This window comes from Slackia piriformis YIT 12062 (genome assembly GCF_000296445.1).
Taxonomy (GTDB): domain Bacteria; phylum Actinomycetota; class Coriobacteriia; order Coriobacteriales; family Eggerthellaceae; genus Slackia; species Slackia piriformis.
Genome location: NZ_JH815198.1, coordinates 1395690 through 1453360, shown reverse-complemented (window position 1 = coordinate 1453360; position 57671 = coordinate 1395690). Strand labels below are relative to the sequence as shown.

Annotated in this window: 44 protein-coding genes and 1 riboswitch (1 of these 45 only partly in view); of the genes, 33 read left to right on the top strand and 11 right to left on the bottom strand. The window is 56.5% G+C overall.

Translation table 11 applies throughout. The features are described 5' to 3' along the window. The 18 genes from truA to HMPREF9451_RS09450 form a co-directional block, all read left to right on the top strand. Positions 1-190 carry the final stretch of a tRNA pseudouridine(38-40) synthase TruA gene (gene truA, locus HMPREF9451_RS06440; protein ID WP_009139495.1) on the top strand. It extends 623 nt beyond the left edge of the window, so the window shows 190 of its 813 coding nt (coding positions 624-813); its start codon lies beyond the left edge, outside the window; the stop codon is at positions 188-190. 303 nt (positions 191-493) lie between these two features. Further along, positions 494-1876 (top strand): sodium-dependent transporter, encoded by a 1383-nt coding sequence (locus HMPREF9451_RS06435; protein WP_009139494.1) that lies wholly within the window; start codon positions 494-496, stop codon positions 1874-1876. A gap of 268 nt (positions 1877-2144) precedes the next feature. Beyond that, positions 2145-3209 (top strand): redox-regulated ATPase YchF, encoded by a 1065-nt coding sequence (gene ychF, locus HMPREF9451_RS06430; protein WP_009139493.1) that lies wholly within the window; start codon positions 2145-2147, stop codon positions 3207-3209. Between the two features lie 276 nt (positions 3210-3485). After that, positions 3486-6743, top strand: a complete 3258-nt coding sequence (locus HMPREF9451_RS06420) for a helicase-related protein (protein ID WP_009139491.1) — start codon at positions 3486-3488, stop codon at positions 6741-6743. Beyond that, positions 6744-7358 (top strand): DUF4391 domain-containing protein, encoded by a 615-nt coding sequence (locus tag HMPREF9451_RS06415; protein WP_009139490.1) that lies wholly within the window; start codon positions 6744-6746, stop codon positions 7356-7358. Positions 7359-7360: 2 nt separating this feature from the next. Continuing rightward, positions 7361-9346, top strand: coding sequence for a site-specific DNA-methyltransferase (locus tag HMPREF9451_RS06410; RefSeq protein ID WP_009139489.1), 1986 nt, complete (start codon positions 7361-7363; stop codon positions 9344-9346). Between the two features lie 2 nt (positions 9347-9348). Further along, complete coding sequence (locus HMPREF9451_RS06405; RefSeq protein WP_009139488.1) at positions 9349-10209, top strand: AbiJ-NTD4 domain-containing protein; 861 nt, start codon at positions 9349-9351, stop codon at positions 10207-10209. Positions 10210-10212: 3 nt separating this feature from the next. Next, positions 10213-13359 (top strand): restriction endonuclease, encoded by a 3147-nt coding sequence (locus HMPREF9451_RS06400; RefSeq protein ID WP_009139487.1) that lies wholly within the window; start codon positions 10213-10215, stop codon positions 13357-13359. A gap of 917 nt (positions 13360-14276) precedes the next feature. Then, positions 14277-15398 carry an aldo/keto reductase gene (locus tag HMPREF9451_RS06395; protein WP_009139486.1) on the top strand — a complete coding sequence of 374 codons (1122 nt, stop codon included), beginning with the start codon at positions 14277-14279 and terminating at the stop codon, positions 15396-15398. 86 nt (positions 15399-15484) lie between these two features. Then, positions 15485-17635 carry a DNA helicase RecQ gene (recQ, locus tag HMPREF9451_RS06390; RefSeq protein WP_009139485.1) on the top strand — a complete coding sequence of 717 codons (2151 nt, stop codon included), beginning with the start codon at positions 15485-15487 and terminating at the stop codon, positions 17633-17635. A 211-nt stretch (positions 17636-17846) separates the two neighbouring features. Continuing rightward, entirely contained in the window at positions 17847-18809 is a 963-nt protein-coding gene (locus HMPREF9451_RS06385; protein ID WP_009139484.1) for a DUF5692 family protein, read from the top strand. A gap of 309 nt (positions 18810-19118) precedes the next feature. Then, positions 19119-19769, top strand: coding sequence for a TetR/AcrR family transcriptional regulator (locus tag HMPREF9451_RS06380; RefSeq protein ID WP_009139483.1), 651 nt, complete (start codon positions 19119-19121; stop codon positions 19767-19769). A gap of 161 nt (positions 19770-19930) precedes the next feature. Beyond that, a complete protein-coding gene (gene gatC / locus HMPREF9451_RS06375; protein WP_009139482.1) occupies positions 19931-20239 on the top strand; it encodes an Asp-tRNA(Asn)/Glu-tRNA(Gln) amidotransferase subunit GatC in 309 nt (102 codons plus the stop codon). Continuing rightward, the gene (gene gatA, locus HMPREF9451_RS06370) at positions 20239-21720 is read left to right on the top strand and encodes an Asp-tRNA(Asn)/Glu-tRNA(Gln) amidotransferase subunit GatA (protein ID WP_009139481.1); all 1482 of its coding nucleotides are present in this window, start codon (positions 20239-20241) and stop codon (positions 21718-21720) included. Before gatC ends, gatA begins: the two co-directional genes overlap by 1 nt. Positions 21721-21723: 3 nt before the next feature. Beyond that, a complete protein-coding gene (gene gatB / locus HMPREF9451_RS06365; RefSeq protein WP_009139480.1) occupies positions 21724-23292 on the top strand; it encodes an Asp-tRNA(Asn)/Glu-tRNA(Gln) amidotransferase subunit GatB in 1569 nt (522 codons plus the stop codon). 477 nt (positions 23293-23769) lie between these two features. After that, positions 23770-24276 carry an Ltp family lipoprotein gene (locus HMPREF9451_RS06360; RefSeq protein ID WP_009139479.1) on the top strand — a complete coding sequence of 169 codons (507 nt, stop codon included), beginning with the start codon at positions 23770-23772 and terminating at the stop codon, positions 24274-24276. 90 nt (positions 24277-24366) lie between these two features. Beyond that, positions 24367-24786, top strand: a complete 420-nt coding sequence (locus HMPREF9451_RS06355; RefSeq protein ID WP_040626106.1) for a hypothetical protein — start codon at positions 24367-24369, stop codon at positions 24784-24786. A gap of 78 nt (positions 24787-24864) precedes the next feature. Continuing rightward, positions 24865-26172 carry a serine/threonine protein kinase gene (locus HMPREF9451_RS09450; RefSeq protein WP_051000981.1) on the top strand — a complete coding sequence of 436 codons (1308 nt, stop codon included), beginning with the start codon at positions 24865-24867 and terminating at the stop codon, positions 26170-26172. A 224-nt stretch (positions 26173-26396) separates the two neighbouring features. Here HMPREF9451_RS09450 and HMPREF9451_RS06345 read toward each other — a convergent pair whose 3' ends face one another. Beyond that, positions 26397-26966: a hypothetical protein gene (locus HMPREF9451_RS06345; RefSeq protein ID WP_009139476.1), complete on the bottom strand. Its 570-nt coding sequence runs from the start codon at positions 26964-26966 to the stop codon at positions 26397-26399. Between the two features lie 231 nt (positions 26967-27197). Here HMPREF9451_RS06345 and HMPREF9451_RS06340 point away from each other — a divergent pair, with 231 nt between their 5' ends. The 4 genes from HMPREF9451_RS06340 to HMPREF9451_RS06315 all read left to right on the top strand — a co-directional run bounded on the left by HMPREF9451_RS06340 (position 27198) and on the right by HMPREF9451_RS06315 (position 33867). Continuing rightward, complete coding sequence (locus HMPREF9451_RS06340; RefSeq protein WP_009139475.1) at positions 27198-27623, top strand: FKBP-type peptidyl-prolyl cis-trans isomerase; 426 nt, start codon at positions 27198-27200, stop codon at positions 27621-27623. A 1524-nt stretch (positions 27624-29147) separates the two neighbouring features. Further along, complete coding sequence (gene fsa / locus HMPREF9451_RS06325) at positions 29148-29828, top strand: fructose-6-phosphate aldolase (RefSeq protein ID WP_009139472.1); 681 nt, start codon at positions 29148-29150, stop codon at positions 29826-29828. Continuing rightward, a complete protein-coding gene (rho, locus tag HMPREF9451_RS10135; protein WP_009139471.1) occupies positions 29825-32194 on the top strand; it encodes a transcription termination factor Rho in 2370 nt (789 codons plus the stop codon). The genes fsa and rho overlap by 4 nt, the downstream gene beginning before the upstream one ends. Positions 32195-32511: 317 nt before the next feature. After that, positions 32512-33867 (top strand): MFS transporter, encoded by a 1356-nt coding sequence (locus HMPREF9451_RS06315; RefSeq protein ID WP_009139470.1) that lies wholly within the window; start codon positions 32512-32514, stop codon positions 33865-33867. Positions 33868-33945: 78 nt separating this feature from the next. Here HMPREF9451_RS06315 and HMPREF9451_RS06310 read toward each other — a convergent pair whose 3' ends face one another. The 3 genes from HMPREF9451_RS06310 to HMPREF9451_RS06300 all read right to left on the bottom strand — a co-directional run bounded on the left by HMPREF9451_RS06310 (position 33946) and on the right by HMPREF9451_RS06300 (position 36209). Next, positions 33946-35118, bottom strand: a complete 1173-nt coding sequence (locus HMPREF9451_RS06310) for an NAD(P)-dependent malic enzyme (protein ID WP_009139469.1) — start codon at positions 35116-35118, stop codon at positions 33946-33948. An 82-nt stretch (positions 35119-35200) separates the two neighbouring features. Then, positions 35201-35419, bottom strand: a complete 219-nt coding sequence (locus HMPREF9451_RS06305) for an acyl carrier protein (RefSeq protein ID WP_009139468.1) — start codon at positions 35417-35419, stop codon at positions 35201-35203. Between the two features lie 127 nt (positions 35420-35546). Further along, a complete protein-coding gene (locus tag HMPREF9451_RS06300) occupies positions 35547-36209 on the bottom strand; it encodes an N-acetyltransferase (RefSeq protein ID WP_009139467.1) in 663 nt (220 codons plus the stop codon). 264 nt (positions 36210-36473) lie between these two features. On the opposite strand from HMPREF9451_RS06300, the gene HMPREF9451_RS06295 reads away from it, so the two are divergent. The 7 genes from HMPREF9451_RS06295 to HMPREF9451_RS06265 all read left to right on the top strand — a co-directional run bounded on the left by HMPREF9451_RS06295 (position 36474) and on the right by HMPREF9451_RS06265 (position 44305). Further along, the gene (locus HMPREF9451_RS06295; protein WP_009139466.1) at positions 36474-38036 is read left to right on the top strand and encodes a S1C family serine protease; all 1563 of its coding nucleotides are present in this window, start codon (positions 36474-36476) and stop codon (positions 38034-38036) included. 217 nt (positions 38037-38253) lie between these two features. Further along, positions 38254-38973, top strand: coding sequence for a UMP kinase (gene pyrH / locus HMPREF9451_RS06290; RefSeq protein WP_009139465.1), 720 nt, complete (start codon positions 38254-38256; stop codon positions 38971-38973). 125 nt (positions 38974-39098) lie between these two features. Then, positions 39099-39656 (top strand): ribosome recycling factor, encoded by a 558-nt coding sequence (gene frr / locus HMPREF9451_RS06285; protein ID WP_009139464.1) that lies wholly within the window; start codon positions 39099-39101, stop codon positions 39654-39656. A gap of 224 nt (positions 39657-39880) precedes the next feature. Beyond that, positions 39881-40663, top strand: coding sequence for an isoprenyl transferase (locus tag HMPREF9451_RS06280; protein ID WP_009139463.1), 783 nt, complete (start codon positions 39881-39883; stop codon positions 40661-40663). Between the two features lies 1 nt (position 40664). Continuing rightward, entirely contained in the window at positions 40665-41609 is a 945-nt protein-coding gene (locus HMPREF9451_RS06275; RefSeq protein ID WP_009139462.1) for a phosphatidate cytidylyltransferase, read from the top strand. A gap of 148 nt (positions 41610-41757) precedes the next feature. Continuing rightward, entirely contained in the window at positions 41758-43032 is a 1275-nt protein-coding gene (locus tag HMPREF9451_RS06270; RefSeq protein ID WP_009139461.1) for a 1-deoxy-D-xylulose-5-phosphate reductoisomerase, read from the top strand. Positions 43033-43234: 202 nt separating this feature from the next. Next, complete coding sequence (locus HMPREF9451_RS06265; RefSeq protein WP_009139460.1) at positions 43235-44305, top strand: site-2 protease family protein; 1071 nt, start codon at positions 43235-43237, stop codon at positions 44303-44305. 158 nt (positions 44306-44463) lie between these two features. Here the strand turns inward: HMPREF9451_RS06265 and HMPREF9451_RS06260 are convergent, their stop codons facing one another. Continuing rightward, positions 44464-44994 (bottom strand): GNAT family N-acetyltransferase, encoded by a 531-nt coding sequence (locus HMPREF9451_RS06260; protein ID WP_009139459.1) that lies wholly within the window; start codon positions 44992-44994, stop codon positions 44464-44466. Positions 44995-45278: 284 nt separating this feature from the next. Between HMPREF9451_RS06260 and HMPREF9451_RS06255 the strand changes: the two genes are divergently transcribed. Continuing rightward, positions 45279-46118, top strand: coding sequence for a formate/nitrite transporter family protein (locus HMPREF9451_RS06255; RefSeq protein WP_040626632.1), 840 nt, complete (start codon positions 45279-45281; stop codon positions 46116-46118). A 121-nt stretch (positions 46119-46239) separates the two neighbouring features. On the opposite strand, the gene HMPREF9451_RS06250 is transcribed toward HMPREF9451_RS06255, so the two are convergent. The 6 genes from HMPREF9451_RS06250 to HMPREF9451_RS10130 form a co-directional block, all read right to left on the bottom strand. After that, positions 46240-46686: a pyridoxamine 5'-phosphate oxidase family protein gene (locus HMPREF9451_RS06250; protein WP_009139457.1), complete on the bottom strand. Its 447-nt coding sequence runs from the start codon at positions 46684-46686 to the stop codon at positions 46240-46242. Between the two features lie 77 nt (positions 46687-46763). Further along, a complete protein-coding gene (locus HMPREF9451_RS06245; protein ID WP_009139456.1) occupies positions 46764-47174 on the bottom strand; it encodes a pyridoxamine 5'-phosphate oxidase family protein in 411 nt (136 codons plus the stop codon). A gap of 57 nt (positions 47175-47231) precedes the next feature. Then, complete coding sequence (locus tag HMPREF9451_RS06240) at positions 47232-48032, bottom strand: energy-coupling factor transporter transmembrane component T family protein (RefSeq protein WP_009139455.1); 801 nt, start codon at positions 48030-48032, stop codon at positions 47232-47234. Beyond that, positions 48029-49993 carry an energy-coupling factor transporter ATPase gene (locus tag HMPREF9451_RS06235; RefSeq protein ID WP_009139454.1) on the bottom strand — a complete coding sequence of 655 codons (1965 nt, stop codon included), beginning with the start codon at positions 49991-49993 and terminating at the stop codon, positions 48029-48031. Before HMPREF9451_RS06235 ends, HMPREF9451_RS06240 begins: the two co-directional genes overlap by 4 nt. Positions 49994-50201: 208 nt before the next feature. After that, positions 50202-50807, bottom strand: coding sequence for an ECF transporter S component (locus HMPREF9451_RS06230; RefSeq protein WP_009139453.1), 606 nt, complete (start codon positions 50805-50807; stop codon positions 50202-50204). Positions 50808-50948: 141 nt separating this feature from the next. Continuing rightward, positions 50949-51126: riboswitch (FMN riboswitch) on the bottom strand. 805 nt (positions 51127-51931) lie between these two features. Then, a complete protein-coding gene (locus HMPREF9451_RS10130) occupies positions 51932-52972 on the bottom strand; it encodes a hypothetical protein (protein WP_009139452.1) in 1041 nt (346 codons plus the stop codon). A gap of 387 nt (positions 52973-53359) precedes the next feature. Between HMPREF9451_RS10130 and HMPREF9451_RS06220 the strand changes: the two genes are divergently transcribed. The 3 genes from HMPREF9451_RS06220 to HMPREF9451_RS06210 all read left to right on the top strand — a co-directional run bounded on the left by HMPREF9451_RS06220 (position 53360) and on the right by HMPREF9451_RS06210 (position 57487). Further along, complete coding sequence (locus HMPREF9451_RS06220) at positions 53360-54778, top strand: alanine/glycine:cation symporter family protein (protein ID WP_009139451.1); 1419 nt, start codon at positions 53360-53362, stop codon at positions 54776-54778. A gap of 432 nt (positions 54779-55210) precedes the next feature. Continuing rightward, on the top strand, positions 55211-55816 hold the full coding sequence (locus HMPREF9451_RS06215; protein WP_009139450.1) for a YqhA family protein: 606 nt from the start codon (positions 55211-55213) through the stop codon (positions 55814-55816). A gap of 246 nt (positions 55817-56062) precedes the next feature. Then, positions 56063-57487, top strand: coding sequence for an alanine/glycine:cation symporter family protein (locus HMPREF9451_RS06210; RefSeq protein WP_009139449.1), 1425 nt, complete (start codon positions 56063-56065; stop codon positions 57485-57487). Positions 57488-57671: the final 184 nt, after the last annotated feature.

Below are 57671 nucleotides of genomic sequence, written 5' to 3'. Positions count from 1 at the left end.
TTTGCATTCCATGGTTCGTACGATGGTGGGCACGCTCGTTGAAGTGGGCAGAGGCAAACGTTCCGTCGCCTGGATCGACGAAGTGCTCCAGGCTCGCAATCGTTCAGCAGCGGGCCAGAACGCCCCTGCCGCAGGCCTGACGTTCTGGCGCGTGGGGTATGAGCCGTACGTCGAAGACGAACGGCGCTAACGCGCAGGGAGTGAAGAGGCGCCGAAGCGGAATGGCTGCACAAGGCGTGCTCCCTTGCAGCCGTGGGCTTCTTCGAGTCTATAGATTTCTGTTTCCGCCTGGTTACCACTCACTTTCCTGAGCGGATTTCTCCTTATCGAAACCGAGTCACTACGGTACAATAGAGCGCTATATCCATGAAACGGGTTGTTTCGTTAAAAGGTTCGCACATCCAACAGCAAGAATGTGCGAGCCATTTTGCTATCAGCCCGTTTTTTGTATCGGTTGCGGGCATGCGCCCGCCTGTATTGAAAGGAAAGGGCTATGGCGGATTCCACTACTCCGGCTCGTGCGTCGTGGTCTGGCAAGCTCGCATTCGTCCTGGCTGCAGCCGCTTCGGCGGTGGGCTTGGGCAGCATGTGGCGCTTCCCGTACTTGGCGGCAAAATATGGCGGCGGTACCTTTTTGTTCGTGTACCTCGTCTTCGTGTTCACGATCGGCTTGGCGCTGCTGCTGCTTGAGACGGCCCTTGGCCGCAAGACCGGTCAGAGCTCCATCGGCGCCTTTAAGGCTTTCGGTAAGAAGTACTCCTTCATTGGCGTGTTGATGTCGGCGGTTCCGTTTATCATCGTGCCGTATTACTGCGTCATTGGCGGTTGGGTCACCAAGTACATGGTGGGCTATGCGGTCGAAGGCCCTGCGGCTTTGGCCGATGGCGGAGATTTCTTCAGCGCGTTTATCTCCAGCGGCTCGGAGAGCATGGCGTTCATGCTGGTCTTCATGGCGCTGACTTATTTGGTTGTCGCCTTGGGCGTGAACAAGGGTATTGAGAAGGCGAACCTCGTCATGATGCCGCTGCTTATCGTCATGGCCGCTGCGGTTGCCATCTACGCGCTCACGCTGCCCGGCGCCATGGACGGTCTGGCGTTCTACCTGCTGCCGGATTTGAGCGCTCTTTCTCCCGAGCTGATCATCGCGGCGCTCGGCCAGACGTTCTTCACACTGTCGCTGGCCATGGGCATCATGGTGACGTACGGTTCGTATCTGAAGAAGTCCACCAAGCTCACTTCCAGCGTCACGCAGATAGCGGGTACCACGTTTGGCGTTTCCCTGCTTGCGGGTCTCATGATTATCCCTGCAACCTTTGCCGCCCTGGGTTCGGGCGAGGCCGTTGCTGAGAATTCCGGCCCGTCGCTGATGTTCATCATTCTGCCTCAGGTGTTTGAGAACATGGGCGGCATGGCAACCGTGCTGGGCTTCGTCTTCTTCGTTCTGGTGCTTTTTGCAGCTCTGACCAGCTCGATCTCTTTGGTTGAAACCTGCACGTCCATCATTGCCGACGGAACGAAGTGCACGCGTCGTCGTGCCTTGGTGATCGTGATCGCGTTCATCACAGTCATGGGCATCATTGTGAACATGGGCTACAGCTCGCTTTCGTTCATTCAGCCTATGGGCGAAGGCTCTTCGATTCTCGACTTCCTCGACTTCATTTCCAACTCGGTGATGATGCCTATCGCGGCGCTTCTGACGTGCATCTTCGTAGGCTGGATTATCGGGCCCAAGGTGGTTATCGATGAAGTTCGCGAATCCGCCAAGTTCAAGCTGGCGGGTGTGTGGACCGTCATGGTGAAATACATCGCGCCGGTGGTCCTGGTTGTGATTCTTGTTGCCTACGTTGCACAGACGCTGGGATTGTTCTCCATGTAGCGCTTGCAGGGGTATGCCGTGCTCACGCAGCTCTGCCTCGTACGAACGGCGCATCCAGTGTTGTTCGGCTCGTGTGGAACTGCGCACGGCGGGTTTCTGTTCGCCTGGTCCTTTGGGCGAGCGATTCCGACTGCGACTCTGCTCGCTTGGGCTTTGCTTATGCCCGCATCCTGTTTTGGGGTGCGGGCTTTTTGTTTGCTGTTGCATCGTTTGGTATGATGGGCGTTACGTTTATTCGTCGCTTATGCTGCTTCAAGGAGTACATCAGATGTCGCTTTCCATCGGTATTGTGGGCCTGCCTAACGTCGGCAAGTCTTCGCTGTTTACCGCGCTTACGAAAAAGAGCGGTTTTGCCGCCAATTATCCCTTTGCCACGATTGAGCCTAATGTGGGTCTGGTTCCAGTGCCCGACGATCGTCTGGACGCGCTGGCGAAGATCGACAATCCGGCCAAGATTGTGCCGGCCACGGTGGAATTCGTCGATATCGCAGGTCTGGTTGCAGGCGCTAGCCAAGGCGAGGGCCTGGGCAATAAGTTCCTCGCCAATATTCGCGAGACCGATGCTATCTGCGAAGTTGTACGTTTCTTCAGCGACCCCAACGTTGAGCACGTGTCTAAGAAGGTTGATCCTCAGTCTGACGTGGAAACTATCAAGACCGAGCTTGTGCTGGCTGATATTGCCACGGTTGAGAAGGCTTTGCCTCGTTTGGAGAAAGAATCCAAGCGCGACAAAACCGCCGTGTTCAAGTTCGAAACCGCCAAGAAGGTGCTCGAGGGACTCAACGAAGGCCATCGCGTGTTGACGCTGGGTCTTTCCGACGAAGAGCTCGCGGCGGTCAAGGACCTGTGCCTGCTCACCTGCAAGCCCATGCTCTATATTGCCAATGTGGACGAAGACCAGCTCGATGCTGAACTGCCTGAGATTGACGGCCAGATTCCCGTGCCCATCTGCGCAAAGACTGAGGCTGACCTGGCCGAGCTTGACGCCGAAGACGCCAAGATGTTCATGGAGGAGCTGGGCCTTTCCGAAAGCGGCCTTGCACGCTTGATTCGCGAAGCATACAAGCTGCTGGGTCTTCAGAGCTATTTCACTAGCGGCGAAACCGAGACGCGCGCCTGGACCATTCCCATTGGCGCGAAGGCGCCGCAGGCTGCAGGCGTCATCCATTCCGATTTTGAGCGCGGTTTCATCAAAGCCGAAACCGCAAGCTTCGAAGACTATGTTGCCCTCAATGGCGAAAAGGGCTGCCGCGAAGCGGGCAAGCTGCGCCAGGAAGGCAAGGAATACGTGGTGCAAGACGGTGATGTCATGCACTTCAAGTTCAACGTGTAAAACTGGATCGGCTCTCGATTCATGCATGACCCCCGATGGCCACATGCGATAATTCGCGCGGCTATCGGGGCGATTACCAAGGAGTTATAAATGCTGGACCTCGGAGTATATTCCGGGGGGGGGTTCAACGCGGGGCGCTTCTCCCAGAAGCATGACATATGCGATGTAGCGATTGACGAATGCGCACACGAGCTTTTCGTGCATGCTCGCCGATGCTTGCAAGAAAATGTCGTTGAGAACCTGCGCACGTCTGCGATTCGGGCTGGTGTATAGCTCATGCAGTCCGGATTCTTCGATAATCGCACGCATATCCTTAAAGATGACCTTGTTGCCGTCTTGAAAGAAGGCGGCAGTGTTTCCATCGCTTCGTCGGTGTTTTCCATGTACGCATATCGCGAACTTCGTGAGCAGCTGGAAAGCATCGACGAGTTCAGGTTTATTTTCACTTCGCCTGCGTTTCTTAAAGAACGCCACGCCAAAGAACAGCGCGAATTCTATATTCCACGGCTCAATCGCGAACGTAGCGTTGGCGGCACTGACCTGGAAATTCGTCTGCGCAATGAACTTACGCAGAAGGCCGTGGCAACCGAATGTGCTAACTGGATAAGAAGGAAGGCTCGCTTCAGGTCGTTTCGCAATGTTGCATCGTTGCCGCCTGCGCTTACTGCGGAAGTGACGGATTCTTGCGGCGTGGCCGATACGGTGTCGTACCTTCCCATCAATGGGTTCACGACCGTCGATCTTGGAGTGGAGCGCTCCGCCGATTCGTACAGCGCCATCGTGCGCCAGGAAACCTCGCCGTCTTGCCAGCTGCTGAAGACGTTCGAGCAGGCATGGAACTCCGAGGACCTCGACGATGTCACCGATGCCGTGGTGGACAACATCGCGCAGATGTATCGCAAAAACCCACCCGAGCTCGTGTATTATGCGGCGCTTTACCGCATCTTCCACGAGTTCTTGGACGACATCACAGCGGATGAGCTCCCTAAGGAAGGCGTCGGCTTTCGCGAGAGCAAGATTTGGAATTTGCTCTACGATTTCCAGCGCGATGCCGTGCTTGCCATTGTCAACAAGTTGCAAACCTACAACGGCTGCATTCTGGCCGATTCGGTTGGTCTGGGCAAAACCTTCACGGCGTTGGCCGTGGTGAAATACTACGAAAGCCTAAACCGCAACGTCTTGGTGTTGTGTCCCAAGAAGCTCGGCGACAACTGGCTGATGTATCGCAACAATCAACGTAACAACCCCATAGCCGAAGACCGCCTGCGCTACGACGTGCTTTACCATACCGACCTTTCGCGCGAACGTGGCACATCGGCAACAGGCCTCGACCTTGAAACCATCAACTGGGGCGCATACGACCTGGTTGTCATCGATGAGAGCCATAATTTCCGCAATGGCGACGATTCCGCCAAAGCGCCCAAAGACGGCGAGGAAATCAAAGAGAACCGCTATCAGCGCCTGCTCAACAGAGTGGTGCGCGACGGCGTACCCACCAAGGTGCTCATGCTTTCCGCCACGCCGGTGAACAATCGTTTTCGCGACCTGCGCAATCAGTTGGCGCTGGCGTACCAGGGCGACTCGAGCGCGTGGTCCGAACGCCTTGGGCTTGATACCAATATCGAAAACGTCTTTCGTCATGCGCAGAAAGCGTTCAACGAATGGCAGGAGCTCGATGCCGACAAGCGAACAACCGAGGCGCTTACCGCCAGTCTCGACATGGATTTCTTCCGCGTGCTCGACCAGGTGACAGTGGCGCGTTCGCGCAGCCATATCCAGCGTTACTACGATGCGAGCGCGATAGGGCCGTTCCCGCGCCGCAACAGGCCCGTTTCACGTCGCCCCGACCTCTCCGTGCAGGAGGGGGCGGCGACGTATGACCGCATTGCCGACCGTCTGTATGCGTTGGAGCTTTCCATTTACGTTCCGATCAAATATGTGCAGCCGAGCAAGCGCCATAAATATGTCCAGCAAGGCGGCAACCTTTCGGTCGAGGGGCGCGAACGCGGCGTGCAGCGTCTGATGGCCGCCAATTTGCTCAAGCGCCTCGAAAGTTCCGTCGCGTCGTTTCGCTTGACGCTCGAGCGCGTTCTGGCGGGCATGAATAGTACTCTCGATGCCATTGCCGCGTTTAAGGCGAATGCTGCGAAGGGCCGAAGCGTGCCAGAGTTGCAAAGTTCGGATTACGATTTCGACTTCGACGACGCCGATGCAATCGAGTTCATGGTAGGCAGCAAAAAGGCGCCGTATGACCTGCGCGATATGGACTGGGTGTCGTGGGAGCGCGACATTGCATCCGACGTGGCGATCGTAACCGAGCTGCTGGGCTTGATCGAGGATATCGATGCAGGCCGTGATGCCAAACTGGTCGACCTCAAGCGCGTCATTTCCGACAAGGTTGTCCATCCGCTTAATGAGGGAAATAAGAAAATCATCGTGTTCACGGCGTTTGCCGACACGGCCGATTACCTGTACGAACAGCTGAAACCCTTGGCGGCCGAGCTCGGGCTGGGCATGGCCGAGGTTACGGGAACAAGCGGCTGCAAAACCACGGTTGCGGGCGTGCGCGGCGATTTGTCCGAAGTGTTAACGTGTTTCAGCCCCGTGTCGAAGGAGCGCGATAAAGCGTATGCGCGCCTGGCGGGCAAAGATATCGACCTGCTTATTGCTACGGATTGCATTTCCGAAGGCCAGAACCTGCAAGACGGCGATTTCTTGGTGAATTACGATATCCACTGGAACCCGGTGCGCGTGGTTCAGCGCTTCGGGCGCGTGGACCGCATCGGGTCGAAAAACGATGTTATTCAGCTGGTGAACTACTGGCCCAATGTCGCGTTGGATAGGTACATCAATTTGAAGGAACGCGTCGAAAACCGCATGCATGCCACGGTTATGGCTTCCACGGGCGATGACGACTATATCAACGAGGGCGAAAAGGGCGATCTTGAATACCGTCGTGCGCAGCTCGAGCAGATGCAAAGCGAGGTGGTGGACCTCGAGGACGTTGCGGGCGGCGTTTCCATCACTGATTTGGGCTTGAACGATTTCCGTATGGACCTCGTGGCGTATTACGAGGCGAATCCGAGCATTGAACGCGTGCCTGCAGGCATCAATGCCGTGGTGGCGGGCGACGAGCCGGGCATCGTCTTCGTGCTGCGCAACGTCAATCAAGAACTCGACGCCGCGATGCGCAATCCTGTGCATCCGTTTTATCTGGTGTATGTGAAAGATGATGGCGAGACGCTGCACGGCTATCTCGACCCCAAGGAAACCCTCGATGCCATGCGTCGTTTATGCCGCGGCAAGTTCGAGCCCGATGCCAAACTCTGTCGTGCATACAACCGCGCTACCAAAGACGGACGCGACATGAGCCATGCATCGAAGCTGCTCGAAGCGGCCGTGCTGTCTATGGTGAGCGAAAAGCGTGAAGCCGATGTCGATAGCTTCTTCAGTGCGGGCACTACGAGTTTCTTGGAAAACGACGTGGCGGGGCTCGACGATTTCGAGCTCGTGTGCTTTTTGGTGGTGAGGTAGATGTACGGTCTGCCCAGTACGGTAACGGTCGATCAGACGCTGCCGAAAAACGCTTTCTATCAGCGGTTATCGCTTGCTGCACCAGTGAAGGACGAATTCGTTCACGGTATTGAAGAGCTGCGCGTGGTTGCTTCTATCAAGGAGGCGACATGCGGCATTCCTACCAGTGGAAGCATAGAGGAAATCTCGGTTCTGCGCATTGTGCTCAAGACGGACGAACTGCCTCGCAAAGCTCTCGACGCCATTGCATCGGCGGTGCCGCGCAAGATGCTTATGGCGTGCTGCCACGAGGGTCGCGCGTGTCTTGCCGTGGTGCGCGACGGGCTGCGTGCCAGCGAGCGATGGATCGCCGAAGAACAAATGAATATTGAGTTGAGAGGCGCCTCGCTTGCCGAGGTGTGGGATGGCCTGTGCGCACAGGTGCTGTTCGACGATGTGGAAGTCGAAGACGTCGATGCGCGTATGGCTCAAGAAGAACGAATTGCCGAGCTTGAGGCCGAGGTTATCAAGCTCAAGCGGAAATATGCGAAGGAGGTCCAGCCTGCCAAGCGCAACGCCGCTTTCAGAACGTACAAGCAGGCCTTGGCCGAGCTTCGCGCTCTGAAAGGGGAATAGCTATGGAAAAAGTCGATCTTGCTACGGCGGATATCGCTGCAGAAAACGCCGCCAAGTTGGCGGAGTTGTTTCCCGACATTGTGACCGAAGTACTGGATGAAGACGGCAACGTTCGCCACAGCATCGACGTCGAGGCGCTCAAGGCCCATGTGGGCGATATCGCCGAGGATAAACGCGAGCGCTATCAGTTCACCTGGCCTGGCAAGCAGCGTGCCCGCGCCGAGGCTATTCGCCAAATCGACAAGACCATGCGCCCCGCGCCCGAAGAGAGCGTGAACTGGGATACCACCGAGAACCTCTACATCGAGGGCGATAATCTTGATGCACTCAAGATTCTGCGTGAAACGTATGCCGGCAAAATCAAGATGATTTACATCGACCCGCCGTATAACACGGGTCATGACTTCGTGTACAACGACAGCTTTGCGCGCACTGCCGAAGAGGAGCGTGCCGAGAACGGCGCCTTCGACGAGGAGGGCAACGTTCTTGATACTGCGTATAACGAAAACAAGGAATCCAACGGCAGGTTCCACTCCGACTGGTGCTCGATGATGTATCCCCGGCTCGTGCTTGCGAGGGATTTATTGAGCGAGGATGGGGTTATTTTCATATCGATTGATGACTGCGAATACACTCGTCTGTATACATTGGTTTGCAATGTCTTTGGATCAATAAATCTAATTGCGACAATAGTCAGAAATACCAATAGCTCGAAAAATCAAAGTCAGTTTATTTCTGTCAGTCACGAATACTGCATTGTTGCTGCAAAAGATCTTGCTCTTCTAAAGGCGTCAATGGGGGAAGAAAAGTGGGGCGTTGAGAAGAACAACGTTCGAGAATACATGGCGAAAGTTAAGCAGCTTCAGAAGGAGGGGCTGTCTGCCGATGAGATTACAGAGGAGCTCAAAGTCTTAACGAAGTATCCTCGATTTATCGATTTTACCAACTATTGGTATTTTGACGAAAAAGGGCTTTATCAAAAGGCGGATTTGGGTGGAGTTCCCAACGGAAATAGGGAGCCCGTGGTCAATAGAATCACAGGCAGACCCGACCCAGTCCCTCCGGGTGGTTTTCGTTTTAGCCGGCAGAAGATGGAGGCTCTCGCAGATGAAGGGAGGATTCATTTTCATACTGATGGCAGTCTTCCTCGGCTGAAGAGATATCTGGCGGAAAACATGACCCAGCGGCCCAAATCGATCATGTCGGATGATCAGCGTCCCGACGTAAACATGCTGAAAGGTTTTTCAACGCCATTTGACAACCCTAAACAAATGGCGTTCGTTGAGCGAATTGCCAGTGTTGTGGTCAACGATGCCATCGTTCTCGATTTCTTCTCTGGCTCCGCCACAACCGCTCATGCCGTCATGCAGCTTAATGTCAAGGATGGTGGTAACCGTAAATTCATCATGGTGCAGCTGCCTGAGGCGTCAAAGGAAGGGAGCGAGGCTGCCAAAGCCGGCTACAAGAATATCTGCGAAATCGGCAAAGAGCGAATTCGTCGTGCGGGCGCCAAGATTGCGGCCGAAGTGGAGGGATCCAACGCGCAACTCAAACCTGGCGAAGAGCCCAAGAAGGTTCCCGACATCGGCTTCCGCGTGCTCAAGATTGACTCGTCCAATTTTGAAGACGTGAAACGTACGCCCGATGCCATCCAACAGGACCAGCTTTCTGGCCTGGCGGATAACCTCAAGCCCAATCGTACGGCGGAGGATATCTTGTTCCAGCTATTCCCGCAGTTTCAAATTCCTTACACCGCAAGCGTTGAGAAGCTCGATATCTGCGGCAAAACGGTTTATTCCGTCGATGGCGACGCATTGCTTGCGTGCTTTGACCGCGAAGTTTCCGAAGATGTCATTCGCGCCATGGCCGAGCGCGAACCTTCGCGTGCCGTGCTGCGCGATGCGTCTTTCGTCGGCGACGACGCCCTTGCCAACTTTGAGGAAATCTTCAAAACGCTCAGCCCCGAAACCGAAACCAAGGTGGTGTAGTTATGGGTCCTAGGCCTCTTACTTTCTCCGAACGAATGGGGATTACGCCCGCGAGGGAATCAATTCAAATCAGCGGGATGGACTTGCGGCTTCGGGTTGCGATATTCAACTATGTTCATGAGCTGTTCGTCGCGTTGTGGAATTGTGAAAACGAGTACGGTGGTCAAGTTGGCATAGGGGAGTCACTCGCCCGAACGGTCTGGTGCGAATTCTACTGTAAACCAATCGATGAGTTTCCGTACCACTCTTCGTTGTTCCTGGATTTTCTTAAACGTGAAATTCTCAAAGGGAGCTGGGCTTCGGTTTACGATTTGATGGAATGCATTGTCCAAGAAGATATAGATATCCTGTCTAATGTAGAGAGCGATTTCAACGACATTCTTGAAGATGAGCTTTCGGGGTTCAGATTTGCGGGCGGGGTTCTCGTCCAGATTTCCGGCGAAGAGGAGCTATCGTCTCTGTCTGAATCGTTAAGGGTTGAGGACAAGTATTCTGGAGCTCGAAAGCATATTCAAAGAGCAGTCGAACTATTTTCCGACCGAGATAATCCAGACTACCGCAATGTTGTCAAAGAGGCCATTTCTGCAGTTGAGTCTGTGGTGTCCGTGCTTGTTCCGTATAGCGGCAAGACTTGTTTCGGAGAACTAATTAACCTACTCGAAAAGCAAGGTAGGGTTCATCCCGCCCTCGCTAAAGCATGGAAGGGAATGTACGGATTTACTAGTGACGAGGATGGGATTCGTCATGCTTTGAGTGGTGAATTCAGCGCGGTAGACTTCAAGATGGCAAAATACATGCTCGTGACCTGCTCTGCTTTCGTTAATTACCTCGTCCAATTCGATGCTGAGGCTTTGGAGGGGTAGGTCATGGAATTCAAATTTACCGTTCTCGATTACCAAACGCGTGCGGCTGATGCTGTGGTGAAGGTGTTCGACGGACAGCCTAAAATCGATGCGTTGTCGTATGTGCGCGACATAGACACGGGCAACGTGAATAAACACGGCCAGACCACCATGGGCGCTATCGAGGCGAATGACGGGATTGCGACGGACGATGGCACGGGCTTTCGTAACGCGCCGCTGCGCCTGGGCTCCGAAGAGCTTCTTGCCAACGTGAAGAAGATGCAGCGAAAGAACGGAGTGCTCCTTTCGAAGGAGCTGCATCGTGATCTGGGCGCAGTGGAACTTGACGTGGAAATGGAAACAGGCACGGGCAAAACGTACGTGTATACCAAGACCATGTTCGAGCTCAATGCACGCTACGGATGGTCGAAGTTCATCATCGTGGTGCCGAGCGTCGCCATTCGCGAAGGCGTTGCGAAATCTCTCGAAATCACGAAGAAGCATTTTCACGAACAGTACGGCAAAAGCTTGTGGCCGTTCGTGTACGATTCAAGCCGTTTGACCGAAATAGACTCGTTTGCCAGCCGTGCGGATATTTCCGTCATGGTCATCAACATGCAGGCGTTTAACAAGTCGTTGAAAGAGGGCGGCAAGAGCAAAGAGGCGCTCATTATGTTTTCCGAGCGCGATGAATTCGGTAGCCGCCGCCCTATCGACGTGATTTCGGCCACGAACCCCATTCTCATCATCGATGAACCGCAGAAGATGGGCAAGAAGGGTAGCGCCACGCGCAAGGCCATGCAGCGCTTCAAGCCGTTGTTCTCGCTCAACTATTCCGCCACGCATAAAGATCGGCACAATGCCGTGTACGAACTTGACCCGCTCGATGCTTATAACGAACGCCTGGTCAAGCGCATTGAAGTGAAGGGCATCGAGATGGTGGGCATGCGCGGCACTGACGGCTATGTGTATCTGCAAGATATCAAGGTGAGTCCCAGCAAGCCGCCGCGCGCCATAATTGAGTTCACGCGCCAGCTGAAAAGCGGAAAGCTTGGGCGTGTGGTTCGCACTTTCGACGAGCTTGATAACATCTATCAGGCATCCGGCGAGCTTGAGGCGTATGCAAACGGGTTCAAGATTCTGCGCATCGTGCCCGATCAGAATGGGCAGGCGGGATACGTCGAATTCGACAACCATAACAAGCTGTATCGCGGTCAGGTTGCCAATGATTCTTCAGAAGAGGACCTTCGTCGCATCCAGATTCGCGAAACCATTCTCTCGCATCTTCAGAAGGAAGAAGTGCTGTATCGCCAGGGTATCAAGTGCCTGAGCCTTTTCTTCATCGACGAAGTGGCCAAATACCGTGTCTACGAGGAAGACGGGTCCGAGGGCGTGGGCGAGTACGGACGAATCTTCGAAGAAGAATACGAGCGTGCAGCTGAGGAACGTTTGGCGGAGTTGAAACTTGCCGATGCGTGCGATTCTGGCTATATGGACTATCTGCGCGACTCGCTTAACCGGAAAGTCCACGAGGGCTATTTCTCGATTGATAAGAAAACGAAGCGCTCGGTGGATAGCGAAGTAAAGCGCGGCAGCGAATTCTCCGAGGACGTGAGTGCCTACGACCTTATTTTGAAAGATAAAGAACGCCTGTTGTCTTTCGAGGAGCCGTGCCGTTTCATCTTCTCGCATTCGGCACTGCGCGAAGGTTGGGACAACCCTAACGTATTCCAGATTTGCACGCTTAAAAGTTCAGGCGATTCCGATATCAGCAAACGCCAAGAGGTGGGCCGCGGTTTGCGCCTGTGCGTGAACCAGGATGGTACGCGCCAGGACGAGGCGTTCCTTGGACGTGACGGCGTCCATGCTGTGAACTTGCTGACCGTTATTGCGTCCGAGGGCTACGACAGTTTCGTGAAGTCGCTTCAGAGCGAGACCAAAGACGAGCTTCGTACGCGTCCGAAAAAGGTGGACGTCAGCCTGTTTGCCAATGCGTTGGTGCAAGATGGCGTGAACGAGTACACGCTCACGAAGGCGGACGCCGAGCAAATCGTCTATGCGCTGCAAGCCAACAGGCTCATCGGTCCGGACGGTATGCCTGTTGGCGAAATCACGGAGCAAGTTCTTTATGCCATTCCCGACTCGGATATGCCTGAGCATTTGTACGGCTTCGCGAAAGACATTGCACGCATTGCGAACAGCGTAGAAGACTCCGGGGTCGCGGTTCGCTACGACAACGGCTTCGGCACCAAGGTACCGAGCAACAGACTCAACGACAACTTCCGAAAAAAGGAATTTCAGGAGCTGTGGGCGCGCATCAACCACAAGCGCGCGTATAGCGTGGAGTTCGATTCCGCTGAGCTTCGTCGTAATGCCGTAAAAAGCATCAATGACAACTTGTCGGTGTCTACGCCAAGGTATCGCCTGAAGCGGGGTGGGCAGCGCGACGAAACAACGCGTGAGCAACTTGAGGCCCTCGAAAGCTTCAAAGCTGCGGAAACCAAGACGCTCGAGGTCAAAGGCGATGAGGTTTCGGTGGCTGCGTATGATTTGGTGGGCGAAGTTGCAAGCAAAGCCTGCATCACTCGCAGAAGCGCGGCCGCCATTTTGTCCGACATCGCGCCCGATCGTTTCGCTATGTTTCGCGTGAACCCGGAAGAGTTCATTGCCAAAACGGCTGCACTTATCGTGGATGAAAAAGCGCGCATGGTCGTAGAGCATATTTGCTATAACCGCGTGGTGGGCGAGTATGACGCGGCGGAGATTTTCACCGAAGACATGCCTGAAAGTTTGAGTCGCGTGCTGCCTACGTCGAAGAAGGGCGTACAAGATTGGACGGTGCTCGACAGCGACACGGAACGCAAGTTCGCGCAAGACCTGGAAGACTCCAGCGAAGTATGCGTGTTTGCGCACTTGCCGCGTTCGTTTGCCATTCCTACTCCTGTGGGAGAATACGCGCCCGACTGGGCAATCGCATTCAACGAAGGCGTTGTGAAGCATATTTATTTCGTTGCCGAGACGAAGGGCTCTATGCAAACGTTGAACTTGAAGGGGGCTGAAGACGCCAAGATCAAATGCGCACGTAAACTTTTCGAGCAGCTTGGCGAAGGCGAGGTTCGTTACGACTTCGTGAGCACCTACGACGAGCTGATGGACAAGGTGATGCAGTAGGCGGAAGGGCCGCGCGTCAGACGGAAAAGCTCATGCGTCAGGCGGCAAAGGCGATGCGATAGGAGGAAAGGCCGGGTTTATCCCGGTCTTAACCGGCTCCATACCGCGCTGCGGTCGTTCTGTGGTCAAACAGGGTCGTTATGGGGAATTTTGCTCACCGTTCGCGCGTCAAAAGCGACCGTTTACGGCGCGTATTCGACGAAGCGTTCGTTCTACTGAAAACGGTTCGAATCGTGATTTGCAAAGCACCAGGTCACAGGCTTGATAATTCTGAGTCTTCTTATCGACCTTCCGCCAACTGTCCCCATATTCGTCCTTTTTGACCGCGAGCAGGGTAGAGCGCCTTAAACGTTCTCCCAATCGATGCTCTTTGACCATGGGTGATGGCGTTTTTGCGGCGAAGCCTCCAACAATCCTTGCAACGGAAGGATCGGGGCTAGAACCCAGCCTCGAAACCAGGCGCCGCGCCGTCTCCGCGAACCTCAGCAGATAGCAACTGATTCAAGGAGCGGTTTTGTCGGCATGCTTCGTTTTGTAACAAGGTTTTCAGCCGCGTTGCGCGGCAAGCGGACCAATTCGGGGCTGGGCAAAACTTTCCCATGCTAATGCCGCTCCAACCGGAAATGCCGCTTTATTTGCATAAGGTGAGTGACGAAGGCGGCGGCGAGGTTTATTCTTTGAAGAAGCGTCGGATGGGCGCCTGCGACATAGCGTGTGCAACACGAGGCGCCGGGCAGTCGCCGAATTAGACGCGTATGCGGTCTGGGTGCGCCGTTCGGTTGTCGAATAGAAACGCGGTGTCCTTATACAGGTGCACCATGGTATAGGGCGCACCTAAGTGGGGCATCGTAAATGCAGCCATTGCGACGATGCATTCGTTTTGGAGTGGCGCAAATGCACTTGGGTAAGGGGGAGCCATGTCGGATATTCGAACCGATCACGATTTCGCGCAGCTGGGTTTCGGCTTGATGCGTCTGCCTCAGCTCGAAGAAGGCGGCAACGATATCGAGGAAACCAAGAAGTTGGTAGATGCGTTTATGGACGCGGGCTTTACGTATTTCGACACGGCGCCCACGTATCACGGCGGCACGTCGGAAATTGCGGCGAAGGAAGCCCTGGTCGACCGTTATCCGCGTGAAAGCTTCCAACTTGCCACCAAAATGCCCGCATGGGCGGCTAAAAGCCTCGAAGAAGCCCAGGCGTTTTTCAATCGCTCGCTCGAACGCACGGGTGCGGGTTATTTCGACTACTATCTGCTTCATCAGCTCACGGACGAATTCGCCTCGTTGTTCGAAGATTACGACCTGTGGAACTTCGCCCAGAAGAAAAAGGAAGAGGGCCTGATCAAGCACCTCGGCTTTTCGTTCCACGATAGCGCCGAAGTGCTCGAGCGCTTGCTTGAAGAGCATCCGAACATGGACTTCGTCCAACTGCAGATCAACTACGCAGACTGGGAAAGCAACATCATCGAGTCGCGCAAATGCTACGAAGTGGCGCGTGCCCACGGTTTGCCTGTGGTTGTCATGGAGCCCGTGAAGGGCGGTTCGCTCGTGCAGCTGCCGCCGCAAGTCGAGGAAATCCTGCGCGCACAAGACCCCGAGGCATCCATGGCTTCCTGGGCGCTGCGCTTCTGCGCCTCCTTGCCGGGCGTCATTGCAGTGCTTTCCGGCATGACCACTATGGATCAGATGCAAGACAACCTGCACACCATGAAGGCGGCGAAACCCCTTACCGACGAAGAATCCGCCGCGATCGACCGCGCCCGCATAATGCTTTCTTCCATTCCGACGGTTCCGTGCACGGACTGCCGCTATTGCATGAAGGATTGTCCGCAAGGCATCCACATTCCCATCATCATGGATTCGCTCGATATCATGGCGAAGTTCGGCGATATGCATCGCGCGAAGGAAAACTACGTCTGGAATGCGAACAATGAGGCCTCCAAGTGCATTGAATGCGGCACGTGCGAATCTCTCTGTCCTCAGCATATTGATATCATTAACCAGCTTAAGCGAGCGACGGAACTCTTCGAATCGTAGGAAATGAACGAACAGGCGGCGGGCTCTTTGGGTCGTAGGAATGGGAAAAAGAGCGGGGCGCCTTCGAATCGTAGGAAATGAACTGTATGAACCGAAATTATCCCATGAGCGCTTCTGGGTGCGCCCCTTCCGCAACGCAAGTGGAAGGGGCGCACCCTTCGTCTGCTTCGTCGTTTGTTGCCGGCGCTGCGTCTGCTTCATACCCTTCGGCTTCGTCATGTTCTGCCGGGTCCGCGTCGGCGCGCCCTTCGTTACCAAGACCGGTTGTATCCGGTCTTTCCGCGGCGAACTTTGCTGGAGTGCCTTCGGCGTCTTTGGACGATGCCCGCGCCGCGCTTACGCGTTATTTCGGGTATCGTGATTTTCGCGCCGGACAGCAGTTCATCGTGGAGTCCGTCTTGCAAGGCCGCGACGCCTTGGGAGTCATGCCCACGGGTGCGGGCAAATCCATGTGCTACCAGATTCCGGGCATCGTCATGCCCGGCCTTGCCCTGGTTGTTTCTCCGCTCGTGTCGCTTATGGGCGATCAGGTGCGCGCTCTTATTGAAGCGGGCGTGCGTGGATCCTACCTTAATTCGACGCTCACTCCTGGTCAGCAGCGCACGGTGATGAAGCGGGCCGTAGAGGGAACGTACAAAATCATGTACGTTGCGCCGGAACGCCTTGCCGACCCCGTATTTCGGGAATTCGTCTCGCAGGTGGAAGTGCCCTTGATTGCGGTGGACGAAGCCCATTGCGTATCCCAATGGGGGCAGGATTTCCGCCCGTCGTATCTGGCCATTCGTGAGTTCATAGAGTCTTTCGAAAAGCGACCTATTGTGGTGGCGCTCACTGCCACTGCTACTGAGCGCGTGCGCAACGACATCACCACGCTTCTCGGCCTGCGTGACCCTGCGGAAATAGTCACGGGTTTCGACCGACCCAATATTCGCTTCGGAGTGGAACGCCTTGAGCCCAAGCAGAAACGGGCGCGCATTGCGGGCTATATTGCCGAGCATCTGCGGGAAAGCGGTATTATCTACTGCTCCACACGCAAGGATGTCGACGCTCTTACGGAATGGCTTGGCCAGCAGGGTATTTCCGCAACACGTTACCATGCGGGCATGCCGGTGGCGCATCGCCAGGAAAGCCAGCGCCGCTTCATCGACGACGACGCTTTGGTCATGGTTGCCACGAACGCCTTCGGCATGGGCATAGACAAATCCAATGTGCGCTACGTCATCCACTACAACATGCCCAAAAGCATCGAGGCATATTACCAGGAAGCTGGGCGCGCGGGCCGCGATGGCGAACCGTCGGAATGCTTGCTTCTTTGGAGCGATGGCGATATTGCCACGTGCCGTTATTTCATCGAAGAGGGCGGGGGCAATGACGAACTTTCCGAAGAAGAGGTGCAGCGTGTCAAGTCGGCTCAACGCCGCATGCTCGATGGCATGGTGGGGTATTGTCGCACCACGGGATGCCTCCGGCGCTACATTCTCGATTACTTCGGGGAAGATTCTCGCAACGAAGAGGGCGCGGCGTTCGCTTCGTCTGCCGAGTCGTGCGGAAACTGTTCGAACTGCCTGGGCGATTTCGATGCCATAGATGTCACCGACACGGCAAAGCAGTGCGTGCTGTGTGTGCGAGAGGTGCAGGGTGCTTTCGGCAAGAGCATGATCGCCGATATTGTGCGCGGCTCGCGCAGCCAGCGCGTGATTGAAGGCGAGCTCGATCGTCTGCAGAGCTATAACACGGTTTCCGATTCGGCGGCACAGGTCAAAGAGGTTATTGAGCTGCTTGTCGCGGCGGGCATTCTCGATATCTCGGACGGCACGTATCCCGTCGTGGGCTTGGGCGCGCGTTCGTTCGAGGCCGAACAGGAAAGCTTCACGTTTTCTATGAAGAAGATTCGCCGGCCTCGCAAGAAGGCGTCGCATTCGCCTTTCGATGGCGCTCCTTCATTCGGGGGTTCTGGCGCAGGCGGTGCACATGCGACGCCTGGCGTGTTCGGGGCTTCAGGCGGTGGGGAAGTGGAGCTCTTCGAAAGGCTGCGCGTCTTGCGCAAGAACATCGCCGATGCGAACGGCATTGCTCCTTACATCGTTTTCTCCGATAAAGCGCTGCGCGATATGTGCGCACGCATGCCCGCAACACCGGAAGCGTTTTTATTGGTCAGTGGTGTGGGCGAGAAGAAGCTCGAACGGTATGGCGAAGAATTCCTTGCCGAAATAGCCGCTTTCAAAGCCGAAAGGTAGCGGAAGACCCGCATGCGGGTCTTCCGCTGGAGGGCGAACATCGGGTGCCGCGCTTTTTTCGAGAAGTTTCCGCTATCTTCCGATACGTCCGCAAAGACGCTTACAGTCAATACCATTATGTAAAGACTCCCAGTTCAGAGCTTCATATACTTGCGATGTCAATCAGGGGCGCAGAGGGGAAATGCGCCTCGCAAGCAAGGAGGGTGTCTGTATGGGAATCCTGTATCAAGCGGGCGACATGTCCTATTGGGCCATTTGGCTCTTTGTTCTGTTCGCTCTCATGGCTTTCAACGAATTCGGCCGCACGAGCAAATGGGGAGGAATCACGCTTTTCGCGATCGTCCCCATCGTTTTGACCGTGTTCGTATGGCCGACAACTGCGGCGCCTGGCAACGAATACGGCACGGGCACGTGGTTCAACTGGGTGAAGACGTATTCGGCGCTGGCGGGCTGTCTAGGGTTTATGGCGCTTCGGTTCGTCCATTGGAAAGGGGCTGACGGTAAAACCCATTACCTTTATGAGAAGAAATGGGCGCTGTGCTTCCCGCCGTTGATTCTGGCCATCAACATCGCCGAGGCGGTCATCCGCGATTTCCAGGTGTTCAGCTGGGGCCTGTGGGAGGGCGGCTACGTAGAGAATCTCTGGACTATGTCTGGCCCATGGAATGTGATGAACGGTATTGCCGGCATCCTGAACATCGTCACCATCTGCGGATGGTTCGGCATCATCATCTCGAAGGACAAAACGCGCGACATGATTTGGCCCGATATGATTTGGGCTTGGATCATCGCGTACGACTTCTGGAATTTCGCGTACACCTACAACTGCATCTCCGACCATTCTGCCTACTGCGGTCTGGCGCTGTTGCTCTCGTGTACCATTCCGACGTTTTTCATCAAGCGCGGCGCGTGGTTGCAGCATCGTGCACAGACGCTTGCGCTTTGGATTATGTTCGTCATGACCGTGCCGCAGTTCGCTGACGTGCTGGCTCCCATTCCCACGACGCACAACCCGGCGGCATTTTTCGTCGTGAGCTTCATTGCGCTGGCAAGCAACGTGGCGCTGGCCGCGTATCAGTTCAACAAGATTCGCAAGAACAAGCTCAATCCCGTCAAAGACGAGTTGTACGCCGATACATCTGTGTACAAGAAGGTTGTCGAAGAGAACATCTAGACATTATGTGCGATGAGGCATAATCACAGATAATCATCGAACGTAAATAATTACGCCTCGTTCAGGCTGGTCGGTAACGTTTTCGTGTCGGGATGGTAACGGCTCTCTGCCCACTCTGTGTACCTGATGGCTTACCGCAGCGCAATTGGACAATCTTCCTATAATGAGGAAAACGCCCGTGTGAGAAACCCCGTTTATAATTTGGTCTTGGTTTCCCAGGACCAAACTTCGATCGGTTTCCACCGGGCGTTTTGTGCGTTAAAGCGCGGTATGCGGATATACCGTCATGCCGCAAGGAGGGAGGCCGATATGCGATTCGTTTCACCAGGCGCAACGTCGAGCAGACATGGCGATGCCCGCGCGGAAATTCGCCGCATTGAAGGACGTGCGGGGGATATAATGCAGGCCGCCCGAGGCTTGTTTGAGCATCGCGGCGTTGGGCCGACGACGGTGAAAGACATTGCCTCGGAAGCCGGCATCACCCGAGAGCTTTTCTATTACTACTATTCCGGAAAGCGCGACGTCATAGACGCCGTTTTGGACGATTACGTGGCGGATATCGTGGAAAGCGTTGCGGTTTGGAACGAAACGCGTCATTTTGGCGATACGTCGGCCTCGCTGCGCGAATGCATCGCTACGCTGCGACGAACCTTGTATGACGCTAATGGTCCACGCCCGATGATTGCAGTGCTCGAGGAGCTTGGCGTAAGAGACGCCTTCGACGTTCGAGCGGTGAGGGAGACGGCGAATTTCATCTGCGAAAAGGTTGTTTCTGAATATGAGCGTTATCACGATATCAAGATAGATTTTGTGTATGAAACCATGTGCGTCATGATATTCGGCTTGGTCGGCCTTTTGAAGGTTGACCCTTCTATCAGCGACGAGGCGCTTATGAAGGTTGTCGAGCAGACTTTTCGTCTGGACATGAGACCGCTTCCTTGTTGCGAGAAGGAAGATTAGGCCGTCTCTGATGGGACGGGCGCAACACTGGGAAGGTTCCTCGGTCCCGTACGTGAAACGCATGAAAACATGACTGCCCGTGGCCCTTGGGGTCGCGGGCTTTGCTATCATGGGCAAGTTAACCGAAACCAACGGATACACGAGAGGTTGGAGGATGCTGCATGGCAGAACACCTGACCGAAGAAGATGTGCGCAACATCGCAACGTATGCGCGCATTGGGCTTGACGAGCAGGAGCTCGCCCAGATGACCGTCGATTTGAATAGCATCATCGACACGCTTGAGCCTATTACCCAATACGAACTCGATGGCGTCGAACCCACGTTCCACCCCATCGGAGGCCTTTCCAATGTCATGCGCGAAGACGTTGTCGAAGAGTCCTTCTCGCAGGAAAAGGCGCTGGAGAATGCGCCGAAGCAGCAAGACGGCTCCTTCCTCATCCCTGCAATTCTTGGCGGAGGCGATCAGTAATGGCATATTCCCTTAACATGGGCGTTCGCGAGATTCGCGAAGGCTTGGCAGCGCAGGAGTTTTCCGCGCGTGAAATCGCACAAGCAAACTTCGAGCATATCGCCAAGGCGGATGAGGCGGTACATGCCTACCTCGAGCTCACCGAAGATATGGCGTACGAAGCGGCGGACAAGATTGATGCGGCGGTCGCTGACGGAACGTTTTCTTCCATGGGCCCGCTTGCGGGCGTCCCCGTTGCCTTCAAAGACAACATGAATTTGGAAGGCACGCATACGACGTGTTCTTCCAAGATGCTGGAGAACTACGTTTCCCCTTATACCGCAACATGCGTTGCGCGCTGCATTGAGGCTGGCGGCATTCCACTGGGCAAGCTGAACATGGACGAATTTGCGTTCGGTTCTTCCACCGAAACCTCCGCGTTTGGGTCTACGAAAAACCCGTGGGATCTCGAGCGCGTCCCCGGCGGTTCTTCGGGTGGCAGCGCCGCATCGGTCGCTGCGGGCATGGCGTGCATGACGCTCGGCAGCGATACGGGCGGATCCATTCGCCAGCCTGCTTCGTTCTGCGGCATCGTAGGCGTGAAGCCTACGTACGGCATGGTTTCCCGCTATGGCGTGGTTGCTTTCGGCAGTTCGCTTGACCAGGTAGGTCCGTTCACGCGCAGCGTCGAAGATGCGGCGTACGCCATGCAGGTATTGTGCGGCTACGATCCGCTCGACTGCACGTCGCAGCATATCGAGGCCGATTTCGTGGACGCAGTGAAGCAGGGCGTCGAAGGCATACGTATCGGCGTGGTACCCGGATTCATGAACGCTCCCGGCCTGACCCCCGAAGTGAAGGAAAAGGTCGCAGAGGCCGCTGCGAAGCTCGAGGCTGCAGGCGCGCAGATCGTGGAGGTCGACCTTCCTCATGCGGACGCGGCCATCAGCGCATACTACGTGCTCGGTCCGTGCGAGGCGTTTTCCAATCTGGCTCGCTTCGACTCCGTTCGTTACGGCTACTGCGAACCCGGCTTGAAAGACCTGGGCTCTCAGTACGAGGAAAGCCGCGCGAACGGTTTCGGCATGGAGGCGAAGCGCCGCATCATGTTGGGCAGCTACCTCCTTTCCGCCGGCGTGTACGAGAAATACTATTATCCCGCGCAGCAGGTGCGCAGGCTCATCACGCAGGATTACGAGCGCGCGTACGAGCAGTGCGACGTCATTCTTGCTCCTACCAGCCCGCGCACGGCGTTTAAGTTCGGTGAAATCGGCGATCCGGTGGAAATGCACCTCTCGGATATCTTCACCGTCTCCATCAACATTGCCGGCAACGGCGGCATGAACGTTCCGTGCGGCCTGGGCAAAGATACCGGTCTGCCCGTGGGCGTGCAGCTTATCTGCCCGCAGTTCAAAGACGTCAACATGTTCCGTGCGGCCGCCGCTTTGGAGGCTGCGTACGGCGTCGCTCCCATTGCCCCGGCGTTTCAGGCAGGTGAATAGCACATGAAAACTCTTGAAGAGGTTCTGAAAGACTGGGAGGCTGTTATCGGACTCGAGGTCCATGCCGAGCTCACCACGTTGAATACCAAGATGTTCTGCGGCTGCAAGCTTGAATTCGGCGCCGAACCCAATACTCGTACCTGTCCGGTGTGCCTCGGGCTTCCGGGCGCGTTGCCCGTGCCCAACAAGGCGGCCATCGAGTCTATCGTGCTTGCCGGTCTTGCCACCAACTGCGACATCGAGAAGCATTCCATGTTCTATCGCAAGAACTACATGTATCCCGATATGTCGAAGAACTTCCAGACCACGCAGGGCCCGGTAGCGTTTTGTATGCGTGGTCATCTTGACCTCGATGTGGACGGCCCCGGCGCTAAAGAGCGCATTGACCTGGGAGGTCTTGAAGTCGGCGAAAGCCGCGGCAACGTGACGCGCACCGAAGACGGCTACGTTGCGCATGTGGGCATTACGCGTATTCATATGGAAGAGGATGCGGGCAAGATGGTGCACATCGGCGGCGGCGAAGGCCGAATAGCCGGTGCAACCCACTCGCTGGTGGATTACAACCGCGCAGGCACGCCGTTGATCGAGCTTGTGACCGAGCCCGAGCTGCGCACGCCTGAAGAGGCGCGTCTGTTCATGCAGAAGCTGCGTCAAATCTATTTGGCAATCGGCATTTCCGACTGCTCCATGGAAGAGGGTTCGCTGCGCTGCGACGGCAACGTGAGCTTGCGCCGCCGCGGAGAGACGAAGTTCGGCACCAAGACCGAGCTGAAGAACATGAACAGCTTCAAGAACCTGCATGACGGCCTGGCATACGAAATATGCCGTCAGGCCGAGGTCCTTGAAGAGGGCGGCATCATCTATCAGGAAACCCGCCACTGGGATCCTTCTGCGAAGCGTACTATCGTCATGCGCGTGAAGGAAACTGCGGATGACTACCGTCTGTTCCCCGAGCCCGACTTGGCGCCGTACGATCTTTCCGACGAGTTTATCGAAGGTGTTCGTGCCAAGCTTCCCGAGCTTCCCGATCAGAAAGCCAAGCGTTTCGAGGCCGATTTCGGTCTTTCTGCCTATGATGCGCGTCATCTGGTGGAACATCGTGTGACGTCGGCGTTTTTCGAAGAAGGCATGAAAGCCGCTGCGGATGCGAAGCTTGCGAAACCGCTTGCCAACTTGGTTATCAACGACATTACGGCGCGTATGAACGCAGACGAATCGTTCGATCTGGAGGCTTCGCCGCTCACGCCCGCTCGTGCGGTTGAGCTTGTGAAAATGACGGCTGAAGATGTTATTTCCTCCAAGCAGGGTAAAGAGGTGTTCGCCGCCGTTATCAACGAGGACAAAGATCCTGCGGCTATCGTTGAAGAGCGCGGCATGAAGCAGGTCAGCGACACCGGTGCTATCGAGGCGGTTGTCGACGGCGTTATTGCTGCGAATCCCGATGAGGTCGCCCGCTACAAAGAAGGCAATACCAAGCTCATCGGATTCTTCGTGGGCCAGTGCATGAAAGAGATGCGCGGCCAGGGCAATCCGAAGGTCATCAACCAGATTCTTGCGAAGAAACTGGGCTAGGGTGTTCTTGCCGAGCGCTTGTCCAACGGAATAAAGTCCAACATGAGAAAAGAGCTGCGAATTCGTTTCGCAGCTCTTTTTTGATGTGCGAGTTGGCTTTATTGCCTCATTCGGGAAAGTCGATTCCGTAGTACACCTGCGGCGCAAGATTGCATTGTTGGCGCATTGTTCGTTCCACGATGGCGTATCTGCTTCTTTGTTAGCGCTGTAGATAATCCAGTATTTGCATGCAGTCGCGTTGGCGCTGCGCCATTTCACCCCGCATATCCCGCTAAAAGCAGGCATCCTGCGACGGCGACCGTGCCGAGCCATTTGATGACAGAGATCGTTCGCGCCCCTGTGCCGCCGCCGAAGCGAGCGGCGCTGGTCCTCAGGCCTCCCGGTTCGTTCTTAGCTGCCAGCTAATGTTTTGTTGCGCTGTTTTCTCTAGGATTGACGCGTGTCAAAAGATATGTTGTGCGTATGAAAGGAAACAAGATGGAAGCAAAGAAACCTGTATATAAGCGCGTATGGTTCTGGATTGTAATTGCCGTTGTGGTGGTGGCGATAGCGGGCGGCGCAGCAGGGGGAGGTGGCACGCAAGAGAAAACGGCTGACATTGCGCCTGCGGATAGCGCATCATCCTCGGCCGCTTCTTCTACTTCCGCGACTGAGGAGGCGGCGGTTAAAGAAGAGCCTGAAGTGCCGACGGAATATACGTCTGCTCTCAAGAAAGCCCAGTCCTATAGCGATACAATGCATATGTCAAAAGCCGGATTGTACGACCAGCTTACTTCCGAGTATGGTGAGCAGTTTTCTGCGGAGGCCGCGCAATATGCGGTCGATAATGTCAATGCCGATTGGAACGCTAATGCACTTGCGAAAGCGAAGAGCTATCAGGACACTATGAGCATGTCGCCCGAAGCGATTCGCGATCAGCTTATGTCTGAATATGGCGAGCAGTTTACTCAGGAAGAGGCCGATTACGCCGTGGCCAATCTTTAATACGAGCCACTTCGTTCATCTTGAGTAGTAAGGCATATTTTAATGGGTGGACAATCCGGCGTCGTCACCCGAAGGAGAAGAAAACGTCGCGTGAAAGAGCCGTTGACAGAAGAATTGCTCGAGGAGCTGCTTGCAAGTCCAAGTCCGACGAAGTTCGTCAAGAAACATCATCTTGCCAACCAAACCCTCTCGGAGCTCCTCAATGCATTTCTTGAGGAAAAGGGGTTGGCAAGAGCGGACGTCATTCGCGCGGCCGCTTTGAACGAAACGTTCGGATACCAGATTTTCATGGGGCAGCGCAATCCTTCGCGCAACAAGGTTCTGCAAATTGCCTTCGCCATGCGCTTGAACTTGCGTGAAACCAACCGCATACTTCGGGCGGCGGGCGCAAGCGATTTGTACTGCAAGAACCGCCGTGATGCAATCATCATCTTCTGCCTGGACAAGGGATATCGGTTGCAGAAAACGAACGAAGAGCTGTATCGCTTCGACGAAGAAACTATCTGCTAGGCGCCCCTCCTTTCTGGCCGAGGGGCGCGCCATTTTCGACCGGCCATCTGGTACTATGAAATTATGCAGACTGACGAATTGACCGAACATTTGAACTCCCTTCAGCGCGAGGAATGCTATCGCGTCGAGTCGGTATTGAAGGAATCCGAGTTCGAAACCACGCAGCGCGTCATGTTCGTCGGAGCGAATGGGGCCGAGCAAGGCCCGTTCATTAGGAAATACATTGCCCGCGATTCGGGATTGGGCTCGGCGTACGAGCGCGTGTTCGAAGCGCAGCGTCAGGGCCGTCGTTTCCTCTATATTCCTCGCATAGCCGATTGCTACACGCTTGGGGAAGACCTCGTGGTAATCATGGAATATGTGCAGGGCGAAACCCTTCAAGACGTCGTGTATCGATGCGATCCCTCCATGCAGCTTGCTGCGGATATTTTTCCGCGTCTGTGCGATGCCGTTCTTGAGCTGCACGAAGGGTTTGGAGCTCCTCTTATCCATAGGGATTTGAAGCCGTCTAACATCATGGTTTCATGTGGCGGTCTTTCGCTTATAGACCTGGGTATTGCTCGCGAGTATAAAGGTGATGCAACAACCGATACGCATCATTTCGGTACCCGTGCCTATGCGCCGCCCGAACAGTTCGGGTTTGGACAGACAACGGTGCGAAGCGATGTCTACGCGCTGGGAATGATTCTGTATTTCTGCCTTGTGGAGCAGACGCCTGATGCCGTCGTGCGAGAGCGGGGGTTCTTCGACCCCCGCATTCCTGATCCCGTACGATCGGTGCTTATGCGCGCGACGGAATTCGACCCTGCTCTTCGCTACAAGAACGTTCGCGAACTTAAGCGGGCGTTTTGCTCAGCTGTGCGTGCTTGTGGGTTTGCGGGGTCCCTTTCGGCTCCGTTCGAGCGCGAGGACGTTCCGCCCGCTGATTTGAGCGGATGCGTGTCCGTTTCCTCTTTCACGCGTGATTCTATGCCTCATTCGGGAAAGCTTCAGCAGATGGAGGTTGCTGTCAAGTCGGCGTTTCGTTCTGCCGCTTTGAACGTTGGCTTCGTCTTGCAAAAGACTCCTCTGTGGCTCGGCACGGTTTGGAACGTGGTTGTCTTAGCGGCCCTTTTTCTGCTGCTGGTGGGCTGCTCCCAGGCTACGTTTCATCCAAACGGGCACGATGCGAACTATCCGTTCGGGTTTCTGGCGTTTCAATACCTGGGCTACTGCGCTACTAATTTCATAGCCTTGGCGGTCCTTTTGATCGATAAACGAAAGATGAAAGCGCGGTTTCCGCGCGTGGCATGGCCTTCATTTCCCAGGTTGGGGAAATGGGTTGCGATGTATATGCTGATCAGCTTTGTCGCATATGCTGTGATCGCTCAGCCGTTCGTGTCCTGAATGACGCGAATACTGGCTGCGGGGCGAATGCGCTCGAGGACGCGGCGTGGTTTCGAAGAAAAGAGGTTGAAGAGCGAGCAGGGGCTCGCAGACGGAAAAAGGGGCTTAGAAAAGGGGCTTAGGGAACGAAAAAGAGGTCGCCAGACGGCGACCTCTTTTGGTGTGCAGGCATGCTGCTCCGTCAAACTTGCGCTTGAAAAGGCATTCGCCCATTCAAGGCCGGCTTACGAGAAGAATGCGTTGTAGATTTCGCTCTCGGCCGAATCCGACATTGTCCACGCGCCGTCAACAAGGTTGTACTGGAACTCGCATTCCACGGTGGACGGTTCGGTTTCGTTCATGGCCTGCATCAGAATTTCCCCGATTTTCTTGTTCAGGTCATCCATGCTCATGTCGGTGATTTCATCGCTCGCGGCGAATTCTTCGGAAATCTCGTTTGCGCGGTCGTTTGCCGCATTGAAGGATTTGCAGGTCACGTTGACAATGGCCGTGGCGCTCTGGCCGTCTTCGGCAACGTTGACGGACACGATGGAATAGTCGAACCCGCCAAGCATGGCCTTGATGTACTCTGCTCCGTCAATGCCGAAATCCGAAAGGTCGGCGCCGGATTCGGCGTCCTGGGCAAGTTCGTCCACGGCTGCCTGGTCGAGGTTTTTGATCGGGTCGAACTGGGTGGCAATGTCTTGCGAGATAACCTCTTCCGGATCAGGGCCGGAAGAGCATGCGGCGAGCATCATGCCGCATGCAAGTGCGGCAGCAAGGCATAATGCTGCAAAAAACCTGGTCTTTTTCATGGTTTCCCCTCCTTGTGGCGCGGGCCTTTCCCGCGATTGGCTGCATTCTATCATCCAGGGAAGGGGAGGCGCGGAGAAGGCGTCGTGCGGAGGATGAGAGGCGTCTGTTCGGTGGACGGGCGTGTTGCAGAGGAGTGTTCGCCCTGTCAAGAACCGAGGTCTGTACTTTTGGGAACAGACGCTCTCGGGTATTATGATGGGAATTGTTTTCAACCCGAAAGGACGTGCTCAATGAGCAACGAAGGTAAAAAGGTCAAGACGCACTACCGCGGCACGCTGGCCGACGGCACCCAGTTCGATAGCAGCTATGACCGCGGCGAGCCGCTGGAGTTCACCTGCTGCGCGGGCATGATGATTCCTGGCTTCGATGCCGCTGTGAAAGACATGGCTCTTGGCGAGAAAAAGACCGTCACCATTCCTGCGGCCGAGGCATACGGCGAATACAACCCGCAGGCTGTTCAGTCTGTTCCGGTTTCTCAGATCCCCAATGCCGCACAGCTTCCCGTGGGGGAGACCGTGTATTTCCAGGGTCCCGCCGGCCCGTTCCCGGCCAAGGTCGTGTCGGTCGATGAGGAGAAGGCCGTGTTCGACATGAATCACGAGCTTGCAGGCAAGGATCTCACGTTCGAAATCGAGCTGGTGGAGATTGCCGACTAGCGCAAAGCGTCGAACGATTGCGTTCTTCATTGGGCTCGCCTCCTGCAATCGCGAGTTTCCAACGCTATACTTCATGTGAAAAGCCGCCCACGAGGCGGCTTTTTTGCGATGTGCAGGCGTTTGGAGGTTTGCGGATATAAGGTGGTCGGTGATTTCGACAAAAGTGAAATAACTCTATGTGAGCTGCGGTTTTATGTTGCACGGGTATTGACGAAAGTGCTCGGGGCGACATCGGAAGGGCAAAACCTCGAAGGGGCTCAGGAATCACCTCTGAGCAGCCCGGGGGTGTTGGGGCGTCTTCCTAAAAGCGGAACACCATTTTCGCTGCAATTCTTGCTGTTGTGGCTCTTTTCGCCGTCCTGTCTGCAACGCATGTGATTTGCTTTCATGAATGGTCGGAGCCAACGTGCACGCATCCGTCTGTTTGCAGCGTATGCGGAAAAACCCAGGGAGATGCACTTGAGCACGAATGGCAAGAGGCTACATGCACGGCGCCTCAAACGTGTTCTCTCTGTGGAACCACTAAAGGCAAGGAGCTTGGGCATGATGTAAAGGAATGGAGCATTGCCGCCGAGCCTTCGTGTGCAGAAAAGGGGATGGAAGTGGGCGAGTGCGTCCGATGCGGCTCCACGGTGGAGAAAGCCATTCCCGTAATTGGCCATACTCCCGGCGATTGGGTTGTCGTTACGGAGCCTAGTGTCGGGCAGGACGGAAAGGCTGTTTCTGGCTTGCGTTCGTATTCTTGCGCAGTGTGCGGGAAGGAGCTTGGAAGCGAGTCCATTGAGCTATCTGCGGAAGAGATTGAATCGTATTTCAAAGAAGGATGCTCGGCTTTAACGTATGAGCAGGTTGCGCGCGATCCCGATGCGTATAAAGGGGAGAAAGCGACTTTTACCGGCGAGGTTATCCAGGTAATGCAGGAGGGTGATACGTATACGCTGAGGGTCAATGTGACTCCAACTTCCTACGGGTACAAAGACGCAATCTTGGTTTGCATACTGCCAAGGTGGGGGACCAGCGTATTCTTGAAGACGACGTGGTTACTTTATACGGAACGACGGCGGGTATGTTCCATGGTTTGTTGGAATCCATGCTATTTCGGACGTTTGTGCCAGGAAAATGGCACTTTCGCCGAGATAGTATGGATGGTGGAGCCCTTTTGTCTTCAGCGCGAATCGAGGGAATGCAAAACACCAGTTCAGAAGCTTGCCTTCCGTGAGTGTCTTATCGTCCGCTTTCGTGAGGCATACTATCTCGTCGTTTCGTGCGTTTGCCGTGTCAAAAACGCACGAAATAGTATGGCGAAGCCGCGGTTGCTCCTTTTTCGGGGCGCGAAGGCGCTGGCGCGAGTTTTTTTGCGCGGCACGTGCGCAACGCAGCGCTTCGTGGTATTATCAGCCCGTTCGTTTGATCGAATCCCATTTCACATTCCTAGCTTTTTCTCGCGATCGCAGCATCGCATTTTCATGTGTGTCATAGGCTTTCGCCGCCTGGCGAAGGCATTTCCATATCTAAGGAGGAAACGTGAAGTTCTTTCTGGACACCGCTGATTTGGAAGAAATCAAGGAAGCGGCAAGCTGGGGCGCTCTGGCGGGCGTGACCACCAATCCCACGCTCTATTCCCGCATCGGCGGCAAGCTCGATGGTTTTCACGACCACATTGCTCGCATCTGCGAAATCGTCGACGGCCCGGTAAGCGCCGAGAGCGTTGCCATGACGCGCGACGAAATCATCCGTGATGGCCGTGAGCTGGCGAAAATCGCTCCTAACGTCGTCGTGAAAATCCCGACGATGGTGGAAGGCCTGGCAGCATGCCGCGCCCTTTCCGACGAGGGCATTCGCGTCAACATGACCCTGTGCTTCACGGTGCCCCAGGCAATTCTTGCTGCTCGCGCCGGCGCTCGTTACATCTCTCCGTTCGTCGGCCGTTTTGACGATATCTCCGAAGACGGTCTTTCTCAGCTCGGCGACGTAGTCACCGCTATCAACAACTACGACTACTCTGCTAACACCGTCAATGGAGAGCAGGTGGAGATCATCGCTGCTTCCATCCGCAGCGCGAACCACGTCACGCAGTCTGCCTTAATGGGCGCCGATATCGCAACGGTTCCGTTCGGCGTGCTGAAGAAAATGGTTCAGCATCCGCTTACCGACCGTGGTCTTGAGTCGTTCCTCAAGGACTGGGAAAAGGTTGCTAACGCATGATCTCTGATGAAATGACGAAGGCGGAAGCGGCCGAAGCGCCTGCTTCCGCTTCGATTGCACCCGCCGATGCGGGGAAGGCTGCCGAGGCGCAGCAGACTGAGGCGCCGAAGAAACGAGTCGGCCGCCCGCGTAAAAAAACCGAAGCAGATGAAAAACCGGCTTCCGAAGAGGGACAGAAGGAGGCGCCCGCATCTTCGAGAAGGGCTTCCGCTTCCTCACGTGTTTCCGCGAAAGAAGCAACCGCCCCGATGGGGGAGATGTCTGGCTCCGCGGATGAATCCGCTGCTCCGAAGCGTGTAACGCGTACGACGCGTAAAAAAGCGGCTTCTGACGAAGAGGCCGAAAACGCCGCTCCGCGCAAGCGCACGCGCCGTGCAGCAGGGGATTCTGCTGAGGTTTCTTCGTCTGATCGTGCGTCAGAAAAGCCTCGTCAGGAGATGATCCAGTTTGACTCCGACGCTTCGTCGGCGAAGTCTGACGAAAGCTCCTCTCGCGCGGAGAATGCTGCTGCGACCGATCAAGAGGCTTCTTCCAAGCCCGCGACGCGCAAGCGCCCCGGTCGTTCCACGAAGCTTCGCATGGCTATCGAAGCTGCGGAATCTGCAGATGAAAAGGCTGGCAAAGCATCCGAGGATGCAGATGCCCTCCAGGAATCTTCGGATGAGGAAAAGCCCGCCCGTCGCCGTTTGGCTCGTTCAAGGAAGGCGAAAACCGCATCCGAACAGCACGAACAAGGTGCCGAAGAATCCGCTTCGCGTGACGACGCCGGTTCGGTCGAAGAGCGCCAGAAAGATGGCGGCTCCGAGCACCGCGGCGATGTCGAGAAAAGTGGCTCCGAACTTTCCGAGGATGCCAAGAATCACGAAAAGCAGGATCGTCGCGAGCGCGATTATCGTTCGCAGCGCAACCAGCAGCGTCAGAATCAGCGCGAGCGTCGCCAGAATAAGCAGAACGGCAAACAGGACGGCCAGCAGAATCGTGACCGCGGCAACGACCGTCGCGACCGCGATCGTGACCGCGGCAACGAACAGCATCGTCGCCAGCGTCGCACCCACTCCCAAAACCGTGAACCTATAGCTCCTAAAACCAACATGGAAGAGCTCGCAAAGCTCAAGGTTGCCGAACTTCGCGAAAAGGCGGCCGAGCTCGGACTCGATGCTACGGGCTTGAAAAAAGCGGAACTGGTAGAGAAGGTCTACGAAGCGGCCGTTCGCGCCGAAGGTTTCATCGAGGTCGAGGGCATTCTGGATGTGCTGCAGGACGGCTACGGATTCCTGCGTACGAAAGGGTATCTCCCGAGCGAGAACGACGTCTATGTCGGTCTTGCGACCATTCGTCGCAACGGCCTTCGCAAGGGCGACCTCGTCAAAGGACAGACGCGTCCTGCCCGCGAAAACGAGAAGTACGCAGCTCTTCAGCAGGTGCTGGCCGTTAACGGAATGCCCGTCGATGAACAGGGTGAACGCGTTCGTTTCGGCGATTTGACCCCGGTGTTTCCCGACGAGTGCCTCATCATGGAGCACGGAAAGAGCACCATTACGGCGCGCGTAATCGACCTGGTGTCGCCTATCGGCAAAGGCCAGCGCGGCTTGATCGTTTCTCCTCCGAAGGCGGGCAAGACCACGGTTCTGAAAGACATAGCGGCCGCCATTACGGCGAACAACCCCGAGGTGCATCTCATGTGCCTGCTGGTTGACGAGCGTCCCGAAGAGGTTACCGACATGCAGCGCTCCATTAAGGGCGAAGTCATTGCCTCGACGTTCGATATGCCTACCGAGAATCACATCGCTGTTTCCGAGCTGGTCATCGAGCGTGCGAAACGCCTGGTGGAACGCGGCGAAGATGTTGTCGTGCTGCTTGACAGCCTGACTCGTCTTGCCCGCGCATACAACCTGGCACAGCCTGCCAGCGGTCGTATTCTCTCCGGCGGCGTGGATTCCACCGCGTTGTATCCGCCGAAGCGTTTCCTCGGTGCAGCGCGCAATATCGAGGGCGGCGGCAGCTTGACCATTCTTGCTTCAGCGCTTATCGAGACCGGTTCGAAGATGGACGAGGTCATTTTCGAGGAGTTCAAGGGCACGGGCAATATGGAGCTCAAGCTCGACCGCTCGCTCGCCGATCGTCGCGTGTTCCCGGCTATCGACCCGGTTGCTTCGGGTACGCGTCGCGAGGACTTGCTGCTTAATCCTCAAGAAGCTCCGCTCATCTGGGCCGTTCGTCGCATTCTGTCGAACATGAACAGCACTGAGCGCGCCATGGACATGCTTATCAAATCTTTGAAGCAGACCGACAACAACCAGGAATTCCTGTTGAGGACGGCAAAGAAGGCCCAAGGCAACAGGGATGCCGAAAACATCGAATTCTAGCGTTTTGCTCCTGCATGAGTGAACGCTCGCTTAATGAGACGCGCTTCGGCAACAAGTCGGAGCGCGTCTTGCGTCCAAGGCAGCGAAGAGGCCGACTATATGTCGGCCTCTTCGCTTGAAAGAAATAGATTCCTGCGATTTGTTGCTTTCGGGCGCGTTGGTGCCACGACCGACCAAGCCTTGCGATGCTTATCGGGCGCAGGCCACCATTGCCCAGATTCGAGTTATCGTGGCATTCGCCTTGCCAAATATGCGCACTCTTTATGTTTCGGCGTTATCATTGATCGGGATTAAAGAGGAAGCATTTCGGAGGTAGCATGATTATTCGAGAAGGCAAGAGCTGGGTATACGCGATTTTCGCCGTTGTTGTGCTTTCATCGGCGTTGGGTAATCTTTCTCAAACCGGCCTTAACGCCATGCTGGTCACCGTGTGCGAAGAATTCGGCATTTCGACGGGCGTCGGGCAGTGGCTCACCACGGTGTATATGTTCGTGCTTGGTGCGGTGGTTCCGCTCTCTTCGTATCTGATGGGCCGTTTCAGGCTGAAGGATTTGACGCTTGCCTCCATAGGCATTTTTATCATTGGCGCATTTATGGCCGCATGTGCTCAGGGATTTATCGTGCTGCTTGCCGGTCGTATCGTACAGGCCATTGCGGCAGGTATGCTTTTGCCTCTGCTGCAAACTATTGCCATGACGCGCTTCCCCGACGGGCGCAAGGCTACCGCTATGGGAATATCGGGTGTAGCGATGGGCTTCGCTCCCAATATCGGCCCCACGATAGGCGGGGCGATGGTTGATACGCTGGGATGGCGCAGCTTTTTCGTGCTTCTTGTGGCTCTTTCTCTCGCTCTCTTCGCGTTCTGCCTTTTCTTCATCAAGCGTCACGATGACGCCTCGTATCCGTCGGGGCTGGACCTTTTCTCGTTCGTGCTTTCTACCGTCGGGTTCGGCGGCATTCTGGTCGGATGCTCCGAGGCCTCGTCCTTCCCGTTGACGAATCCTCTCGTCTGGGGTCCTATCCTCGTGGGAGCTGCAGCGCTCGTTTGGTTCGTTAAGCGCCAGCGCGCTCTGGAGCAGCCGTTGATTGACATGGGCATTTTCAAGTCGAAAACGTACACGGCCGGCTTCATTGCCCAAGGATTGCTTTGCGCATCGTTCATGGGCATCACGCTGCTTGTCCCTCTTTATATCGAGGGCTTGAGGGGCGGCACGCCTCTTGAGGCGGGCATGGTTCTTCTGCCGGGGACCGTTGCCGCATTGATCGTCAATCCGCTGGCGGGGTATTTGACCGACAAAATAGGCGCACGTCCGGTCGGACTGGTCTTCGGGTGTTTTCTTGCCGTCGGTGCGGTAAGCATGGTCTTTTGCGACCAGGCGACGCCTTTGTGGGTCGTCTGCGTCATGCAGGGCGTGCGCAGCGTGGGCGTTTCGGGGCTTATCGGTCCGCTTACCTCGTGGAGCCTTTCCGAACTCAAGGGGAAAAGCGTCGGAGATGGCAGTTCTTTCGGCATAGCTGCCCGTCAGACATGCGCTTCGGTCGGCACCGCGCTGATGGTGCTTTGCGTCGAAGGCTCTTTGTTCGCCGGCATCACGGCGTTTCATGCGGCATTTGCCGCATCGGCCGTTTTTGCCGTGCTGACGCTTGCCCTTATCGCGAAATCGGTCAGATAGCTTTTATGCTGTCGGGACGAAAGGCAGAGAGCCTTTCGTCCCCGTTTTGCTGTGCGGGCGTACGCGCGAGGGTTGCTGCTACACGCGAGCGACGCCGCTTTCGCGAGCGGCCTGCGCGACGGCGGCGGCAACGGCGGGGGCGACGCGTTCGTCGAAAGCGCCGGGGATGATATATTCGGCGCTGCGCGAGTTGTCATCGACCAGGCTTGCAATGGCCTTGGTGGCGGCAACCATCATGTCGTCGTTGATGTCTCGTGCGCGCACGTCAAGCGCACCGCGGAAGATGCCGGGGAAGGCGAGCACGTTGTTGATCTGATTGGGGAAGTCCGACCGCCCCGTGGCGGCCACGGCTGCGCCCGCGGCGATGGCTTCGTCGGGCATGATTTCCGGCACGGGGTTCGCCATGGCGAAAACGATCGGATCGTCTGCCATGGAGTGCACCATGTCCTTCGTCATGACGCGCGGGGCGGACACGCCAATGAAGGCGTCGGCGTCCTTCAAGGCATCAGCCAGCGTACCTGTGAGGCGGCGCGGGTTGGTCATCGATGCGATTTCGGCATGAGTGGCGCTCAAAGACGAATCGCCCTCGCAGAGAATGCCGTTGATGTCGCACATCACGATGTCTTTCACGCCCAAACGAAGGAGCAGCTTGGCGATGGATGTTCCCGCAGCTCCGGCGCCGGAAAACACCACGCGGGTTTCGGCGAAGGAGCGTCCGGTGAGCTTGCAGGCGTTCATGAGGGCAGCGCAGGTGACCACGGCCGTTCCGTGCTGATCGTCGTGGAATACGGGAATATCGCAGCACTCTTTGAGCTTCGCTTCGATTTCGAAACAACGCGGGGCGGCGATGTCTTCAAGGTTGATGCCGCCGAAGCTGCCGGCCAGAAGCGAAACGGTGCGGACTATTTCGTCTACATCTTGTGTGCGCAGGCAAAGGGGGAAGGCGTCGACGCCGGCGAATTCTTTGAACAGTGCGCACTTGCCCTCCATGACGGGCATGCCCGCCTCGGGGCCGATATTGCCCAGGCCGAGGACCGCGCTGCCATCGGTGACGACGGCGACAAGGTTGCCGCGACGCGTGTAGGTATAGGAGAGGTCTGCGTCTTCGGCGATTTTCAGGCAGGGCTCGGCAACGCCGGGGGTGTAGGCTACAGCGAGTTCTTCGGGGGTGTTGATGGTGGCGCGGCTGATGACTTCTATTTTGCCGCGCCAGTCTTCATGCGCTTTGAGTGCAACGTGTTTTGCGTCCATGCTTGTCCTTATGGTTTGATGCGTGCATGCCCGTTTCATACGAAACGCCCGCTCATGGCGGGCGTTTTCGGTCACCGGGCTCTTAGAGACTGTCGATATAGGCGACAAGCTCGTCGATGGTGTTCAGGCCTTCGGGCTCTCCGAAGTCGATGTCGAGCTGGTCTTCGAGTTCGCAAATGAGTTCAACCATGTCAAGGGAGTCGACGTTGAGGGATTCGAAGGTGGAGTTGCCGTCGACCTTCGAAGGGTCGATGTCGAGTTTGTCTTGGAGGATCGCCTTGATGGTATCGATGGTGGCCATGCCGTTCCTTTCGTCATGCTCCGCTCGGCATTGCGTCGAGCGTCGGGCCGCAGAATGATGAAGCTATTTTAATCCAAGAGAAGCATGAAGTTCATCTGCATCGTCTTTTACACGAAGGCGACGGCTTTTAGCGCGGGCGACGAACCATGCGGCGTTCGTACGCCTCGATCCCTTCGGCATGCAGTTCGTCCACGAGTTCGAAGCCAAGGTGCTCGTACATGCTCTGAAGCCTGTCGGAATAGCATTCGAGGTAGCAGTTCAGGCCGTGCTCGTCGGCATAGGAGAAAAACGGTGCAAGCGCCCGTTTGAGCGAGCCTTTGCCGCGTGCCGCAGAATCGACCGCCCATGCGAAGAAATTGATGTGGTCTTCTCCGTCGTATGCGCGAGCCCAGTCGAAAGAAGATATGGCCTCCATCTCCTGTTCGCGCTTTTCGAGGGCGCGCACCTCTTCGGGGGTTGCGACCTGAAGGAAATGCCTGCCACCCTGTCCTTCCTCGATGGAGGTAAGGGTTTCGCCTCTCAACTCGCTGAAAAGATACCCTCCCACGGCGGCCGTGCCGTCTTCGAGAAGATGAATGCCTTCGTATGGAGCGAACGCGTCTATGTCGTCAAGGAAGATGGCTCGAAGCAGGGTTTTCTTACGTTCGTCGTCTGCCCCGAGGGCATCGAGGGAGGAAAGCCACGTGGCAAACCACTGCTCTTCGATGAAGCTGTCTCCGAGAAGGGCTGCGGCGTGTTCGATCAGCGCGGAATCGGAAGGGGATACGGTGACAAGTCCTGGCAATTTCATGATCGTCCTCTTTCTCTTTTCTTCATGCTAGCATGCGCGCACTACGGGCAATATGCACGGCAGCCTTTGTTGAGCAGGCGTTATGTTTACGAACCTGAAAGAATCGTTCAGTTTTGTGTGTGGATCGTGATGCTTATACGCTGCTTGACGTATCTACGGCAACGTGGCGATCACGAAGCGTTCGATAATGGGATTTCAAAGCGCTTGGGTGATAGAGTGCAGCGTGAAAAGAGCGAGATTCGCAAGAGAAAGCGAGTGATCACCATGACTGAAGAGAACAAGAACGCATACGGCGCAAATCAGAATTCTGGGCAGGGAGCAGCAGGCCCGCAGCATGCATCCCAAGAGACCGTCTCCTTCGGGCAGCCGCAGGCAGAATCCCAACAGGCCGCCGGTCATACGCAGCAGTTCGCCTCTGCGCCTCAGACAAGCGCCGGCTACACCCAGCAGCAGCCTCAGATGCCTGCTCAGGCGACGAACGCGTACAACCAGCAGCAGGCGCAGGCGTATCAGGAGCGAGTTTACCAGGCTTACGCCGCCCAGTCCGCTCCGCAGCATGTGAAAACGGGCGCTTCGTCGAAGAAGAGCCTCGGCAAGACGTTCGGCGTGAGCTTTGCGGGAGCGGCGCTTGCCGTTGTGCTCGGTCTGGGAGGCTTCGCCGGATATCAGGCTGTCACGGGCGGCTCTCAGGGTTCCGGCGCGAGCCTGGGCTCATCGACCAGCACGAACATCACGGCGTCCGACACCGATGAGACGCTTGCCGAAGCGGTTGCGAACAAGGCGCTTCCTTCCATCGCGAGCATCGATATCTACCAGAAGGCTTCCGGCTCCACGCAATCGGCCTTCGGGTTCGAGGTTCCCGGCGCTGGATCGGACGATACGTTGACGCAGACCTCGCTTGGTTCGGGGGTCGTCATTTCCAAGGACGGCTACATCATCACGAACAACCACGTGGTCGAAGGCGCCGATGCAATAAAGGCGACGGTCAACGGGACGGAATACGATGCGACGTTGGTGGGCAGCGACGCATCGAGCGATATTGCCGTCATCAAGGTTGAGGCGAGCGACCTGACGCCTATCGAAATCGGCTCTTCTTCCGATTTGAAGGTGGGCGAGTGGGTCATGAGCTTGGGAAGCCCCTTCGGTCTTGAGAACTCCGTCTCCGAAGGCATCGTGAGCGCCCTGCAGCGTTCTACCACCATGCAGGACGAGGCTACGGGCGAGACGGTAATCTATCCCAACATGATTCAGACCGACGCCACCATCAATCCCGGCAACTCGGGCGGCGCGTTGGTCGATGCGGACGGCAAGCTGATCGGCATCAACTCCATGATTCAGTCGTCCTCTGGGTCGAGCTCGGGCGTCGGCTTCGCCATTCCCGTGGACTATGCCATGGACCTGGCGCAGCAAATCATTGACGGAAAGACTCCGACCCATGCCCAGCTTGGCGTGTCTATGGCTCAGATTAACTCCCAGATGGCGCAGTATTACGACCTGCCCACTGATACGGGCGTGTATGTGGCAAACGTGTACGCCGACAGCGCAGCGGCTGAGGGCGGCATAGAAAAGGGAGACATCATCACGTCGTTTGACGGCACGGCTATCACCTCTCCGTCCGACTTGCAGATGAAGGTGCGCGAGAAGAATCCGGGAGATACCGTGGATGTGGTGGTGAACCGCAATGGGGAAGAGAAGACCCTTTCGGTCACGCTTGGCTCCGATGAGAACGCGCTAACGCCTTCCTCGGATGCGCAGAGCTACGGATATGGAAGCAATAACGGCGATTTGTATGGCAACGGAGGCAATCTGTTCGGATTTGGAAACTAAGGTCGCTGCATAAAGCACGGACGACGAAGTCGTTTGGTTCTGAAGGCTCCCCATCGGGCAGAGCGCATGCGTTCCTTTGCAAACCCGCGTCCTTCTTCGTGGAGGACGCGGGTTTTCTTGTTCGGTGAAGTTGCGAAAAAGCGAACGATTAGAGACGGGAGGGCGTGCGGTATCGTACAATAGCGCGGATATCTTGATTCTTTCGAAAGGGGATTCCATGCCTGCTGAAGGTTATAAGTACCATCGCGTGTTGCTGAAGCTCTCCGGCGAGGCCCTTATGGGCGACGCCGGCTACGGCATCGACCCGAAAGTCATCGACGATCTTGCCGAGCAGATCAAAGAAATCGTCGAAGACGGCGTTCAGGTTGCCATCACCGTAGGCGGCGGCAACATCTTCCGCGGCGTCGCTGGCAGCGCTGATGGCATGGATCGTGCACAGGCCGACTACATCGGCATGCTCGCCACGGTTATGAACTCGCTGGCTTTGCAGGACGGTCTTGAGCGTCATGGCGTATCTTCTCGCGTTCAGTCTGCAATCGAGATGCACCAGGTCGCAGAAACCTACATTCGCCTGCGCGCCATTCGCCACATGGAAAAAGGCCGCGTCGTCATCTTCGCCGCGGGCACGGGCAACCCGTATTTCACCACCGACACCACGGCCGCCCTGCGTGCATGCGAAATCAACGCCGATTGCATGATGAAGGCGACGAAGGTCGACGGCATCTACGATTCCGACCCCAAGGCCAATCCCGACGCGAAGAAATTCGACAAGATCAGCTACCTTGACGTGCTCACCAAGGAGCTTAACGTCATGGACGCCGCTGCTATCTCGCTGTGCAAAGACAACGATATGCCGCTTCTGGTCTTCAACATGACCGAGCCCGGCAACATCGCCCGCGTCCTGAAGGGTGAAGGGTCCGCTACGCTGGTGTACTAATCACCGCGCTGACGCTGCCGCATGTCAAACCGTATTTGACCGGGCGTCCCGCAGAGCTGTAGCGTGCATATGGAAACGTTTAGAAGTTCGGAGCGCAACCATCGTTTCGAAAGGAAGGGAACACGATGACTGCTGAGATTATGGCCGCCACTGAGGCGAGCATGGAAAAGGCCCTCGAGAACCTCAAGGAGGCTTTCGTCAGCGTACGCACGGGTCGCGCCAATCCCATGATGCTCGACAAAATCAAGGTTGATTACTACGGCGTTCCTACGCCGATCAACCAGATGGCTGCCGTGAAAACCCCCGATGCTCACATGCTTATCATCGAGCCTTGGGACAAGTCCTGCCTGCGCGGCATTGAGGCTGCAATCCTCGCAAGCGACCTGGGAATCACCCCGTCCAACGACGGTTCCATGATTCGCCTTCCGTTCCCCGCTTTGACCGAGGAGCGTCGTAAGGAAATGGTCAAGCAGTGCAAGGCCTATGCCGAAGAGGGTCGTGTTGCAGTGCGCAACGCCCGTCGCGACGGCAATGCCAAGATCGAACGCCTGAAGAAAGACTCTGAGATTTCCGAAGACGATGCACGTCGCGCCGAAGAGCAGATTCAGAAGCTCACGGACAAATTCATCGGCACTGTCGACGAGATGCTGAAGAAAAAAGAAGCAGAGGTCATGGAAATCTAAGTTCGTCGGTCTTTCGGCGATTCAGGGCTTCTTGTCCTCGTTTAGGCCTGGAGCAACCTCGCTCGCCGACACCTTGCCTTCTTTCGCTCGCGCCGTCCTTGCGACGGCCGGGCTGGAAATGCACCGATGCTGCCGTCCGTATCGCGCGGGCGGCCGCCGCTTTTTTCGGTCCATTTCCAGCCTGTGCTCATGCACGGCTCCGATTCGAAGGAGAGGGGTACCACATGTTTCACAAGCCTCTTGATGTTATATTTCCCAATCCGCCTGCTGGATTGGATTTTCACGCGCTTGATCCCGAGCGTGTTCCCGAGCATGTTGCGGTTATCATGGACGGCAACGGCCGTTGGGCAAAAAAACGTGCCCTGAACAGGTTGAAAGGTCATAAAGCCGGCATCGAGGCCGTGCGCGAGACCATTCGTTGCGCAAGCGATACGGGCGTGCGTTATCTGACCATTTACTCGTTTTCCACGGAAAACTGGAAGCGCCCCGAAGAGGAAGTCACGGGGCTGATGGACCTGTTCGCCAAAACCATGCTTGCCGAGGTCGACGGCTTGCACGAAGAAAACGTACGCGTGCGCACCATTGGCGACTTGTCCAAGCTTCCCCGCGAAACCCGCGAAGCGTTCGACGAGGCGTGGGAGAAGACGAAAGATAACACGGGCATGACGCTGCTCGTCGCGGTGAATTACGGTTCGCGCCAAGAAATCCTGCGTGCCGTGCAGGCATGTGTGCGCGAGGCGGTTTTGCAGGGCGAACAGACGGGCGAGCTGCCCGCTGTTACCGAAGAGCTTTTCGAGCGTGGCCTTTACACGGCCGACGTTCCCGATCCCGATTTGGTGATTCGCACATCGGGCGAGATGCGCATCTCCAACTTCTTGCTCTGGCAGGTGGCGTATTCCGAGTTCTACTGCACCGACGTGCTCTGGCCCGATTTCAACCGATACGATTTCTTGCGCGCCCTGCTTGACTACCAGTCTCGCGATCGCCGTTTCGGGGCGGTGCAATAACGTGTCGGAGCAGCAGGATACCAAGCGAACGAAAAAAACCTACGAATCCGCCAAGACGAAAATGACGGAGAAAAAAGACGCCGCCAAAAAGTTCGTATACGCTAAAACGCCCGATAGACTCAAGAATGCAAGCGATTTGCAGGTTCGATTTCGCACAGGTTTCGTCTACGTGACCGTTTCGGTGCTCTGTGTGCTTGCGAGCGAATTGAGCACGGTGCTTCTGCTCTGCGCTCTTTCCGGCATTGCGGCGGGGGAGTTCTTCTATATGCTGCGAAGCGACGCGAAGCTTCCCAATGAGCTTCTCGGTATCGTGGCGGCCGTTGCGTATCCTTTAAGCGTGTGGCAGCTCGGTCTTCCCGGCGCCCTCATAGTGACGGGTGCTTTGCTCGTAGCCCTTTTGGTCTGGTACGTATTCTGGATGCGTGCCCGCGTGGGAGATGTCGGCGTGTCGTTTTTCGGCTCGGCCTATACGGGCCTGCTGCTTTCCAGCCTTATCGTCGTGCGCGAGGCAATTCCGGGCCTGTGGGGCGGAGTGCTCGTCATTGGCATTTTCTGCAGCGTATGGGCGAACGATTCCTTTGCATATCTGGTTGGCCGCAAGTTCGGCAAGCATAAGCTTGCTCCGCGCATTTCGCCGAAGAAAAGCTGGGAAGGTTTTGTGGGAGGCCTTATCGGGTCTGTGGTCATCTGGTGCCTCATGACATTGATTCCCGGCGTGAATATGGACCTTGTGCAGGCCGTGCCTTTCGGCATCGTGTGCGGACTGTTCGGCGTGCTGGGCGATCTGGCGGAAAGCCGCATCAAACGCAACTCCGGCGTGAAGGACTCGGGAACGATCATGCCCGGCCACGGCGGAATTCTCGACCGCTGCGACTCTCTGTTTTTGGCGTCGGTCACCGCTGCGGTTATGCTTGTCGGTGCCGGATGCGTTCCGTACGCCATCTAGGCATATGGTTCGTCGTGCGTGATTTGACGCGTGCGGCATATGCGACTTACGCCGCGCGTGGGACGAATGTCTTTAGGTGCTGCGGCGTCGTGCTGCGCCCAGGCTGTTTTTGCGGAGCGCACAAGATGAAGACGAAGGGTTGATTCGTATGGATCGGAATCAGGGTAGAAAACGTATTGTCGTGCTTGGGTCGACGGGTTCGATCGGCCTTCAGACGCTCGATGTCGCACGCCGTCATCCGGAGGCCATCGAGGTTGTTGCGCTTGCGGCCAACACCAATGTGGACGAAGTCATCAAACAGGCTCACGAGTTCAAGGTGCGTCATATCGCGTTCGGCGACGAGCGGCTTGCTGGCGATGCTCGTCTTGCCCATGCGCACGGCGGCGTGTCGGTCGGCTTTGGGCAAGAGGGGCTGCTCGACCTGGTTCGTCTCGAAGAGGCGGACACGGTGGTCAACGCGCTTGTCGGTGCTGCGGGCATGCGTGCTTCGTATGAGACGCTCGCATGCGGGAAGCAGCTTGCTCTTGCGAACAAGGAAAGCCTTGTTGTAGCGGGCGATTTGATCATGCCGCTTGCGGCGAAGGTCGATGCCTCCATGGCCGCCCGCCGTGCGGCAGGAGTTTGCGTTGCGGGTGATGTGCCGGCTGCGACGTCGACGGTTGACGCTCCGGGGCTTTCCGGTGCCCTCATGCCGATTGATTCCGAGCATGGGGCCATCTATCAATGCCTGCTGGGCGAGCGCCATGCGGAAGTGACGGCGCTGTGGGTCACCGCCTCGGGAGGGCCTTTCCGCGGTAAAACGCGCGCTGAGCTCAAGAGTATGACGGCGGCCCAGGCCCTCGCTCATCCCACCTGGAAAATGGGACCGAAGATCACCATCGACTCATCCACTCTGATGAACAAAGGCCTAGAGGTTATCGAGGCGCATCATCTCTTTGCCATGCCATACGAGAAAATCAAAGTGGTCGTGCAGCCGCAAAGCGCCATTCATTCCATGGTGGAGTTTTCGGACGGCAGCGTAAAGGCCCATCTGGGAACCACAGACATGCGAATCCCCATCCAGTTCGCCTTGAGCTACCCTGACCGCTGGAACGCCCCCGTCGAACCTCTTGACTTTACAAAGCTCGGTTCGCTGGAGTTTTATCCTGCCGACACCGAGACGTTTCGCTGCCTCGATCTTGCCCGTCATGCCGGTGCGGTCGGCGGAACGCTTCCGTGCGTGATGAACGCCGCCAACGAAGTGGCCGTGGCGCACTTCCTAAAGGATGCCTGCGGCTATCTCGATATAGACGGATGCGTCGAGCATGTCATGGAGGCGCATGAGGCGGAGGGCGTGCAGAAGGTGGAAAGCCTCGATCAACTTGCCGAACTTGATGCGTGGGCCCGCAGCAAGGCCGCACAGCATCTTGCCGCTCGGCGTTAATGCGATGCTTTTGCCGCTAGGTTGACGGCGCCGTTTCAATTCCGTGGAGTTCGTTTCCTATCTTGTTCGCATGGGGAGGCGCGGCGTATCGAAATGCTAGACTTCATCGCGCATCGGGTTGCCCCGGTGCGCGTTTTGATATACACGGACATGCAAAAGACGTTGATCAGCGCGTCTTTTGCGGCGTATGAATAGGACGAGCATGGATATTGTCATGATGGTCTTGTATCTGGCCATTGTTCTTTCGATTCTGGTCTTCGTGCACGAAGGCGGCCACTATCTCGCGGCACGCGCGTTCGGCGTTCGCGTGACCGAGTTCATGATCGGCCTTCCTGGACCGAATATCGGCTTTACTTGGAAAGGGACGCGCTACGGTTTGACTGCCATTCCGCTTGGCGGCTATGCGAAAGTGTGTGGCATGGAACCTGGCAAGGAAAACCCGCATATTGAGAGAGCCCTCGCATACGCCTACACGCACGGGACGATTTACGCGGACGATCTTGCGGAAGAAATCGGCATTTCCACGGACGATGCCTGCGAGGTTTTGTATGTGCTCGAAGACTGGGGGTGCCTTGTCGGCCCGAAGAAAAGTGACGAGCACAACATCTTTCGCACGCGTGCTTTGCGCGATGCGAAGCGCGGCATCGATCTGAAAGAGGGGGAGCCGCGTGCATTCGAAAACTCCCACGACCTGTATCTTGAGGAGCGTTCCCATACGTATCGCTCCCTACCGTTCTGGAAGCGCTCGGTTATTCTTCTCGCTGGCATTTTCATGAACTTACTCGTTGCCATTGTGCTGTTGGTTGTCGCCTTCTCCGTCATAGGCGTCGACGTGACTGACGACGCCGGCACCATGCAGCACATCGTCTTGAGCCCCCTTGACTCCATTTCGGCGGGAGTGACGTACATCGGCATGGTTGTGCAGGCGGTTGCGGGCCTGTTCAATCCTCAAACGGTCATGCAAAGCGTTGAAGGCTCGACGAGCGTTATGGGAATGGCCGTTATGTCGAAGGCGTACGCCGATGCGGGCATTGCCATGTTCTTGCAGTTCATGGCAATGATTTCCGTTTCTTTGGGAATTATGAACCTGCTGCCCATCCCGCCGCTTGACGGCGGGCGCTTCGTCATCGAGGTGTTCCAGAAGGTCTCTCGCAGGGTGGTTGGCTACAAGGCCATGAACTATATGAGCATCGCGGGCATGGCGCTGTTCGTCGGGTTCTTCGTCGTTATGCTCAATCAGGACATCCAGCGATTCGTTTTCGGAAACTGGTAGAGCGCGCTTCGCTGAAAGAATCCGCCGATTCGGGCTTCCTCCCATTTTCCGAACCGAAAGCAACGTTCGAGAGCAAGCCGCCTCCCATTTCTTGGACAACGAGAGATGGGAGGCTTTCTTTTTTCGCTTGGGAGACGCGGATGTGGGATGCAGGGCTTCTACGAACGCTCAAGCAGGCATTCGTAGAGAATTGCGTCGAAGGAGCCGTCGGGGTAGTGCAGCATCGTCTTGCAAACGCGCACGAATCCTTCGGATTCATACAGGGAGCGTGCCGGAGCATTGTCCGGAAGAATGTCGAGCCTGACGCATCGCTGGCCGTTCGCGCGAGCGATGTCGAGAGCGCCGCGAAGCAGCGTTCGGGCGATTCCCTTTCCCTGGAATCGGGGGAGGGTGCAAAGAACGTGAATGACCGACGCCTCGTCGTCGCGGGCCTTTACACCCCACGGCGCCGTTTCGTATCCGACTGCGCCATGGTGATCCATCACGAGCGCCCCTGCCAGCTCTTCGTCGCACTCGCATACGATAAGGCGGCCGCTTTCAAGGGCGCCGCGAAGGAACTCGTCGCTTGGATGCGTCTTTCTGTCCCAAAGCGGGTCGAAGGCGGAATGCTTCATGTCGTCGACCATCTCGTCGTAAAACGACGCTATGGATTCGAACTCGTCACGGCGTGCTATGCGAACGTTGGGCATGGTGTCTCGCTTTCTCTATTGGCACCAGAGCTGTTGTGCGGCGGCGCTTCGTCATTGTAGCGCAACGGACGAATGGGCCTGCGAACGGCGTTTCGGCCGCAGAGGCTCGCATGCGCGTATCCTCAGCGCGCGTTTGCCGATTTTGCGCAGACGGCGCGGCGGGGGTGCTGTACGCTTGCCCGTATCTCGCGTTTTCCCAGCAGGCTTTCGATGCGCGGCACGGTGAAGACGGCCTTGTCGCGTCCAGGGGAAATGCGCACGGTGCAGCGAAAGGAGAGAACCTTATGGCATGTCTTGACGAGTCCGAACTGAAAACGTTGAAACCCGACGCTTTGTCTCCTGCGGAAATCGAGGCGAAGGCCGAGTCCATCGCGGTTGCAAAAGCGGGGATGAAGCCTGCCAAGGTGTTTGTGCTCGCCATGCTTGCCGGCGCTTTCATCTCGTTCGGCGCCTTGTACTTTTGCGTTTTCCTGGGCGATCCGTCCATTCCGTTCGCGGTGCAGCGCGTCGTGGGCGGCCTTTGCTTCTGCCTGGGCCTGGTCTTGGTGCTGTGTTGCGGCGCGGAACTGTTCACCGGCAACTCCCTCATGGTTGCCGCCCTGGCCAGCAAGAAGATATCGGTTTCCGCCATGCTGAAGAACTGGGCGATTGTCTGGGTGGGCAATCTTGTGGGCGCCTTGGTGACGGTATTCCTTGTGTATATGGCTCATGTTGCCGATATGAACGGTGGCGCTGTGGGTGCAACCATGGTTTCGGTGGCCGTTTCGAAGGTTACGCCCGACTGGATTACGCTGTTCTTCAAGGGCATTCTGTGCAATATCTTTGTCTGCCTGGCGGTATGGATTGGTTTTGGGGCTCGTACGGTTGTTGACAAGGTCGTCGGCATCTTGCTGCCCATCTCTGCGTTCGTGGCGTGCGGCTTCGAGCATTGCGTGGCGAATATGTTCTTCCTGCCTATGGGTCTTCTGGCTAAGACGAGCGGTCTTGCCGCAATCGACGCAAGCGCGCTTGATTTGGGAAGTATCTTCTACAACATCTCTGCCGCTACGCTCGGCAACATCGTAGGAGGCGCGGTGTTTGTCGGATTGGCGTACTGGTTCGTGTATAGGACGAAGGCGAATTAAGTTCCGCGCGGCCCGCATGCGTCAAAGCCGCGTTTGCGGCCGATGTGACGGTGTTGGCCCCGAAGCCTTTCGATTCTTGGAATCGCGGGCTTCGGGGCCAACTTTGCGTTTCGGGGCTGGGCTAGAACGTGAGCGTACGTTCGCTGCCGTCGATGTCGCGCATGTGGGCTATGCCGTTTCTTACGCTGAAATACACCAGGCGGTCATCGTCTGGCGAATCGTGGTGTTCGCCGATGCCCGCCATGTGCTCGAAACCTGCCTGGCGCAGCGCAGCGCTGGCGGAAGCGTCATCGGCAAGATCTGCCTGGCCGGTTACGACAATCCAGTATTCGCCAGGCTTCCAGCCGGACAGTTCGAATTTTGGGTTGTGCGCGAGCTCGCGATACACGTCTTTGTCGCGCGAGGTGGAAAACCAGAGCTTGCCCTGCTCGGCTGCGGCGAAGCTGAAAGGCCGCACGCGCGGTTGCGTGGCATCGCTCTCGTCGATCGTGGCGAGGAACCACGCGGGGATGCCCGTCAGATAATCGACGATTTCTTCAAGCGCCTCGTAGGCTGCGGTATTGGTCATGGGAACTCCTGGAATCATGCATGCGTGAACGATCTGAGCTTGAGCAGCGGCGTGAAGTGCGTGGGGCAGCGGTACGCCTACAGCTCTACGGGCACCCATTCGTCGTGGTTGCAGATCCATGCCTGAGGCTCTTCCACGCTAAAAAAGACGAGTGTTTCATCGTGCGGTCCATCGTAGTGTTCTCCCAGGCTTTCGAGATGCTCGTACCCCGCCGTGCGCACCTCTTCGCCCACGAGGTCTTCAAGTCCTGCTTTGCCGCGAAGGATCAGCCAGCCGTGGCCGGGCCACCACGAGGTTGCTTCGAAGCGCTGGTTTTCCAGAAGCTCCTCCCACACGTCTTTGGTGGTTGCCGTGCAGAACCAGATTTTGCCGTGCTCTTCGGCGGCGAAGCTGAACGGGCGAACGTGGGGCTGCCCGTCTACGCTGGTTGCAAGATACCATGCGGGAACGGCGTTGAGGTATTCGAGGATGGTCGCAATTCCGTTCATGATGCTTCCTTTCTTTTCGAGGGGGCCGAAAGGCGTGTTTTCGGCGCTTTTATCCGGCTACAGCAGATAATTCACGGCAAGAACGCAGGTGCCAAGGAAAGTCATGGCCAGTGCCGCTAGCGCATCTGTTGCCGTGAAGTGCAAGGGATGCAGGCGTGTTCGTCCGACGCAGCCGTGATAGCATCGCGCGTCCATGGCGAACGCAAGCGTTTCCGCGCGGCGGAATGCGCTGGTGAAAAGCGGTATGGTGAGCGAAGAGAGCATGCGGACGCCTCGTTTCGGGTTGCTGGAAAACGTTGCTCCGCGGCTTATCTGCGCATGGTAGATGCTGACGAATTCGTCGGCGAACTGCGGCATGAAGCGTAAGGCTATGCCCATGATCATGCCGAGCTCATGGGCGGGAAAGCCTATCTTCGCAAGAGGGGAGAGCAGGCGTTCGAACCCCTCGGTCAGGTCGATCGTCGTGGTGGTCATGGTGATCAGGCTCATACCGAGCATCATGAGGACAAGGCGGCACGCAATGAACGAACACGAATATACGCCGCCTTCGCTGATACGGATGAACCACCATTGGAACAGGACCGGTCCATCTTGGATGAGGAAGAGATTCAGGATGGATGCTACGACCACGATGGCCAGCAGGGGCGCGAGCGATCGGGCGGCTTTGCCCAGCGGTATGCGGGAGAGCGCGTAGAACGCTGCGACGAAAAGGGCCACGACGCCCAATCCCCAGAAATCCTGCGAAAGCAGTGCGGCGGCAATAAGCGCCACGCCCGCCAAAAGCTTCGTGCGCGGGTCCAGCTTGTGGAGAGGGCTCGACCCTGGGTAATAGCTACCGAAGGAGAAGACGGAATTCATCGGACGTCCTCCTTGTTCGCTTTCGAGCGCGTTGCTTCGTCCGATAGCGTCGGGGCGAGCATTTCGACGAGAGACTCTATGGTATACAGCGTACAGTCAGGCATGGGTATGCCACGTTCGCGAAGCTTGCTTGCCATGCGTTGAGCTGCGGGAACGCCGAGTCCGATTGCTTCAAGCTCCTTCTCTTGCAGGAAAACGGTTTCAGGCGCGCCCATGGCGAAGGTGTCTCCCTCTTTGAGGACGATGAGCTTCTGGCAGAATGCGGCGAGGTCGTCCATGCTATGGGATACCATGATTACGGTCAGTCCCATTTTCTTGTGCAGCGATGAGATGAGCGCGAGGAAGTCTCGGCGCGCGGCGGGATCGAGCCCAGCCGTGGGCTCGTCGAGGACAAGCACGCTCGGCCTCATGGCCAATACGCCGGCGAAGGCCACGCGGCGTTGTTGGCCGCCGGAAAGCTCGAAGGGGCTCGTGTCTTTGAGAGCTTCGAAATCGAGGTCGACTCGTGCAAGCGACTCGCGTACGCGAACGTCGATTTCATGTTCGTCGAGTCCCATGTTGCGTGGGCCGAAGGCGACGTCGTCGTAAACCGTGGCGGCGAAAAGCTGGCGTTCGGGATATTGGAAAACGACGCCCACTTTAGACCGCGCGACATTGGCTTCTTTTCTGTCGGCGATGTCTTTACCCTCGACGAGCACGCGGCCGCAGGTGGGTTTCAAGATGCCGTTCATGTGCTGGATGAGGGTCGATTTCCCCGATCCGGTGTGACCTGCAATACCGACGAACTCTCCTTTTGCTATGGAGAAGGTTGCGTCGTGCAGCGCCCAGACGGCGTTGGGGTCGTTGCCCCATTTCGCCTGCTTATCGTGCTTTTTAGAGCGATTCTTCTTTGCGCGTGAAGCGTCGAGATAGGTATGGGATACGTGGTCGAATTCGATGAAGGGAGCGATGTTTTTTCGCGCGTCCGTCATCGAGACGCTGTCGGTTGCGGCCGCCAATGCCTCGTTCGGGGCTGAGGCCGAGCCCGCTGTCGGGCTCTCTGCCGGGGACGATCCCGCTGCCGGCGTGTTGTCAGCCGCGGCGCTCTTGGAGGCATCTCGAATCGCGTTTTTCTTCGCTGCTTCGCATCGTTTTGCGAGGAGAGCAGAGTCTGCCGCTTGGACAATGGCATCTGCCAAGGCATTTTCGCGAATGCAGACGGGAATGCAGGCGTCTCGTTCGCGCAGCGCCGTGGAGAGGCGGCATGCGAAGGGCACTTCCAGGTTGAGCCGACCAAGGACGTCGGTTCTTGCGAGAACTTTATCGGGTGCGCCTTCAAGGGCGACGCGTCCCTGCTCCAAGACGATGATACGATCGGCCTCGGCGGCTTCTTCCATGAAGTGGGTGATCATGACGATGGTCATGCCCCGTTCGTGCAATTCTTTGCACACGCGCATGAGACCCTTGCGCCCGCGCGGATCAAGCATGGAGGATGCTTCGTCAAGAATGAGGATTTTCGGATTCATGGCCAAAACGCCGGCAATGGCGACGCGCTGCTTTTGGCCGCCCGAAAGCGCGTTGGTCTCGTGCTTCTCGAAGCCGACGAGACCAACTTCTTCAAGCGCAGAGCGAACGCGCAGGGCTATTTCCGCCGTTTCAACGCCGAGGTTTTCCGGACCGAAGGCGACGTCGTCTTCGACGAGAGAGGCGACGAGCTGATCGTCGGGGTTTTGAAACACCATGCCCGCCGTGGAGCGGATCGCGTACAGATTCTCCTCGTCGGCGGTGCTCATTCCGTCGGTGGTTACCGATCCGGCGTCGGGGACGAGTAGCGCGTTGAAGTGTTTAGCCAGGGTCGACTTGCCGCTTCCGTTGCCTCCGAGGATGCAGACGAACTCGCCCGGCGCGATATGCGCATTGATTCCGGCGAGGACAAGCCGGTCTCCATCGTAGGTGAATTCAACATTGGTGCAGGTAATCATGGATTTTGTTCTTTCGTTTTGTTCGGCGCGATGAGGACCGTGCGGTTACGTGAGTCATTCGTCGCGCATGCGATACGGCGGCTTCTTGGATACTCCAGTGTTGGATTGCCGTCAAGCAGACGAATGCGCAGAGTGGTGAAAGAGGCGCGCCCCCCTTGTGAGGGATGCTTTGGAATCGGCGTGGCGGCGAAGGATGCGTGCCGTTTGCTTAGGCGGCCTGGTTTGTGGGGCGGCCCTTCACGCGGTCTTTCTTCGGGGTGATGAGATTAGAGACGGCCTTGTATACCACGAGGGTAAGCAGGGCGTTCAAAATGGTTTTTACAAGGTTGAACGGCAAAAGGGCGGGAAGGATCAGAGGGATGATAACGTCGGCGCTGCCGTAATAGAACCATACGCCAATGGTCAGGTTGACGAGAATGGCTCCTGCCGTTGCCGTGATGACGCTGATGACGAGGCCTGCGATGGCGCCCTTCAACGTGTGCATGCGCCTATACAGCAAAGCGGCCGGCAGGACGAAGAATGCCGTGGCGAAGATGTTCATGAGCGAACCGATCCATTCTCCCAGGATAAGCCCATGGACGACGGCTGCAATCGATCCCACGGCGATGCCTGCTCCAGGCCCGAAGGCGAACCCGCAGACCATAGCGGGCATGAGAGAGGGGTCGTAGGTCAGGAATGAAACGCCTGGAATAAGGGGTATCTGAACGAAGGAGAACAGCGATGCTATGGCGCACATAAGCGCCATGGTTACAAGCTGGCGTGTATTCCATCTGTTCGAATTGTTGAACTGGGGCTTTTTTGCGTTTGCGGCCATGGTAATCGCCTTTCGTGCGGGACGGCTTGCAGATGAGGTTGCTTCTTGTCCCGCATGAAAGAAACAAGCCCGTATGAATTCCAATACGGGCTTGTCATTCGCATGAGAATACGGCCCCGAAAAGGGTCGACCGTCGTGCGAACCCTGCCTCTTCCATCCGGACTGTGACCGTTGGTTTCGGGTTTTCACCGAATCAGCCTGGCGCGCAGCGCCAGGGTCGCGGACTGACGAAATGCCGGCGAGCTGCGTTGTGCGACGCGTTTGCCGACGGACTTCGATTACCGCCAGTGGGGAATTTCACCCCGCCCTGAAACAGAATTCATGGTGCGCATTGTAGCACCGTTCTTACTGCGCTGCGGGGTTTTCGGCCCTGAAAGCTCTTGCATTCCCTGAAAGCGTTGAAAACAAGTGATGCTATAGGTGAGTCTTATTGGTTCGCCGCGCATGCGTAGGGCGAGTTGGTGGTGTTTTGGAGGGCGGTCTGAAACGCACCTTTCAAGTGGAACTTATAGCACTAAGGATTGGCCGCGATGCTTCTCGGGAGGTTTGTTTTGAAGTATGGGACATTCCCTCTTGTATTGCGTTTCGCCCAGGGCTCCGTTGGGTATTGTATTTTGGCCAGGTTCCCGTTGGGTGCGCCGTTCGGCCGGAGCCCCGCTTCGCACAGGATCCTGTCAGGCACGCCGTTCGGCCGTAGCCCCGTCGGGCATGCCCTTCGCCCAGAATCCTGTCCGGACGCGCCGTTCGACAGGAGCCTCGTTGGGCGCGCTTATTTTTTAGGAAAATGCACAGGAAGCCGACTTTGCTATCGCAAAACTCACGAAACGTATCAAAGAGGAGGTAAACTGCCCCTTTTTATTGTGAAATCATTCAAATAAGTCAACATAATACTAAATAATGTGGAATTACATTAATCAAGCAGAGTGGCTTATGTCGGCGATCGGTACGTTTCGTGCAATATGCGAGTCTGTAAGTGTGTTTTGGTGCATTTTCGGGCTCAGGGTGGGGCATGTCGGCGATTTTCGCGTTACGTCAGTTGCTGTGTGTTCCGGCTGGTTGCGCGTAGCGCCACGCCGCCGCAGGTCCTGTTCCGTTGCATCGCACCCTGGCCGTCGTACTGCACTTTAGCAGGGGAGTTCCAGCTTCCAACGAAGCTCGCGGTGCTTTCTCTCGAAATCCGCAGGATTTGCGCGTCGTTGCTTTTGCGTGGCCTTTCGGACCGCTTCCGCAATGGCGTCACACGCAGCCATGCTGTTCATCTCCTCACTTGTAACGCCGATTGTTGTCCACTGCATTGTCGCGAGCGCGTTCGCTCGCCGCGAATCGCGTATTCGCGCGAACTCTCCCTGATGTGCGAAATCGCTTTGATACTCGACGTCCACTTTGGATTTCGGCCAACATAGATCGCAGCGCAGCGAGGCACGTTGCGCGATGGACGCCGCTTGCTCGTTCAGCTTGACGGGGCGGTTCATGAGAGGGATTTCAAGTCCATATCCGCCAAGGTGGCGCGGCAATCCAAGGAGCAGTGCAAGTGCGGTTTCTCGCGGAGAAGCAGATCCATCGGACATATAAAGAAGGGCTCGCCGCGCAAGGCGGGACCCGCGAAGGGAGGGGTTGCGTTTCAGGAAGTCACGAATACGCTGCGTCGACGTGAGCGCCTGGACTTCGTATTGGGTGGTTAGTCCCGTGCGCGCGGTTTGGTACGTGCCGCACAGCTCATAGCCCAGCTCGAGCAGCCAAGTAAAATCGGTTCGCCTGTCGGCGCATTGTACGAAAGCGAGTTCGGGGGAGCATACCAGGCAGTCTCTTGCCAGCTCGAAAAAGGAATCGGACGAAACCTGCGTGCTGAGTAGGTGCGCCTCGATATCTCCTTTGCGTCGACATTGCCCTTGTGAGGAGGTGACGAAGTGAAGCGGAGCGCAAACACCTTCGAGCGAAAGGAACTCTAGCGCCTCGCTCGCGTTGCGGAATTCGCGCGAACCGATGGCGTGGTCTCGTAGGGCGTTTGCGAGGACCGTCGCCGCGTCGTGTGTCGAAACCGAGGTTTGTGGCGCGCTTCTGGTCCGGCTGGGGCTGGCGAGGGTGGTGGCGAGATTGCGCTGCATGAAGCGGTGAATCTGCAGGGCTGTGATATGGCTGTATGTAACGCGGTCGAGTTTGGGCATAGAAATCCTCTCGTGCCCCGATTGAGAGGATCTTGCGGTCTTGGGTTGGAGGCGGGGCGTTGCCTCGGGTACTTTCAAAGAAAGCGCCGCACTGGCTCTTGCGCGTTGGGCTATGCTTGGATGCGTGGGCTCACTTGCGTCATGGACTCTCTCGCTGCAAGAGCTGTCTGGGTGTGTAGAGCCTGGTCGTAGTGGAGTGCGACTTGTGCGCGAATCCCAATTGCATTGCTAAAACACGCCGGATAGAAGAAATTATACCCAAATGGGCTTTTCCACATGTCTTGTTTTCCGTAACGCTTTTCAGGTTTAATTCATTTTTCACCCGAATGGAAAACCGCATCGGCGTACAATAATACGCTAACGTAAAAATGGGGAAGGCGGAAACGCATGGATATTGTCGGCATTCTTAATCAGATCGATGCCGTTGTATGGGGCCCTTTGATGATTTGCCTCCTGCTTGGATCGCATATCTTCTTGACCATCCGTACGGGTTTCATTCAAAGGAAGCTGCCCAAGGCAATTAAGATGTCCGTGGTCAACGACGAAGGCAGCGAGGGCGACGTGAGCCAGTTCGGCGCGTTGGTGACGGCGCTTGCGGGCACCATTGGCACAGGTTCTATCGTCGGCGTGGCGACGGCCATTATCGCGGGCGGCCCTGGCGCGGTGTTCTGGATGTGGCTTACGGGCGTGTTCGGCATTGCCACGAAGTATTCCGAGGTCTACGCCGCCGTCAAATATCGCGTGAAAGACCATAAGGGCGAAATGCTCGGCGGCGCCATGTATGCATGGGAGCGCGCCTTCAAACGCAAGGATGGCTCTTTGCCTTGGTGGGCGAAGCTCGGTGCGGTATCGTTCGCGCTGTTCGCCATCGTTGCCACCATCGGCACGGGTTCGGCGGTTCAGTCTGCCGCTATGACGGGCATCATCGAATCCAACTTCCCGGGCATTCCCGAGTGGCTCATTGCCCTGGTCATCGCTATTCTGGTGTCTGTCGTCATCTTCGGCGGCGTGAAAACCGTTTCGGTCGTATGCGAAAAGCTCGTTCCGTTCATGGCTGTGGCGTATGCAGTGGGCTGCCTGGTTATCATGGCCATCAACTGGCAGTACATTGGTCCTGCGTTCGCGCTGATTTTCGAATGCGCATTCACCTCGAAGGCGGCATTCGGCGGTGCCGTTGGATCGGGCATCATGGTCGCTCTACAGTTTGGCTGCGCCCGCGGTTTGTTCTCCAACGAATCCGGCCTGGGCTCCGCTCCTATCGTTGCAGCCGCTGCGGCAACGAAGAACCCCGCTCGTCAGGCGCTGGTTGCCATGACGGGCACGTTCTGGTCCACGGTCGTCATTTGCGCCATCACGGGTATCGTGCTTGTTTCCACCATGCTTGCCCATCCGGGCATTGTCGAAGGCGGCTCCATCAAAGAAGGCGCTGCGCTTGCAAGTGCGGCGTTTGCGACCATTCCGTATCTGGGTACGCCCATCCTGGTCATTGGCATGATCAGCTTCGCGTACTCAACCATTCTCGGCTGGAGCTATTACGGCAACCGCTGCGCAACGTACCTCTTCGGTCGCCGTGCCATTCTTCCGTACCAGATTCTCTATGTCATCGTTGGCTTCTTGGGGGCTATCGGCGTGGGCGATGTGGTCTGGGTTATTTCCGACATTGGAAATGCGCTTATGGCCATCCCGAACATCATCATGGTCTTGTTGCTGTCTGGCATGATCGCACGGGAGACCAAACATTATGTTTACGAAGGTCATCTTGACGAAGCTTACGAGGAGGATATCCCCGTCATAGAGGGCAAATAGGACCAAATCGAATAATCTTGCATGAGGAAGCCGCCTGTTGCAGCACTTGCAGCAGGCGGCTTTTGATATGAGTGGGACTTTGCCGGGAGATAGTGATAATCAAGGGGAAAGGCAATTCCTCTATTTCGGTTCGAGTCGTCTTTTCGGGGTCTTTTCTTGGACGGCATGCGTATAGTTGAAGCACCTTCGACGAAGCTTGAAGGTTATGGCGGGCTGTGGTTTTCCGGGAAAGCAACAGCCCGCTGACGTTTGCGTGCAGGGGCAGTGCCGGCGGCTACAATTGCTTGAATAGGCGGTGCCATCGGATTGGCTCGGCGTTTCTTGCGACCGACGAAGAATTTGACAAGGCGCGATTGGTGCACCGTCGTCGTGAAAACCGATATTTTGCGCGTATGGCCTTGTTCGTTTGATCTGTTTGTAGGAGGAAGCCCCGTGACGGAGAATGCCCCCTTGTTGCGTGCCGCTGAAGACAGCCATGATGAGGAATTCAAGAGCGGCTCTGAACTGTCTGACAAAAAGAAGACGTCTCTCGAAGAGGACGATTGCCAGCAGGAAAGCCGCGGCAGACGTCGTGAGCGCAAGCTGGTGGGATACTCACGATTCATGGCCGTGGTGCCGAGTGTCGGGCTGTTCGTTTCCTCCATTGCGCTTACGATTGCAACGCTTATTTCCACGGTCGTTGTGACGGTGGAGGCGGCAACGGGCCATTTGAGCATGCAAGACATGCTGGTGGAGTATATAGAATACGCTGACTTCTACCTGCTTGCTGTGGTGCTCTATATCATGTCGGTTGGTCTGTATTCGCTGTTCATCGACGACGGGATCGATATGCCTTCGTGGTTGCAGATTCACAATCTGGACGATTTGAAGGAGAAGCTTGTCGGCGTTATCGTGGTTGTTATGGGCGTGTATTTCCTGGGATTGCTGATTCATGGTGCGCAGCCGGTCGATCTGCTTCTGAAGGGCATCGGTATTTGCGCGGTTATTTTCGCATTGGCCTATTTTGTCAGGCATGTTATGTTCGCGCATAAGAAATAGGGCATAACGATTCACACGCGAGGGCGGCTCGATTGCCGCCCTCGCGCCTTTTGCCGAGCAGAAAACGCTTTCGCATGCTAAAGCGTCGGGCTAAAAGGGCGACGCCCGTATAATCCGAGCATTCTGACAGCCAACGACGATCGTCATACGGCGGCGATCCGATTGCGGGCAGTGCGCTTATCTGCGTAGCGGACGAATGCTGTAGCAGAACCGCCGTACGACGTTCGTTTCGGGGAAGGAACGAACATGGATGCGATAGTTTCTGCCATCAACACGCTTGACGCAATGGTGTGGGGTCCGCCTATGATTCTGCTGCTTCTGGGCACGCACATCTACATGACGGTGCGCACGGGCTTCATCCAGCGCAAGCTTCCTACGGCCATCAAGCTCTCCATCACGAAAGACCCTGACGCCGAAGGTGACATCAGCCAGTTCGGCGCTTTGACCACAGCGCTTTCGGCGACAATCGGAACAGGCAATATCGTCGGCGTGGCGACGGCTATCATGGCGGGCGGTCCGGGTGCCGTATTGTGGATGTGGCTTACGGGCGTGTTCGGCATTGCCACGAAATATTCCGAGGTCTATGCGGCGGTCAAGTACCGTGTGAAGGATAAAAAGGGAGATATGCTCGGCGGTGCCATGTATGCATGGCGCAGGGCGTTTGAAAAGAACGGCAAGACGCCCTGGTGGGCTGTGCTCGGCGCCACGGCGTTCGCCGTGCTGACCACGGTCGCCTCCATGGGCATAGGGTCGGCGGTGCAGTCAAGCTCCATGACGGGCGTCATCGTGTCGAATTTTCCGGGTATTCCTACATGGGCGATCGGTCTTGCCATCGTCATCATGGTCGCCATCGTCATCTTCGGCGGTGTGCGCGTCATTTCGAGCGTATGCGAAAAGCTCGTCCCGTTCATGGCCATCGCGTACGCATGGGGCTGCGTGGTCATCATCGGCATGAACATCGAATTCGTATGGCCAGCCATGTGTCTCATTGTGGAATCTGCGTTTAACCCGCAGGCGGCGTTCGGCGGCCTGCTGGGCAGCGGCATCATGGCGGCTATTCAGTTCGGTTGTGCACGAGGTCTGTTCTCCAACGAATCAGGCTTGGGTTCTGCCCCCATTGTTGCCTCAGCGGCGGCAACGCGCAATCCCGCACGCCAGGCTCTGGTTTCCATGACGGGTACATTCTGGGATACGGTTGTCATCTGCGCGCTGACAGGTATTGTGCTCGTCTCCACGATGCTTGCCCATCCTGAGCTTGTGAGTGGCATTGCTGAGGGGAGAATCATGGCGGGCGCAGATTTGACGAGCGCCGCATTCGCCTCCATCCCCTACGTGGGGACGCCAGTTTTGGTGATTGGCATGATTTTGTTTTCGTATTCCACCATCTTGGGTTGGAGCTATTACGGAAACCGTTGCGTGACGTACTTGTTCGGTCGTCGTGCCATTCGTCCGTATCAGATCGTGTACGTGCTTGCCGCGTTTTTGGGTGCGGTCGGCGTGGCGGATATTGTCTGGACGACGTCCGACATTGCGAACGCGTTCATGGCGATTCCTAACATTTTGATGGTGCTGCTGCTTTCCGGCATGATTGCTCGCGAAACCAAGCATTATGTATGGGATAAAAATCTGGATGAACGCACAGAGGATGAGATTCCGATCGTGGAGAAATAATTTTTATATACCCATAGACGCAAAAGGGCCGCTTTTCGAAGCGGCCCTTTTGCGTCTATGGGGAAGTTTTAGGAATGTTGCGAAAGAAGAGGAGCGATTTCGCTTGGAATTGGGCAAGAAATGTTGCGCAACATTGGTTGGAATAGGCTGGAATGCATAGGAAAAACGTCGGGATAATCAGGAG

Bases quoted from the DNA above. Each gene is read 5' to 3' on its own strand.
- HMPREF9451_RS06435 (WP_009139494.1), top strand. From the start codon at position 494: ATGGCGGATTCCACTACTCCGGCTCGTGCGTCGTGGTCTGGCAAGCTC.
- ychF (WP_009139493.1), top strand. From the start codon at position 2,145: ATGTCGCTTTCCATCGGTATTGTGGGCCTGCCTAACGTCGGCAAGTCT.
- HMPREF9451_RS06420 (WP_009139491.1), top strand. From the start codon at position 3,486: ATGCAGTCCGGATTCTTCGATAATCGCACGCATATCCTTAAAGATGAC.
- HMPREF9451_RS06415 (WP_009139490.1), top strand. From the start codon at position 6,744: ATGTACGGTCTGCCCAGTACGGTAACGGTCGATCAGACGCTGCCGAAA.
- HMPREF9451_RS06410 (WP_009139489.1), top strand. From the start codon at position 7,361: ATGGAAAAAGTCGATCTTGCTACGGCGGATATCGCTGCAGAAAACGCC.
- HMPREF9451_RS06405 (WP_009139488.1), top strand. From the start codon at position 9,349: ATGGGTCCTAGGCCTCTTACTTTCTCCGAACGAATGGGGATTACGCCC.
- HMPREF9451_RS06400 (WP_009139487.1), top strand. From the start codon at position 10,213: ATGGAATTCAAATTTACCGTTCTCGATTACCAAACGCGTGCGGCTGAT.
- HMPREF9451_RS06395 (WP_009139486.1), top strand. From the start codon at position 14,277: ATGTCGGATATTCGAACCGATCACGATTTCGCGCAGCTGGGTTTCGGC.
- recQ (WP_009139485.1), top strand. From the start codon at position 15,485: ATGAACCGAAATTATCCCATGAGCGCTTCTGGGTGCGCCCCTTCCGCA.
- HMPREF9451_RS06385 (WP_009139484.1), top strand. From the start codon at position 17,847: ATGGGAATCCTGTATCAAGCGGGCGACATGTCCTATTGGGCCATTTGG.
- HMPREF9451_RS06380 (WP_009139483.1), top strand. From the start codon at position 19,119: ATGCGATTCGTTTCACCAGGCGCAACGTCGAGCAGACATGGCGATGCC.
- gatC (WP_009139482.1), top strand. From the start codon at position 19,931: ATGGCAGAACACCTGACCGAAGAAGATGTGCGCAACATCGCAACGTAT.
- gatA (WP_009139481.1), top strand. From the start codon at position 20,239: ATGGCATATTCCCTTAACATGGGCGTTCGCGAGATTCGCGAAGGCTTG.
- gatB (WP_009139480.1), top strand. From the start codon at position 21,724: ATGAAAACTCTTGAAGAGGTTCTGAAAGACTGGGAGGCTGTTATCGGA.
- HMPREF9451_RS06360 (WP_009139479.1), top strand. From the start codon at position 23,770: ATGGAAGCAAAGAAACCTGTATATAAGCGCGTATGGTTCTGGATTGTA.
- HMPREF9451_RS06345 (WP_009139476.1), bottom strand. From the start codon at position 26,966: ATGAAAAAGACCAGGTTTTTTGCAGCATTATGCCTTGCTGCCGCACTT.
- HMPREF9451_RS06340 (WP_009139475.1), top strand. From the start codon at position 27,198: ATGAGCAACGAAGGTAAAAAGGTCAAGACGCACTACCGCGGCACGCTG.
- rho (WP_009139471.1), top strand. From the start codon at position 29,825: ATGATCTCTGATGAAATGACGAAGGCGGAAGCGGCCGAAGCGCCTGCT.
- HMPREF9451_RS06315 (WP_009139470.1), top strand. From the start codon at position 32,512: ATGATTATTCGAGAAGGCAAGAGCTGGGTATACGCGATTTTCGCCGTT.
- HMPREF9451_RS06310 (WP_009139469.1), bottom strand. From the start codon at position 35,118: ATGGACGCAAAACACGTTGCACTCAAAGCGCATGAAGACTGGCGCGGC.
- HMPREF9451_RS06305 (WP_009139468.1), bottom strand. From the start codon at position 35,419: ATGGCCACCATCGATACCATCAAGGCGATCCTCCAAGACAAACTCGAC.
- HMPREF9451_RS06300 (WP_009139467.1), bottom strand. From the start codon at position 36,209: ATGAAATTGCCAGGACTTGTCACCGTATCCCCTTCCGATTCCGCGCTG.
- HMPREF9451_RS06295 (WP_009139466.1), top strand. From the start codon at position 36,474: ATGACTGAAGAGAACAAGAACGCATACGGCGCAAATCAGAATTCTGGG.
- pyrH (WP_009139465.1), top strand. From the start codon at position 38,254: ATGCCTGCTGAAGGTTATAAGTACCATCGCGTGTTGCTGAAGCTCTCC.
- frr (WP_009139464.1), top strand. From the start codon at position 39,099: ATGACTGCTGAGATTATGGCCGCCACTGAGGCGAGCATGGAAAAGGCC.
- HMPREF9451_RS06280 (WP_009139463.1), top strand. From the start codon at position 39,881: ATGTTTCACAAGCCTCTTGATGTTATATTTCCCAATCCGCCTGCTGGA.
- HMPREF9451_RS06270 (WP_009139461.1), top strand. From the start codon at position 41,758: ATGGATCGGAATCAGGGTAGAAAACGTATTGTCGTGCTTGGGTCGACG.
- HMPREF9451_RS06265 (WP_009139460.1), top strand. From the start codon at position 43,235: ATGGATATTGTCATGATGGTCTTGTATCTGGCCATTGTTCTTTCGATT.
- HMPREF9451_RS06260 (WP_009139459.1), bottom strand. From the start codon at position 44,994: ATGCCCAACGTTCGCATAGCACGCCGTGACGAGTTCGAATCCATAGCG.
- HMPREF9451_RS06255 (WP_040626632.1), top strand. From the start codon at position 45,279: ATGGCATGTCTTGACGAGTCCGAACTGAAAACGTTGAAACCCGACGCT.
- HMPREF9451_RS06250 (WP_009139457.1), bottom strand. From the start codon at position 46,686: ATGACCAATACCGCAGCCTACGAGGCGCTTGAAGAAATCGTCGATTAT.
- HMPREF9451_RS06245 (WP_009139456.1), bottom strand. From the start codon at position 47,174: ATGAACGGAATTGCGACCATCCTCGAATACCTCAACGCCGTTCCCGCA.
- HMPREF9451_RS06240 (WP_009139455.1), bottom strand. From the start codon at position 48,032: ATGAATTCCGTCTTCTCCTTCGGTAGCTATTACCCAGGGTCGAGCCCT.
- HMPREF9451_RS06235 (WP_009139454.1), bottom strand. From the start codon at position 49,993: ATGATTACCTGCACCAATGTTGAATTCACCTACGATGGAGACCGGCTT.
- HMPREF9451_RS06230 (WP_009139453.1), bottom strand. From the start codon at position 50,807: ATGGCCGCAAACGCAAAAAAGCCCCAGTTCAACAATTCGAACAGATGG.
- HMPREF9451_RS10130 (WP_009139452.1), bottom strand. From the start codon at position 52,972: ATGCCCAAACTCGACCGCGTTACATACAGCCATATCACAGCCCTGCAG.
- HMPREF9451_RS06220 (WP_009139451.1), top strand. From the start codon at position 53,360: ATGGATATTGTCGGCATTCTTAATCAGATCGATGCCGTTGTATGGGGC.
- HMPREF9451_RS06210 (WP_009139449.1), top strand. From the start codon at position 56,063: ATGGATGCGATAGTTTCTGCCATCAACACGCTTGACGCAATGGTGTGG.